We start from the raw sequence: 57,671 nt of genomic DNA on the forward strand, positions 1-57,671 counted from the left end.
GGTGATGGCTTCCACAGCCGCAGCTGCCTTCTTCGTGGTCATGATCATGATCGTGATGCGCCTTCAGTTCGTTCATCAGATCTTCTTCCATGGTATCCGACTTTTCGATTATTTCAAGGAGCTGTTTACCGGATAATTCTTCACAGGGTGTTGTAACAACCACTGCCCTGGGATTCAGTTCCCGGATTATTTCAACTGCAAGATCTACTTTGTCAGCGGGAGCAATATCTGTGCGGCTTAATACTACAGTTCCGGCATTCTCAATCTGATTGTTGAAAAATTCTCCGAAATTCTTCCGGTACATTTTACATTTCTGGGCATCTACAATGGTAACTGCACTGTTTAAAGTAACCTGAATTTCAGCTGCCACATCTTTTACAGCTTTCATAACATCTGATAATTTGCCTACACCGGAAGGCTCAATGATGATACGGTCCGGATGATAGGTTGTAAGCACTTCTTTTAAGGATTGTCCGAAATCACCAACCAGAGAACAGCAGATGCAGCCGGAATTCATTTCCCTGATTTCCACGCCCGCATCCTTTAAAAAGCCGCCATCAATTCCTATCTCACCAAATTCATTCTCAATCAGGACAACCTGTTCACTTGAGACAGCATCCTGCAGCAGCTTCTTAATAAAAGTAGTTTTTCCGGCTCCGAGAAAACCGGATATAATATCAATCTTTGTCATACGAATTAATACCTCTTTCTTTCCAGAGTTTAACAGGAACTACAACTACTTATTGTGTCACAAACAGGGAACAAAGTCAAGCAGAGGTCCCAGGGTTTTTCTCTGCATATTGTTAACGTTTTATCAAATTTGTGCTGAAATACAAAAAAAACTTGAATTTTGGGCATACTATGATAAAATACATGCAACTGCTTTGACTTAAGGTCGAATGTGTGCACCAAACAACAGAAGGAGATTTTTAACCATGGAAAAACGCGGCGTAAAAGAATTCCTGAAAAGGAAGAACGTCACAATTACGGTCCAGACCTATCTCATTGACGCATTGGGTGCTATGGCATTTGGCCTTTTTGCGTCTCTTTTGATCGGAACCATCTTCGGAACTCTGGGCCAGCAGCTTAACCTGGAACTATTCAAGGTAATTGCAGATTATGCAAAAAGTGCCACTGGCGCTGCACTGGGTGTGGCAATTGCCTATGCACTTCATGCACCTGCGCTGGTATTGTTCTCTGCAGCTACCGTCGGTATTGCAGGCAATGCATTAGGCGGGCCGGTAGGTGCACTGGCCGCAACAGTAATTGCCACAGAGCTTGGAAAAATGGTGTCAAAGGAAACCAGGCTGGATATCCTGGTAACACCGGGAGTTACCATCATTTCCGGTGTTTTAATTGCTCAGTTTATAGGACCTGGTGTCGCAGGGTTTATGAACTGGTTTGGAAGCCTTGTAAAGACCGCCACAGAGCTTCAGCCCTTCTACATGGGCATACTGGTCTCTGCTCTCATCGGCATCGCACTGACACTGCCAATCAGCAGTGCGGCCATCTGCATCGCCCTCTCTCTTGACGGACTGGCCGGCGGTGCTGCAACAGCAGGCTGCTGTGCCCAAATGGTGGGGTTTGCCATCCTCTCCTTCCGGGAAAACGGAGTCGGAGGTCTGATGGCACAGGGTCTTGGAACCAGCATGCTGCAGATGGGGAATATCGTGAAAAACCCGAAAATCTGGATTCCTCCAACTCTTGCCTCCATGATTACCGGTCCCATAGCGACCATGGTGTTCCAATTGAAAAATATCCCGGCCGGCTCTGGCATGGGAACCTGCGGGTTAGTGGGTCCCATCGGAGTTTATACAGCCATGGGGGGCGGTAAAACCATGTGGCTTGGTATTTTATTTGTCTGCTTTCTCCTTCCGGCTGTCATTACACTGGTTTCAGGCGAACTGTTAAGAAAAGCAGGCTGGATAAAATTTGGTGATTTAAAACTGGACTTAAAATAAGAACATAAAAACAGGGAACGGGCAGTTACCATTTCATTCTGCCCGTTCCCTGTTTTTATACTTTATGAATCCTTTTTCTTTTTCTGCCTGTTCCTGCCTGTACCACACCCCGCACAGTTTTCACAGCCGCCGCTGCCGCAGCTTCCTTTGTTCTTTACAACACTGCGGACCGCAAAAAATACCAGAACCAGAAGTATACTTAATATTACAATTGTTGCCCAGTTCTGGGCCAGCCAAACTGACATAATCCCTCCGAAACTGTTACTTCATTTCTTTTAATATACTGTCAATATGTTCTCTCCTGCCTATTACCATTAAATGCTCCTGTGACTGGATCATATAATCTGCCGGCGGCATGAGCTGCGCTCTTCCTTCCCGTTTAATTCCAAGAACACTGATATGGTAGCGGTTTCTGATATCCACTTCCCTGATGGTTTTATGCACCCATTCCGGAAGAGGCGGAATCTCATAAATGGAATATTCAGGAGTCAGCTCGATGTAATCAAAGACATGGTCTGTGCTGTACCTGACAGCTGTCTTCTCTGCAATATCACGGTCCGGATAGATTACTTCATCTGCCCCGTTTCTTAAGAGAAACTTGGCATGAATATCCCTGTTTGCCTTGCTGATTACCCGTCTTCCGCCCAGTTCCTTCACCAGACTGGTGATTTCAAGACTGCTCTGAAAATTAGTTCCGATACATACAAAGCAGATGTCAAAATTGGAAATGCCGAGACTTCTTAACACTGTTTCATTGGTACAGTCACCGATCTTTGCACTGGTAACATAGGGAAGCAGGTCCTCCAGGCATTCCTCCTTCTGATCTACGATCATTACGTCATTGCCAAGGTTTGCCATATTAATACAAAGATGATGCCCAAACCGGCCCATGCCGATAATTAAAATTGATTTCATGAATATTCCCCTCTCTTTTATCCTACGTTAATCGCTTCTGCGGGTTGTTCCACATGAGCAATTCTGTGATTTTGTACAAAAGCAAGCGCAAACGACAGGCTTCCGATTCTTCCGCAGTACATCAGTAAAATGATGATCACTCTGGAAAATGTATTTAAATCTCTGGTAATTCCGGTTGTCATACCAACTGTACCGATGGCGGAAAATGTCTCAAATAATATGTCGGAAAAACCGAGAGACTGATTCGCCATAATTACCAGCGCAGCGAAAAGTGCCAGAAACAGATTGATTGTTAAAATAGTTCCAGCCCGCTTAATGGCCTCATCCTGCAGACGTCTTCCAAAAACATTCACTCCATAAGACTGCTTGATATTGGAATGAACGCACATTAAAAGCACAAACAGTGTGGTGGTTTTAATTCCTCCTGCAGTAGAACCAGGGCTTCCTCCGATAAACATGAGAATAATGGTAAGAAGCTTGCTGCCATCCGTCAAAGCATGGGTATCAGTCGTATTAAATCCTGCCGTTCTGGCCGTTACAGAACTGAACAGGGATGTAAGTATCTGACCGCTTGCGTTCATTCCGACCAGGAGATTGCTTCTTTCTAACAGATAAAAAAGAAAACCTCCTCCAAATACAAGAATGAAGGTAGTGACCAGTACAATCTTAGTATGAAGGAGATATTTTTTTACATGCAGCTTATTCTTATAAATATCATCCCATACAATAAAGCCAATACCGCCGATAATAATCAATGACATGATAACCAGATTAACCAGCCAGTCATCGTAATAGGAAACAAAAGAATTATAAGGTTCTATATGTCCCATTAAGTCAAATCCTGCGTTGCAGAACGCAGAAACGGAATGAAAAATGCCATAAAACACGCCTCTTAATAATCCAAACTGGGGAACAAAGCGGATTGATAATAAAATTGCCCCTGCACTCTCAAAAAGGAACGTTCCTTTTAAGATTCGTTTTGCCAGTCTGACCACTCCGCCAATCTGAAGAGTATTCACGCTTTCCTGCAAAAGCCCGCGTTCCCTGAGACCAATCTTACGTCTCAGCACGATGGAAATAAATACTCCCACTGTAACAAAACCAAGTCCGCCGATCTGTATCATTGTCATGATTATAATCTGACCGAACAAAGACCACTGGGTCCAGGTATCCCGGACCACCAGACCCGTTACACAGGTAGCGCTTGTGGCAGTAAAGAGGCAATTGATAAAATTCTCTGACTGCCCGTCCTTGCTGGAAAAAGGAAGCATGAGAAGAAGTGCCCCGGTTAAAATAATCCCTAAGAAACCATAAGCCAGATACTGAGTCTGGCTCACATTCCACTTAAAACGTTTTTTTCGTTTTTTATCCATGATAGTGCTGATGCCTTTCCTTTCTTACGGCTGATTCATCAGCATAGTATAGCACATTTCTTTCTAAAGGAAAAGGTAAGTTTTTAACATCCTGCAGGTAAAATTATCTTTTATTTTTAACATTTACCTGAATCTGCCGGCTGGTCTTTTTTACAGTATCCGAAGGCTCATACAGGTCATCATCGAATAAAAACTGATGAAGGCGTTTTACGTTATCCTCCAGATTAACAGGAATTACACAGTCCCTCCTGTTAATTTTTGCATCTGCAAGCTTTGAGGGAAATCCTTCCGTCTCTGTTAAATGAAATCTCTTTATATTTTTCATGATGGGCAGCATATCCTTCATTCCCACACTGGTGGATATCTGGGGGAGTATGGCATTTGCCAGACGGTTTAAGGTTGATAAATCCGCCTCTCTCGCTTTTTTCAGTGCCAGATTGGCAACCTCCCTCTGCCTTTCCGTACGTTTAAAATCCGTATCCATTTTTCTGAGCCTGGCATAAGCAACCGCCTGGACTCCGTCTAAATGGTTTGGTCCTTCCTTTTTTAAATGATGGGAACCCACACCTGTGGATTCCACTGTTTCTGTGATAAATCCGTTGATTACCCGGAATTCATCGTGGCTGATATCCACATCGATTCCCCCGAGAATATTGATGGCATCTGCGACTGCTTTCCAGGTGAAGGAAGCATAATCATCAATATTAATATCCAGATTATCCGTGAGCGCTTCTACTGCCTGGGCAGGACCACCGTTAAAGTAAGCCTCATTGATCTTATCATAGCGCCCCTTATCATTCACTTTTAAATAAGTATCCCGGTAAACGGAAACCGCCCTTATTTCCCCTGTTCCCAGATTTATATTAAACAGCATCTGCATATCGGATCTGGTTCCCTTTCCCAAGGTTCCGTCTCTGGAATCCACTCCAAATACAGCAACCGTCCAATATCCCTCCATCTTTTCCTGGGTCTCAATACTGATATTGGTATTTTTAATTTCAGGCATTTCCACTTCCGGCAGTTTTTGAGTCATATGGGCGATGTTCCATGCATATCCCATCATTGATCCGATTAAGGAAGCCCAGACCGATGCTATGATAATCAGTCCCCACTTTAAATAATTCGAATTTGCCATGTTTCCTCCATCCTCTTCATAAAAAAAGAAGAGATCCATTTACATATCTCTCCTTAATTTTCCATTATTTCAGATTTTTATTCAAAAACATGTCGAATCTCACTGGGATGAGAAATGATATATTCAGGATGAAATGCTTCCAGCTCCTGTCTGTCCCGAAATCCCCATGTTACCCCAACCGTATCCATGCCTGCATTCCTGCCTGTCTTCATATCCGTGTTTGTATCTCCAAAATACAGACAGGCAGAAGGCGGCAGGGAAAAACGTTCTGCCATTAAAAGAGCTCCCGCCGGGTCCGGCTTCACCTTTATTCCATTTCCTTCCCCGATGATCTGGTCAAAGTAATGTTTTCCGTAAACAGCCTCCACACATTCTACTGCCCGTTCATGACTCTTATTGGTCAGCACGCCAATTTTAATACCTTTTTCCTTTAAATAGTTTAAAAATTCAGGCATACCGTCATAAGCTTTCACCTTATAAAGGCAGTTTTCCCGGAAGGTCTTTTCATAGATAGAAAGCGCCTCCTCATAATGAACCAGATCTTTATCTCCAGAAAACAGAAGTGCCCGTTCCACTAGCCTGCGATATCCATCACCTACGAACTGTTTGGTATGTGCCTCATCAACGGGAGCAAATCCAAAGCTGCCCATAGTCAGGCTGATGCTGTGAGTCATGGACTGGATTGTATCAATGATCGTTCCGTCTAAATCGAATATACAGCTTTTATACATGTTCTGCCTCCTCACTGCAGTGCTTCATTCGTCTCTTTATGTCTTCCTAAGAAAAATTGTACTTCCTGTCCGGTTAATAATCAACACTTTTTGGTATTTTTTCGTATATCCGTACCGTATCCGTCCATACTTTCAATATCCCATACAGATAAAAGAGGAGTATTTTATGAATAGACATTACAGGTACTGGGCTATCGGATTGATTCTGGCATTTGCAATCCTGATGATTGCCGTTTTTACAGCCGTAAACTGGTACAGGATCCGCAAAGCAGCTCCGGAAAGTCTTCCTTCCGTTGAAGTCAATCGAAATTTAGACAACGTTCTGGCAGAAAATCAAACACCCCTGTCATACTGACAGGGGCATTTTTTTACTCTAATCATTCAGACTGCAGGTTTTTCTTTAAAGCCGCAAGCACAAGGCAGCCTGCAAAAGAACCAACAATGATTGCAATTAAATAACCAAACGGATTGCCGATTGTAGGAAGAACAAAGATTCCGCCGTGAGGAGCTCTTAAGGTACAGCCAAGCGCCATGGAAAGACCGCCTGCTACTGCAGAACCAATCATACAGGACGGGATCACACGAAGAGGATCCGCTGCTGCAAATGGGATTGCACCTTCGGAGATAAAGGACAGTCCCATAATATAGTTTACCAGACCGGACTGACGCTCTTTATCTGTAAATTTCTTCTTAAAGAATGTGGTGCAGAGTGCGATTGCAATGGGTGGAACCATACCGCCTGCCATTACTGCAGCCATGATATCAAAGTTTCCTTCTGCCAGCTGTGCCGTACCAAATACATAAGCTGCCTTGTTAACCGGACCGCCCATATCGACTGACATCATGCCTCCAACAACTGCTCCAAGAATAATTTTGCTTGTTCCGCCCATTCCGTTTAACAGACTTGTCAGACCGTCATTAATAGCGCCTACAAAAGGATTGATAAAGGTGGTTACTACGGATACAAGGAGGATACCAATCAGCGGATAAAGAAGAACCGGTTTGATTCCCTCTAAGGACTTTGGAAGCTTTTTAAATGCATTCTTTAATAACAGAACAATATAACCGCCGATAAAACCAGCGAGCAGTGCTCCTAAAAATCCGGAGTTTACACTTCCGCCTGCAGGGTTTGCAAATGTAGCGCCCATTTTAGCGATCAGGCCGCCGACAAAACCGACTGCCAGACCGGGACGGTCAGCAATACTCATGGCAATATAACCTGCCAGAACCGGGAGCATCATGCCAAATGCCTGCTCTCCGATGGTCTTTAAATAAGCCGCGAGAGGTGTATTTTTACCAAAATTAGATGGATCAATGGAATAATCATCAAACAGAAATGCCAGTGCGATTAAAATACCGCCGCCGATTACAAACGGAAGCATATGGGAAACGCCGTTCATTAAATGTTTGTAAATGGAACGTCCAAATCCTTCCTGTCTGGAATCCTCTCCGGAAGAAGCAGGACCATTATAGCGGTATACCGGTGTTTCACTGCTCACCGCACGCTTAATCAGTTCTTCTCCTTTTTGGATTCCTTCCGAAACAGTTGCCACAACAACCCGCTTTCCGTCAAAACGGGACATATCCACGTTCTTATCGGCTGCGATGATGATGCCGTCAGCTGCTGCAATTTCCTCTTTTGTCAGAGCATTGCCAACACCTTCTGCGCCGTTTGTTTCTGCCTTAAGAGGAATTCCAAGTTTCTTCCCCTTCTGTTCTAAGTTCTCAGCTGCCATAAAGGTATGTGCAATTCCTGTGGGGCAGGCTGTTACTGCCAGAACACGGTAACCGCTCTTTGCTTCCTTTGGTTTTGCGGCTTTTCCTGCTTCCTTTTCATCAATAAGGCGTAAGAATTCTTCCTTTGAACCAGCATGGATCAAAGATTCCTTAAAATCAGGATCCATTAACAGAGTGGATAATTTGGACAATGCCTCCAGATGAACATCTGCTTCTCCATCCGGTGCTGCAATCATAAAAATTATCCTGGACAGGGAACCGTCGTAGGCATCGTAGTCCACTCCATCCGGTACCACAATCGCTGCAAGTCCCGGCTCTTTTACCGCAGCTACCTTTGCATGAGGAATGGCAATTCCATCTCCCACTGCCGTACTGCCAAGAGCCTCTCTTGCCAGAATGCCTTCTTTATAGGCAGCTTTGTCTGCCAGTCTGCCGGACGCATTCATTAAATCCACCAACCGGTCGATGGCCGCTTCCTTACTGGAAACATTTACCCCAAGCTCCACACTTTCCTTTTTCAGTAAGTCTGTAATCTTCATCAATACCCCTCCTTCAATAATTCATCATAAAGCTTCATGATATCTTCCTTCCCTGCAAGACCTTCCGAAAATGCAGTTGCACTTCCGGCAGCGCTTCCAAGACGCAGAGCGTGTTCATAACTGCCGTTTTCCAGATAGCCTGCAACAAAGCCTGCAACCATGGAATCTCCGGCTCCAACAGAATTTTTCACGGTTCCGGATGGAACTCCCATCTTAAATACCTCTCCCGTCTGGGTAATCAGGACGGCACCGTCTCCCGCCATGGAAATCAGTACATTTTCTGCACCTTTCTCCTGAAGGAGCTTTCCGTAATGAATAATTTCATCTACACTTTCCAGTGTCACACCGAACATCTCCCCTAGTTCGTGATTGTTCGGCTTTATCAGAAATGGGTGATAAAAAAGAACATTTGAAAGTAAATCACGGGTCGCGTCCACGACAATGCGAATTCCCTTTTTATCTAAATACTCCATGATTCTCTCATAAATATCATCATTGAGTGATGCAGGAATACTTCCTGAAAGGATTAACATGTCTCCGTCTGAAAGACAGTCAAGCTTTTCATAAAGCTGCTCCACATCTTTTTTCGTAATCTCAGGACCGATTCCGTTAATCTCTGTTTCCTCACCGGATTTGAGCTTTACATTAATTCTTGACATTCCATTTTTAACATGGATAAAATCACTTCGAAATCCCAGGTTTTTCACTCTGCGTTCGATCTCGTCTCCGGTAAATCCTGCAACAAATCCCAACGCAGTATTCCCGTATCCAAGCGTGGCCAGAACCGTTGAAACATTCAGTCCCTTGCCTCCGCAGTAAATGTCTTCCTGCTCCGTTCGGTTGACTGATCCCAGTGTGAAGTGATCTACTTTTACGACATAATCGAGAGCTGGATTAAATGTTACCGTGTAAATCATATATCACTGCTCCTTCTATATATAAAATTTTATTTCATCCCCTCGTCTATACTATAATACGATTGTTTTATTTCGTCAATATGTTTGTGAAAGAAATATTATTTCTTGTGTCATTTCGGCGCTTTGCACAATTAGTAATAAATCAATCCATTTTTTTCTTTTGTCTTTTGTGCTATTTACCCATATTCCAGTGTTCCCAAAAGAAACAGCGGCAATTCATCCTTTCCATCAAAAAAAGAGAACCTTTCGGTTCTCCTTTCTGATTTTTTCAAATCGTTTATTATTTTTTATCATCAGAGATTGCAATTTCGTGGCGTCTGATATGATCATGGGAATTCTTCTTACTGACTGACAAAAAGAGATATAAAATTTCCATCACTGTCGTTGCAGAAACCCTGGAAAAACAAAATTCACCCAAAAGAAGCTTTTCCCTGGTAGCAGTCGTGATGTGACGTTCGCAGGCCTGTCCCAGAGGGGATGATGGGTTATTCGTAATTGCAATGGTTGGCACACGGTTTTCCTTCGCCACTGCCACCAGAGTCATAAGGCGTTTGGAAAAGCCGGAGTTTGAAATGATAATGACCGCATCCTCCGGTCCCATATTGCAGGTATATGCCATCTGGGTTTCCCAGATTGTCCCTGAAACAGCAGCTATCCCCAGTTGATTGAACTTAAAGGCGCCGTCGAGAGCCACAGGAATGGTATTGCCCACTGCCACCAGCTGAACCGATCTGGCTTTTTCCACAATGGATAAGATCTTCTCAAGTTCTTCCGGATCCATCATGGAAATCGTCTGAGTCAGTTCCGTGACCTTGTTAGCCAGAATATTCTGAAGAGACTGGCTTATATTCTCACGGCTGATGTCATTGGAAACCTCAATGGAGTTGCCACGTTCCTCAGCCACCTCTTTTGCCAGATTAATCTTTAAATGGTGAAAACCATTAAATCCGCATCTTCTGCAGAATCTGGAGACCGTCGCATCGCTTGTTCCGCTTGCAAGAGCCAGTTCTGCCACCGTCATGTCAATGATATCACCTTTATTTGAGAGAATAAAATCCGCAATCTTTTTCTCTGCCTCAAAAAAAGAATCATAGGATGAGCAGAGAACACCGGACACACTTATACTTTCCTGCATATAACGTTTACCTCTAATTCATGTAATATTATTTCATCATTATAAAGGATATGAAATAAAATGTAAAGCATGAACTATTCTTTCCCGGATGTCAGAAGAAAGACAGTAGAAATAATGCATACAAATCCAAACAGATCCATTAATCCAAAATTAACTCCCATAAAAAGGACAGAGAACACAGTAGCTGACACAGGCTCTACCGATGCCAGCAGACTTCCCTTCTTAGGGCCCACACAGTTTACGCCCTCCAGATAACAGGCAAATGCGATCACCGTGCCAAACAGGATAATAATCCCCATGAAGGCCGCTGTCGCTGCATCAAGCGGTACCGTCTTCTCCCATGGGCGGAAAATCAGGCTCAGCAGAATACCCCCAATCAGCATTCCCCATGCTGCAATTACCATAGATCCGTACTTTCTTAAAAGCCTGCCCGGCTGGGTGGTGTAAACCGCCAGAGCCGCCGCAGAGCAGAGTCCCCAGAAAAGAGCCTGATCTGAGATCGCAAGGCTTCCCGGTTTTCCGTGAGTCGCCAGCAGAAAAGTTCCTGCCGTGGCAAGTGCTGCAGCGAGAAGTTCGTGTTTCTCCGGTATTTTCCCCGCACGCACAGAAACATAAAGCATAATGAGAACAGGGCCTATGTACTGAAGCACAGTCGCTGTCCCTGCATTGGAATAACCAATGGCTGTGAAATAGGTATACTGGCACATGGACATCCCGACCATGCCGAAAATAAATAAATCTCTTGTATCTTTGACGTCTTTATACGGCGCAAAAATCTGCTTCCCCTGTTTCATAAAACAGAAAAACAGCAGCAATATTCCCGCACACAGTAAACGTATGGGAACCAGCCAGTCTGAAGCAAGCCCTTTCACCTGTAAAAGATACTGCCCGCAGGTTCCCGATATTCCCCATAAAACCCCGCCTGATATCGTAAGAACGCTTCCCCTTCCAAGGCTTTTATTCTCTGTCAACTTCATTGCTGTCATCCTCTTTCGTATCTTGTGTTGTGCCTTCCCAGGTATTATGATCCGATGACGTATCTCTTAAAATTTCATCAATCTGGGCAAACAGGCGGCTGTCCGGCAGATTCCTCTGCCACAGCCGGTATGCAGCGGTGGATTTAATCTCTTTTGCATCTATGGGTTTTCCCGCACAGTAATCGCTGTTTAAATCTCCATACAGCTTTGCCATCTGCTCAATCTGCTCGTTGGGAAGATTCTTAATCTGGCTGCTCACCTGTTCATACACCACATCTTTTAAGCTTTTTTCTGCATACCCGTTGAAATGAAGCAGATTTTCATCCATAGTACCGGTTTTCTTTCCCCAGTCCTCCACATCGGTCTGTTCCGTTGTGTAAACCAGCCGGTTATCACCGGTCCAGGTCAGGACACCGTACTGGTTGGGGCTTATGGCAAAGGAATTGGCCACAACTTCACTGATGTGGTAATCCGCCCCTGTTTCACCAGGCTCCTGTTTGTAAGTCTTGGTCTTCTGTAAATGAAGATGACCGCTTATGTAGAGCGGGACACGGAAGCTTTCCAGCAGACTGACCACTTCCCCGCTGTTTTCCAGCGTACAGTCCTCCGGATATAAGATGCTCTCTTTTAAAAGGTTATGGTGGGCAATTACCACCACCGTTACACCCAGTTCTTTTGCTTCTTCCAGCTGGGTCTTCATCCAGTCAAGGGTCTCTTCCTTAATTCTTCCCCCTACTTTGTTGTAAGGCTCATACTGGGCGGAATCCACCATAAGGAGCCAGTTCTTTTCATCCAGTTCATAGACGTAGCTGAGAGAATTCTGATCCAGACTCCTGGCCTGATCATATCCAAATCTGCGGTATATATCATAGAAATCCTTTTCACTGGCTTCCTGGACCGGTTCCTTCTCTTTACCGAAATAGGAGGCTGCCGCGTGATTGTTAATATCGTGGTTTCCAGGTATAACAAGAACCTTAACTCCCTTCTCTTCCAGAGCCGTTAATTTTTCTGCCAGCGCCTCATGTCCCTTTTTTTCTCCGTTTAAAGTTAAATCTCCGCTTAAAATCACTGCTGTTGGTTTCTTTTTCTCCATCTGGTCTGTAAATGCATCCATAATCTGGGGAATATAGCGGACCGCTTTTCCGTCATCCCGTTTTTCCAGTTCACCAAAAGCTTCGCCGTAATCCGTCAGCTCCGGTGAAAAATAATGAACATCCGATGCAATCACAATGACAGGAGGCACGTATGGTTTCACCTTCTCTTCCGGTTCTTCCCCCTTCAAATCGGGCTTAACCGCCGATGCACGGTGCCCTTCCTCTTGTGTATCTTCTTCCTTACCGGTATTCTCTCCGGTTTCTCTCTCTGTTTCCGGTTCTTCTTCTGTATAGGGTACCGCTGTGCTTTCTACAGGTGCCTGGCTCTCCCCGCCCTTTTCTGTATGGGGAGAATTCAGTTTCTGTATCAGCAGGACAATAAAAAAGCACAGCAGAAGCATAATCGCATAAATACAAACCAGAAGTATATTTTTCTTTCGCTTATTCATCTGATTCCATAAAGATCCTCTCTGGTCCTTCCGGTTCTCCACATGGAATCATAGCACGTTTTTGTTCCAGGGGCAACTTCAAATGAGTTTTTCCATGTCTTATAATATTTTATCAAAACAGATCTCCGTCTGCTCCAACAAACATAAAGACAAAATATATCTTTCCTTCAGACAATACTGAACCACCTGCACGCCGGGAACAGAGCATGTAACACCCTCCGGTCCCAGGTAAAAGGAAAAATCCGTGAGGGGAATGGTGATCCCCCACCCTGCTGCTTTTACATAGCTCTCCTTTAATGTCCAGATCTTAAAAAAGAAAGCAGTCCGCTCCTCACCCTTTAGCTTGCCAAACTGCTCCTTTTCCTGTTCTGACATCACTTTCCGTATGATCTTCTCCGAAAATGGGCGGATTAATTCCACATCAATGCCCACAGGCACATCTCCCAGCCCACACGCAGCCAGCCCATCCGTATGACTGATGTTATGGAAGATATGGGGATAATCCTTTAATTGAGGCTTTCCGTGCCCGCCTTTTAAAACAGGAACAGGAATGCCGTCTCCATAATCAATCCCATAGTCTTTCTTTAAGCCCTTTCGTAAAAGAAGCTCTCCCTCCCGATGCTCCCTTTCGCGCTTATTCTCTCCCTCTGTCAGATCAAATTCTTCTACGTAAACTTTTATCATTCTAAAACATCCTCTGTTTAATTTTCCGTCTGAATCCAGGTTCTGTTTTCTGACGGGTTACCGTGGCAGAAATAAATTTTTCTTGCACCAAGAGCGCTGATTTTCTCCGCACTTCTTATCATTGCTTCCCGGTCACTGTAAATCATGGGAAGTCCCGGATAAAATAAGTTCATCAGGGCATCTCCCACAAATACAGCCCGCTTCTCCAGTTCCAGCCCGATGGAGCCTCTTGTATGGCCGGGAAGTTCAAGGATTGTCCCGTCAATACCATATTCATCAAGCCGGTCTCCCTCTTTTATAAAAATATCAGGTGTAAAATCAGAAATCACCGATTCTTCAAAGTTTTTTACTGCAACATCGGCGACTACCATCCCTAAAAGCCCCTGATAAGAAACGGGCTCCTTAAAATTATCCTTAATAATCCCCATATCATCCCTGTGAATTGCCAGAGGGGCTTTTAACTCTTTTGATAAATGAGACGCATTCTGTACCTGTTCTATATGACCATGAGTCAGAATAATGAGTTCTACCCTGTGTTTTTTGCACTGGGTAAGAATCTTATCTTCAAAGCCTTTTCTACCGGTATCGATCAGAATGGCTCTTCCGTTTTTTTCTATCAGATAGCAGTTCTCACTTCCGCACCTGATTCTTTTTATTTCCGCCATCTATCATTCTCCCACTTTCCCATACAATCCCACTTACTCCCATTTTTATAACGGGTATCACTGTTCATTCTATTGAAAAAGTGTCTCTGATATTCCACCGGTTTCATAAGCATATCATTTATTTCCTGATACATCAAATCCTTTTGCCAAAATACGAAAAAAAGACCTGCAGGCTTCTTACACCTGCAGGTTTTACTTACTCTTATTTATGAACGGCGGATATGAAATGCATCCATTCCGGGGTAAACAGCGCTCTCACCAAGTTCCTCCTCAATCCGAAGCAGCTGGTTGTATTTTGCAACACGTTCGCTTCTGCTTGGGGCTCCGGTTTTAATCTGACAGGTATTTAACGCCACAGCCAGATCTGAAATGGTAGTATCCTCTGTCTCACCGGAACGATGGGAAGCAATGGCAGTATAACCTGCACGGTGGGCCATCTTAATGGCTTCCAGAGTCTCTGATACAGACCCGATCTGATTGAGCTTAATGAGGATGGAGTTGCCGCATCCTTCTGTGATACCCTTTTTCAGACGCTCTGTATTGGTAACAAATAAATCATCTCCTACCAGCTGGATCCTGTTTCCAAGCTCTTTTGTCAGGAGTTTCCAGCCATCCCAATCCTCTTCATCCAGTGCATCCTCAATGGAATAAATGGGATACTTATCGCAAAGCTGTTTCCAGTGTTCAATCAGTTCCTCAGAAGTGTAATGCTTGCCGGATTTGGGAAGAACATACTGTCCTTTGCCTTCCCCTTTCCACTCGCTGGAAGCAGCATCCATGGCAAGTACAAAATCACGTCCCGGCTCATAACCTGCTTTTCTCACTGCTTCCAGAATAAGTTCAATAGCTGCATCATCACTCTCCAGGTCAGGAGCGAAGCCTCCCTCGTCACCCACTGAGGTGGCAAGACCTTTTGCCTTTAAAATTGATGCCAGACAATGGAACACCTCTGTACACCAGCGAAGACCTTCCTTAAAGCTTGGAGCACCTGCAGGCATAATCATAAACTCCTGAACATCTACGGTATTGGCTGCATGAGCTCCTCCGTTTAAAATGTTCATCATGGGAACAGGAAGGCGGTTGCCTGTGATCCCTCCCAGGAACCGGTAAAGGGGAATTCCCATGCTGACTGCTGCCGCCCTTGCACAGGCAATGGATACTGCAAGAATGGCATTGGCTCCCAGTCTTGATTTGTCCGGTGTCCCATCAGCTGTGATCATGGCCTTGTCTATTCCATAGATATCGGATGCGTCCATGCCGACCAGTGCATAATGAATGACTGTGTTGATATTGTGAACTGCATTTAAAACACCTTTACCGCCGTAACGGGTCTTATCCCCGTCTCTTAACTCCAAAGCTTCAAACTCGCCGGTAGAGGCTCCGCTTGGCGCTGCTCCTGTGGCAATGGTTCCATCTGCCAGATGAACCTCCGCTTCAACGGTAGGGTTTCCTCTTGAGTCAATAATTTCTCTTCCAATGACCTTTTCAATTTCCAGATAATTCATCATGATTTCTCCTTTTCTTTTATATGCTTTCCAGAACGGTCAGAAGTTCCTCTACGGACTTCTTCCCAAATTCTACAATCTCATCATTGATAATCATACAGGGAACACTCATAATCTGATATCGTTTCTTTAATTCCGGATAATAGGCCAGATCATAAGTCCAGGCCTTCACTTTCCTGCTGTCAGCCGCAATTCTTCCCGCAGACATAACCGTAGTCGGGCACATGGTACAGGATAATGACACTGCAATTTTAATATCAAGCTGTTTTTCCAGCCTTTGTATCCTGTCAGTTTCTTCTGAAGAAAGGGACTGTCCTGGTCCCGCTGCATTATATAATCCAATAACAAAGGAATTAAACTCGTGTCCTCCCGGAATTCCATAAAAGCGGATTCCTGTTTCAGTGCCGTCTTCTCTTAAAACGCACAGGGCCGGAAGAGCCTCATCAGGTTCTGACTTATCCGATACCTGTTCTGTGATTGTCTCCACTTTATCCGAGATTCCTGAAAGTTCCTTTAGGAAGGATTCCATTTCGGCCGAAAGCCGGCTTTGATCTAAAAGTGCCTTTACCGTTACTTTCGTCTGAAACTTCTGAAACAGAGCTTCTAACTGCTGTCTCATCTCAGAATTGATAAAATTCTCTTCCCCTGATTCCTCCGGCTGCTTTCTGTCTTCACTTGTGTTCTTTCCTTCTGGTGACGGCTCCCTTGGGGATAAGTTTAACTTTTCATATACTTCAGCAACATACTTTTCTAAAGATGTTGCAGCAACTGCTCCATCAGAGACAGCCGTAACAACCTGCCTTAAATTTTTGATACACACATCGCCGGCTCCATACACTCCCGGAATACCGGTCATCTGATTGTGGTCTGTAATAAGATATCCCTGGCTGTCAAGCTCCAGCTTTCCTTTTACCAGATCAGTATCCGGTACATAGCCTGCAAATACGAAAATACCAAAGGATTCACCCTCCGGCGCTTCATAGCTCCATTCTCTTCCGGTCTTACTGTCTCTAAACCGGGCCGTTCTTAACAGTCTGTCTCCGGCAGCCTCCACTATCTCTGTCTGATAATGCACTTCAATTTTTTCATGATTCTTAGCCTTATCGGCTACGGAGGCGGCACAGGTAAAATCCTCTTCTCTTACAATAATGGTGACCTTTTTTGCATACTTGGTCAGAAATACAGCTTCCTCTGCCGCTGCAAATCCGCCTCCAATTACAAATACATCCATTCCGGTAAAAAATTCACCGTCACAGGTTGCACAGTAAGCCACTCCTCTGCCTTTGTACTCTTTCTCTCCTGCAAACCCCAGAGTTCTGGGGTTTGCTCCAAGAGCAAGAACAATTCCAAGCGTCTGATAATCACCTTTATCCGTTTTAACAATGCGGATATCCCCGGAGAAATCAAAGTCTGTTACTTTTGCCATTTGAAATTCCGCGCCAAAGCTTTGAGCCTGGATGCGCATCTTTTCTGTCAGCTTCGCACCGTCTGTTTTCTCTATTCCGGGATAATTCACGATTTCCGATGTAATGGTTATCTGTCCGCCGATTTTTTCTTTTTCAAGAACCAGAACCTTAAATCTGGCCCTGGCAGCGTAAATGGCTGCGGAGAGACCTGCAGGACCTGCGCCTGCAATAATTACGTCATAAAGTTCAGCCATAAGATCCCGCCTTTACAAAAGCCCTACTAAATCCAGGCTGGGTTTTAATGTCTTTTCTCCTGGTTTCCATTTTGCAGGGCAGACCTCATCTCCGTGTTTGGCAACGAACTGGGAAGCTTCCACTCTTCGGAACAGTTCCTCTGCATTTCGTCCCACATTGCCGGCGATGACCTCATAAGCCACGATCACGCCTTCCGGATTCACAACAAAGGTTGCCCGTTCTGCCATGCCCGATTCCTCAATCAGAACATCAAAGCTTCTTGCCAGCGCTCCCGTAGGATCCGCAAGCATGGGGTACTTAATCTTTTTAATTGTCTTTGAAGCATCATGCCATGCTTTGTGAACAAAATGGGTATCACAGGATACACTGTAAATTTCACAGCCCGCCTTTTTAAAATCCTCATATTTATCTGCAAGATCTTCCAGTTCCGTGGGGCATACAAACGTAAAATCCGCCGGATAGAAAAAGAATACGGACCACTTTCCCAGAACATCCTTTTTAACCACTTCCTTAAATTCTCCATTTATAAAACTTTGTACTTTAAAATCACTGATCTCTTTTCCAATGAATGACATACAATCTATCTCCTTTCCTGACGCTATACTCAATTAATATGGCTTGTTTCATTTAAATTTATGAGTTAGTTATTCCTAATTCACAATATTATCATAGCATAGTTTTCCAGAAAATTCAATAAACAATATCGATAATAATTATTATTTTATTATAAAGACAAAAAAGCCGGAGAAGTGCAAAGAAATTTCTCCTTTGCAGCTGCTCCGGCATTCCAGTTTCCGGAGTTAAATCATCCAGAAGTCCGTTTTATCCGCATTATACTCCAACCGAAAACGCAGTTTTTCAAAATACGCTTCCAGTGTCTCATAAAGCGCCTGATACTGCTTAGTCCCATTGCTGTCACTTAGTGATTCCACAAAGCAGGACTGTTTGCCGCAGGCATCTCTTAAATGAATCTTAAATTCCAGCCCGCTGTCTTTTAAAAGCTGATTGCATTCCAGTATCTCACCAAACGATACGATCTTCATGGCTTCCTCTATTCCTGGCCTTTAAACCGCTTTGCCTGTTCTCCGATCAGTTCCATATCGTCAAAATAGTTGATCTTCATGGCTTCCTTTACCTCTTTTAAGGTATCTGCAGCCACTGCTTCTGCTTTCCGGCTTCCCTCTTTTAAGATCTGATATACGTAAGGAATATCTGCTTCGTATTCTTTTCTTCTTTTTCTGATGGGTTCTAACTCCGCCTGCAGCACGCTGTTTAAAAATCTTTTTACCTTAACGTCTCCAAGTCCGCCTCTCTGATAGTGTTCCTTCAGCTCATCAAGATTCTTGTAATCCGGTAAATATTCTTTAAAATCTTCTTCCCTGCAGAATGCATCCAGATAGGTAAATACCGTATTGCCCTCCACTTTTCCGGGATCGGAAACCATAAGGTGGTCGGGATCTGTGTACATGCTCATCACCTTTTTCTTAACCTCTTCTTCCGAATCGGATAAGTAGATACAGTTTCCAAGGGATTTGCTCATCTTGGCCTTTCCATCTGTTCCAGGAAGACGCAGGCACGCCTGATTATCCGGAAGAAGAATGTCGGGCTCAACCAGAGCTTCTCCGTAAACGGAATTGAATTTCCGCACAATCTCCCTTGTCTGCTCAATCATAGGCTCCTGATCTTCTCCTACAGGAACTGTGGTTGCCTTAAATGCTGTAATATCGGCTGCCTGGCTGATGGGATACGTAAAGAAGCCCACAGGAATGCTGGTTTCAAAATTTCTCATGGCAATCTCAGATTTTACGGTAGGATTGCGCTGAAGTCTTGAAACGGTTACCAGGTTCATATAATAGAAGCTAAGCTCTGTAAGCTGGGGTATCTGAGACTGGATGAACAACGTACTCTTACTGGGATCCAGTCCGCATGCAAGATAATCCAGCGCTACCTCAATGATGTTCTGACGAACCTTTTCCGGATTATCCGCATTATCCGTCAATGCCTGGGCATCCGCAATCATAATAAAAATTTCGTCAAATTCGCCGGAATTCTGCAATTCCACCCTGCGCCTCAGCGAACCCACGTAATGTCCGATATGAAGCTTTCCGGTGGGTCTGTCCCCCGTTAAAATAATCTTTCCCATTTTGTACCTCCAGATATATTGTCAAGTTTTATTGTACCATTCATTCGATATTTGTCAATGAGGCACCTTACTTTACTTCAAATATATCCTCTGCATAATTCACGGATGCCATGGCATCCCTGCAATACTGGTCTGCACCGATTGTCATGGCATACTCTTTTGTAAGAACAGCTCCCCCAACCATAACCTTCACAAAAGGTGCCTCTTTTCTTAACTGCCTGATCGTCTCTTCCATGCTTGGAACCGTGGTGGTCATGAGGGCACTTAAGCCCACCAGCTTTACATTCCGTTCCATGGCTGTCTTTACAATGGTTTCAGGGGGAACATCCTTACCAAGATCCAGCACCTCATAGCTGTAATTTTCCAGAAGCACCTTTACAATGTTTTTCCCGATATCGTGGATATCGCCCTTCACGGTAGCAAGAATCACCGTTCCCTTTTTCTTTTCCTCTGCACCGCTTTGGGCCAGTCTCTCCTTAATGACCTCAAAAGCCGCTTTTGCAGCCTCCGCACTCATAAGAAGCTGGGGAAGAAATACCGTTCCCTTTTCAAAGCCTTTCCCAACCTCATTCAGGGCAGGAATCATCTCTTCATTAATGATTGCAAGAGGCTCGCTGTTTAGAAGCAGTTCAGATACTGCCGAATAAGCCCTGTCTTTCAATCCTTTTTTTATACTCTCCCGCAGGGACAGATCTTTTCCGCCATCTGCTGCAGCCTTCTGATCCCCGGCCTGTCTTTTCACCTCACCAAGAACAGCCACATTTCCGCTGTAGATGCTGATATAATTGCTGCACTGGGGATCTAAGTCTGCAAGAACACGGTAGCTGTAATAGGAACGCATCATCGCCTCTGAATTGGGATTTATAATAGCGGCATTTAACCCGTTTTGCAAAGCCATGGTAAAAAATGCGGCATTTACAATCTCTCTTTGAGGCAGACCGAAGGAAATATTGGATACCCCAAGTATGGTTTTCCCCCCTAACTCATCCCGCACCCGCCTTACAGTCTCAAGAGTTGTAATGGCACCTTTGCTGTCAGAGCTGACTGTCATGCATAATGCGTCAATGATAATGTCCTCTTTTCCGATTCCATATCCGGCTGCCGTGTCATAAATTTTTTTCGAAACGGTGATTCTTCCCTCAGGAGTCTCCGGAATCCCATCCTCATCAAGAGCCAGAGCCACCACAACTCCGCCGTACCGCTTCACAAGCGGGAAAATGGCTTCCATTACCTCTTTCTTTCCATTGACGGAATTGATGAGGGGCTTTCCGTTATAGATTCTCATGGCACGTTCCATGGCGGTCATATTGGAGGTATCAATCTGTAAAGGCAGATCAATGATACTTTGCAGTTCTTTCACCACTTCCGTCATCATTGATGGCTCATCAATCTCAGGAAGTCCCACATTTACATCCAGAACATGAGCCCCATTATCCTGCTGAAGAACACCCTCTTTCAAAATATACTCCAGGTTATGATCCTTCAATGCCTGCTTAAACTTTGACTTACCCGTAGGATTAATCCGTTCTCCAATGATAACCGGATCCTTATCTATGACAACAGCCTGCGCATAGGAAGAAATGACCGTCCGGTTCTTTTTCTCCGGAAGCCTGACCGGATTATCCCTGCACAAAGCAACCATCTTTTGAATATGCTCCGGCGTCGTTCCGCAGCAGCCTCCGATGATGCAGGCTCCTGCGTCCGCAATTTCCTTCATCACTCTGGCAAATTCATCTGCATCGATATCATAAACCGTCTTTCCGCCTTCACTCCTTGGAAGACCGGCATTGGGGTTTACGATGACCGGAAGGGAAACCACCTTCATGATGTCCTGTAAAATCCCCTTCATCTGAACAGGACCAAGACCGCAGTTAATTCCCAGGGCATCCACTCCCAGACCCTCTAAAAGAGCCACTGTGGACTCCACGTTTCCGCCGGTTAGAAGCTTTCCTTTCTCATCAAAGATCATCGTCACAAACACAGGAAGGCTGCTGTTTTCTTTTGCAGCCAGAACCGCTGCCTTTGCTTCATAGCTATCGCTCATGGTTTCAATGAGGATGAGATCTGCGCCTTCCCTCTCCCCGATTCTTACCACCTGGGAAAACAGTTCATAGGCATCTTCAAAATCAAGATCTCCCAAAGGCTTTAGAAGCTTTCCGGTAGGGCCGATATCAAGAGCAACAGCTCCCTTTTTTCTTCCCTCCGGATAAGAAGCAGTATTCACCGCCTCCTTTGCATTCTTCATGGCAGCAGTTACAATCTGCTCTAAATCAAATTCCTTATCCTGATTATATTTTAAACCATTTGCACCAAACGTATTGGTTTTAATCATATCCGCACCGGCTTCCAGATAATCTCTGTGAAGCTTCACGATTAAATCGGAATGCGTTACATTCCATGTTTCCGGCAGTTCACCAGGTTTTAAGCCGTTGGCCTGTAAAAGGCTGCCCATTCCGCCGTCAAAAAATAGGATTCTATTTTTAAGTTCTTCTAAAATCGCCGTCATAATTCCTCCATCTGCACTCAGTTTCTTTACTGTCTCCGGTATGCACAGTCCAATTTCTCGCAGGATTCGCACCCCTTTATCTCACACCGGTAAGGCTTTTTGCTGACTCCCATAACTGCCGTCACGGATTTGGAGGGAGTCATAAGCAGGCTTTCCGTAAGCATAATGCCGATCCGCTTGGGTGTTTCCAAAACGGTTGTAATTTCCTTTTGACATTCCAATGAAAAATCACCGTAGCCCGGACTGAATCTGGGTCTTAAATAGAGTCCTTTTGCCTCGTATTCCTGTTTCAGCTTACGGTTCTCCCCGTCGCAGTATTCTTCAATCACCGCAGCGGCAGCAGCCTGCATGATGACTGCCTTGCTCATCTGAAGTCTGGTGTATTTGTGAAGCAGCACATCCACACCCGTTCCCAGTGTAGCCGCAAATAATATGACTTCTTCACAATCAGCCAGATTTTTGCTTAAATTCCGGCTTCTTGTGCGGAAAACCGTAAAATCAATCTCATTTTCAGGCAGCAGTGTTAAGGGATATGACCTGTAAATGCTTTTCGGTGTTGCAGCAGCCAGAAGTTCTTCCAGGGCTTCTTCGATCAATGCACTTACCTGTTCATCGCCTTCCTTATTGCCATATCCTAAATATCTGAGAATCTCCTTCCGGCTGATCTCCATTCTTATCCCTCCGATTTCTCCTGTTAAAACAGGTCCGCTCTTTTCAGAAACGGACCTGCTGCTCCACGGATTACAGTATCTCCGAAAGATTTTCCTTGATCTTTAAGGCTACATCCGGCTTATTCATGGAATAAACATGGATGGCATTGACACCGTTAGCAATTAAATCAATGATCTGCTCCGTTGCATAAGCGATTCCCGCCTGCTTCATAGCTGCCGGATTCTCTCCGAACCGGTCAACGATGGCCTTAAAACGGGTGGGCAGATAGGTTCCGGAAAGCTGGCAGCTTCGTATGATCTGCTTTACATTGGTTACAGGCATTATTCCTGCAACGACCGGGACTGTAATTCCCTTTTCCCGTATACGGTATAAGTAATTATATAAGATATTATTATCGAAAAACATCTGCGTGGTAACAAAATCACAGCCTGCTTCCACCTTCTGCTTTAAATAATCCATATCAATGGTTTTGTTTGCCGACTCCACATGGCCTTCCGGATAACAGGCAGCTCCAATACAGAAATCTCCGGTTTCCTTGATTTCCCGGATCAGCTCTGATGCATAGTTGTATTCCCGTTTATCAGGTGCATCAGGGGGGATATCTCCTCTTAATGCCAGCACGTTTTCTATCCCTGCATCCTTTAGCTCACCCAGCACCTGACGTACCTTTTCTTTGGTTGAAGATACACAGGTTAAATGGGCCAGAGCAGTCACATGATACTCATGGTGGAGCGCGGAAGCGATATCCACGGTATACTTACTGGTTCCTCCGCCTGCGCCGTATGTGACGCTCATAAAGGCAGGCTTAAGTTTTGCTATCTCAGCAGCAGCCTTTTCAACAGAATCATACTTATCCTCTGTCTTGGGCGGGAACACTTCAAAAGATAAGGTCGGCTTCCCCTGGCTCAAAATATCTGTAATCTTCATTCTGTCAATCTCCTATCCTCTGCTTCTTTTATTTTAACACTTTACCATAAAAAACTTTTTCCCGCAACAAATAGTATTCCTAATTTTATTGTCCCGTAAATATCCTGGCCAGAGGAGAGCCTCCCGGAAGAATTAATGTATTCCCATTTCCCGCAAGAGACGTCTTCGCAGCCTCTAAAGACCGTACAAAGGAATAAAAATCAGATCTTTGAGGATCATGATAAGCCTCTGCCATAATTCTCATATATTCCCCTTCTCCCTCAGATGTGATTGAGGCTGCCTTTGCCTGGGCATCAGAAATGCTGATGGCAATTTCACGGTCTGTTGTATTTTGTATCTTTTTTGCCTCTGCCTGGCCTTCCGCCGTAAATGTAGCTGCGATTTTATCACGCTCCGAGATCATTCTTTCATATACAGCTGTTTTGTTGTCTGCCGGAAGGTCCAGACGCTTTGTTTCCACTGCCAGAAGACGAATTCCATACTGTCCCATATTATCGCCCACATTTTCCATGATAGCCTGTGAAAGTTCGCCGTCACGGCTGCTGATCACTTCATTCTGCGCCATACTGCTGATCACATTTTTTACCGAGTTATAGACCACCGTATCAATTCTGCTCTCTGCGCCTGCAACGGAAGAATTCAGAGACTGGGCAAATTTCAGCGGATCTTCAATACGCCAGAGCACGTAGCTGTCACTGAGCATTGTCTTTTTATCCATTGTAATCACATCGGACGCCGCCAGATCATAAATGAGTATCTGCTTTGGAAGAGTATCTGCTGTCTGGATAAATGGTAACTTATAGGAAATCCCCGGTGCATCAATGACCCGTTCCACCCTTCCAAACTGCCGGATCAGCTTGTATTCGTTTTCATTGGTGACTACCACCGAACCGGAAAGCACCGTTACGGCAGCTGCTGCAAGCAGTATTCCTATGGCTGTTTTTATCTTTTTCATTCCTTATTCTCCTTTTTCTCACTGGTTTCTCCTCCCGTAAAGCTGTCAAGAGGGAGAATGGTACTGGTCTGGTCCGTACCGTCAATAATCACCTTCATATTTGGAAGAACATCTTCCATCGTTTCATAAAACATCCGTTTTTTGGTCACTTCCGGATTTTTTATATATTCCTGATACATGGCATTGAATTTCGCCACTTCTGCACTGGCTTCGTTAATTCTTTTCGCCTTGGAAGATTCTGCATCCTGGAGAATTTTATCGGTCTGGGCAGTTGCCTCGGGAAGTTTTTCATTTCGGTACTTATTTGCATTGTTGATCGCCGTTTCTTTTCCCTGCTTGGCTGTTTCCACCGCCTTAAATGCTTCCATTACCTCTTTTGTCGGCGGTTCTGAATCCTGTATGGTGACATTAATCACAGTAAGCCCCACATTGTGTTCCGCCAGTTTAGCAGTGATCATCTCCTTTACTTTGGACTGAATCTCGTTTTTTCCATTGGTCAGCACCGAATCCACGTCATAACTGCCGATGACAGTCCGGATACTGCTTCTTGATACATTCTGAAGGATTGTCAGCGGATCCTTAGAAGCATATATGGCCTTCACCGGATCAGCAACTTTGTATTCCACAAAAAAATCCACGTTTACAAAATTATAATCCTTCGTGATCATCAGGGAATCTTCTTCCTTGCTTTCATTGTTACTTGGATCGTATCCCACAGCAAAGCCCTGTATTGTGGTATTTACCTTATGCACATTTTGCACGAACGGGATCTTAAAATGAAGCCCCGGCTCCGCAACCGTTCTGGGAATACCTAAGGTTGTCACTACTGCCTGCTCCTGCTCCTGTACATTATAGACAGAGCCAAATGCTATAACAGGAACTGCCACTGCGAGTAAAACCGCCATTCCGGATTTCCGGATCAGCCTTCGAAATTTTTTCAACTGCTCCGTTCCTTTCGGGTTAACTGTTTCCATAATTCAATTCCTCTCTTTCTTTTCTGTATGTTTTCGCAAAAAGAGTATAAAAAAAGACCTTTGCGGATACCATACGGTATCTGTAAAAGTCTTGTCATTTCATAAGTATGCGGATAAATCTCTTTATCGTTCTGACGCACGCTTATCCACCTTACGGTGGAAGCTACTCCCTTTTGCGATTGAAATAATTATATCAGATCAGTTATTTTCTGTCAATAGCGGGTTTCTGCTGTTACGTTTCCTGATTTTTTACAGCTTCCGGATTGTTATAGGATACATAAATCTGGATCCGGTCCTCATAAATATATAGATTAACATCAAAGATTCCTTCCAGGATGTATGCCCCTTCCTGCTGGTTCAGCCTTGACTTTGCCTGTTCCATAATCGTGGGAATGCTGCTTTGCTCTGTCTGAATTTTGCAGGCCGCCTCTGTAAGCATCAGAAACTGTTCTAAATACGCCAGAGAAGCTTCCGGGTTCCCCAGATAGGACACATACCGGTGCAGTTCTCCGGTTGCGGTATCATAGTTAATATCCACATACTCATACTCTTCCTCACCGGAACTTTCCCCAGCTGCTGTATTCGGTATTAAATAAACGCTTTCCACTGTCTCATAAAAAGTGACCGGGCCACTGTCCTCAGTCATCTCATAGTTATCAGAATAGGTTTCCTTAGAACTGATCTGATAGCCATAATCGCCTTTTTCCAGAAACAGGGCCATGGAATCTGCAATTTTTCTTCCATCGGCTTCAAAATGATCGAACCCGCTGCATCGTTCGCCTGCTGCAATTACCTCTGCTTCATCTAAATCCCGATACCCATAATCATCATATCCTGCTGCGGTCTCATAATCATTCTCAGAAAAAACAGTACCAACAGCAAAGCTGATAATGCCCACCACCATAATAACAATAACAAATACCATCATCAAAACAATCATCATTATATTTGATTGTTTTTTACCAGTTACGGAAGGATTGGCCGCCGGCTGATTTACCGTCAGTCTGCCAGCCTGAGGCAGCCCTGCCGGCATAGCCTGCTGGTTTCTCTTTTCATTTAATAAATAATTCACTTCCCAGCTTATAGGCTTTTTCACCACCCGCCTGCACCTGGGACAATAATTCACCTCGTTAACCGGAAGATCACAGACCGGACAAATCTTTTTCACCATCTTTTGTTTTCCCCTTCTTTAACCCAGTACCAGATGAGCCACTGCGATCTCATCATCCTCCCTGAAGCCCTGTGCACAAACCTGGATATCATAAACATATTTTTCATTCAGACCTGTGGTTTCAGCTATTTTTTCAATGCTCATTCCATCTTTTGCCAGTGACAGTACTATATGAACATCATTTATGGTCTTACTTAATAATTCGTCAGACTGAGGGGGATTCATAAGCGTATTTTCCCCTAAATCCTGTTCCGTGATAAAATCTTCCAGAGAAAGCTTCTTTTCATTCTCCTGTTCCGTATAATAATCGTCAGAAAGCTCCCAGTCTTTTTCATCCTTTAACATGATATTTCTCCTTTCAAAAACAGGCAGGTTCACGGGAACCTGCCTGATATGTATGTATTTATCTTTTATTTCTTAAAAAGTCAGGAATGTTAATCTGTACTTCTTTGTTAACAGTCGGACGATAAGGCTGGCCATTCCCCTGAGGTGCACTCTGCTGTGTATTCTGGGGTGTTCCCTGTCCGTAGTTTGGCTGCTTGTTATAATTGGGATTGTTGTAATTCGGACTGCCGTAATTACCGCCGTTATTCTGGTTATTGGGATAAGCCTGTCCGGAATAATTATTGGTATTGCCATAATTCTGGTTAAAGTTCTGGTTGTATCCGGGAGTTGCTGCTGCGGTCGCCGCTGCTTCCTGGCTGCCGGCCTGCTGTGCTGCTTTCGGCTGTTTATAGTTTGGGTTGGAGAAATTAGTCATAACCTTGGATACAGGTGTCTCATTCTGCATATCAAGTCCGGTTGCAATGACAGTAATGCTTGCTTCATCCTGGGCATTCTCATCATACATGGCACCGAAAATAATATTCGCGTCGTCTCCTGCCATCTCCTGAACATAGCTGGCTGCTTCATTGGCCTCGATCAGGCTGATATCTCCGGAGATATTAATGATCACATGAGTTGCACCTTCTATGGTTGTCTCAAGAAGCGGGCTGGATACTGCCTGTTTCACTGCCTCTAAAGCCTTTTCATCGCCCTTAGCACGTCCGATACCAATGTGAGCAATGCCTTTATCGGTCATAACGGTCTGAACATCAGCAAAATCCAGGTTAATCAGTCCTGGTACATTAATTAAATCTGTAATACCCTGAACTGCCTGCTGAAGTACTTCATCAGCCTTTTTTAAAGCATCAGGCATGGTGGTGCGCCTGTCCACGATTTCAAGAAGACGGTCGTTAGGGATTACAATCAGCGTATCTACACTTTCCTTTAAACGCTCAATACCGTTAACTGCATTGGACATACGTGTTTTGGCTTCAAAACGGAAAGGCTTTGTTACAACACCAACCGTTAAGATTCCCATATCCTTTGCAATCTTAGCCACAACGGGAGCCGCACCGGTTCCTGTTCCGCCTCCCATACCGCATGTAACGAATACCATATCGGCACCCTTCATGACCTGAGCCAGCTCGTCCGCATTCTCTTCCGCTGCCTTTTCGCCAATTTCAGGTTTTGCACCTGCACCAAGTCCCTTGGTCAGCTTCTCACCGATCTGCATGGCTGTGGGAGCCTTGCAAAACTGCAACGCCTGCTTGTCCGTATTGATTCCAAGAAATTCCACACCAGCTATATTCTCATCAATCATGCGGTTAACCGCATTGTTTCCGGCACCGCCTACACCGATTACCAGAATTCTTGCAGCGTTATCCGCCTCATTTATTTTAATCTCTAACAAGATTATATCCTCCTTTAACCATATACAGCTTACTGTATAAACCTATTTAATATAATATTTTATTTTGTAAAAAATATCAACCATTTTTTTTACAAAATTCCAAGCAAATTATGTAAATTCACTTATCCTTCACAAACCGATAAGAAGTGACTGTTTCCGCCTCGTCATATGTATCCAGATACAATATGCCAGACAAACCGGTAAGAACCGGCAGCTGATCGTTCAGCTCTGAAATCTTTCCATTCATCTGGTCATTGCTTCCAAGGTATACCCTGATGCTTCCCATCACAAGAGTTGCATTCCCGTTAGAATCATAGCGGATCTCATCTGCCGGGATTTTATGGGTTGATAAAAGCTGGGTGAGGGTTAAAATCTGGCCGAATACTTTGGGATCCTCCACGGGGAGGGGCTGGTGCAGAGCGATATGCCCATACTTAAGCCCCGTAATCCATGGAATTCCTGTCAGCTTTCCGCTGGAACTTTCCACAATGATCCCGTCTTTATCAAAATACATATAACTGCCCATATAGGAAACATAGCCAACCACGGATTTTTCATATACGATCACTTCTATGCTGACAGGGCTCTGGAATACGATCTTGTAATCTTCCACGAAAGGAATCTGTTCGTGTTCCCGAAAACGGTCCTTGTAGATGCAGTAAATCGCATTCCGGTCCCAGCCATCCTTAAATAATAAGTCTATGATCTGATCTGAAGTATATTTTTTGTTGCCGGTTACAGTAATCGTCCTGATCTGCAGTGACATAAAAACTGCCGTGCCGGCCAGAAGGAATACTGCTATCATTGCAACTATCATTTTTCTTCTGCTTTTTTTGAAGTTTTTCATTCCTTACCTCTGATTGCAGCTCCAAGACTGCTTAAATCCCTGCAGATATCCTCATACCCCCGCTCAATATGGTGGCACTCAGAAATCTCCGTCACGCCTTCGCCTGCAAGCCCTGCCACCACAAGGGCAGCACCGCCTCTTAGATCAGGAGCCGCTACGTAATTGCCTTTTAAAGGATAGAGCCCGTGTACTATCGCCCGTTTTCCCTCTATAACGATATCAGCTCCCAGTTTCTTAAGCTCATTTGCTGCCCCGAACCTTCCTTCAAAAATCGTCTCCTCCACTCTTCCCCAGCCGGATCCCGATGCCATCACCGCCATCACCTGGGATTGAAGATCTGTTGGAAACCCCGGGTAAGGTTCCGTTACAACGCTCACACAGTCAGGGCGTCCTCTCATGGAAACTTCCAGCTGGTTTTTATACAGTTTTAACTCGGCTCCCATTCTTTCCGCCAGGGAAAGAGCTGCAGTCAGATGATCCGGCCTGACCCCTTTCAGCAGCACATTCCCTTCTGCTGCCATCACTGCAGTTAAATAAGTACCTGCCACAATCCGGTCCCCTGCCACGAAAAATTCAGAATCATGTAAGCCTGTAACTCCGGTTACAGCAAGTCTGGAGGTTCCTGCTCCGTGTATGACCGCCCCCATGTTGTTTAAGAATTCACAGAGAGAAGTGATCTCCGGTTCTTTTGCCGCTCCATGTATCACGGTGATTCCTTTCGCGTAAACAGCTGCCATCAGGGCATTTTCCGTAGCTCCCACACTGGGAAACGGAAAGTAAATATCGGCACCCGCCAGCGCCTTTGCAGATGCACACAGTTTCTCATCCTTTTCCTCTATCACTGCGCCAAGTGTGCGGAATGCAGCCAAATGCATATCAATCGGCCGCTGTCCTATGGAGCAGCCTCCCGGAAAACTGGTAACAGCAAACCCCAGTCTCCCTAAAAGCGGACCTGACAATATAATAGAGGAACGCATGCTTTTTATATACTCTTCCGGAATCTCCGCACATTTGATGTCAGAAGCATCAATGGTCAGCGTATGTCCGTCAAGACTGTAAATACACCCGATACGCTCAAGTATCCCCAGCATACAGAACACATCCTGTATCCTGGGGACATTTTGAATCACTGTAGTACCTTTATGGAGAACCGCCGCTGCCATAATCGGCAGAACAGCATTTTTGGAACCCTGAATTTTTATCTCACCTTTTAAGGATCGTAACCCCTGGACCTGTATGACTGACAAACCGGTACCTCCCATGGTTTCTTATATACTATCCTATGTTATAAGTGAGAGAATGGTTTCATATCCAGCTATTTTTCCAGTTTAATCTGGTTGGAAACACTTAGAACCATGCCCATTTCAGCCATAAGAAACAGGACCGAGGTTCCCCCGTAACTGATAAAGGGAAGGGTAATTCCGGTATTTGGTATGGTATTGGTTACAACGGCAATGTTTAAGATAACCTGTATGGCAATGTGTCCCATAACCCCTACCACCAAAAGTGCGCCGAACAGATCCGGTGCATTGTCTGCGATCAGCATAAAGCGGTATATCATGAACAGAAAAATAAGAATCACGGATACCGCGCCAAAAAGTCCCAGTTCCTCACAGATAATGGAGAAAATCATATCATTCTGCGCCTCAGGCACAAATCCCATCTTCTGTATGCTCTCACCCAGACCTCTTCCTACCAGACCGCCGGAACCTATGGCATAAAGTCCCTGCAGCACCTGATAACCTCCCGTAGAAGGGTATGCCTCCGGGTTCATCCAGACAAGTATTCTTCCCAGCTGGTAATCGTGAAGAATATTTAACTTTTCAAGAACCGTGGCTATGGGACCGGCAAATGCCAAAAGCCCGACTCCTGCAAATCCGCAGGCAAAAAACGGCCATTTCTTTTTACACGCCACAAACAGCATGACAAACGCAATTCCTACAATGATGATACCGGAGCTTAAATTGTTTGCAGCAACAATTCCCGCAATGGGCAGAGTTGTCACAATAATAAGCCCCACACCGTTTTTTGTATTGATGTTTTTTCCCATCTGTACAATCATAACAGCCAGCATTACAATGAGAGCAATTTTTACAAACTCCGTAGGCTGAAACGTCAGGCTTCCTACTCCCAGCCATCGGCGTTTTCCATTAAATCTTTTACCAAAAAGGGAAACGGCGATCATCAAAACGTAGGAAAGCACATAGGCAAACACTGCAAATTTCCCATACCAGTGGTAATCCATTTTCGAAATCACTAACATTATGATAAATCCGCCCAGAGCGACCTTCGCCTGCTTCATCATAAAAAATGATGCATTGCCAAACTTTAACTGGGCGGCATAAGAGCTGGAACTGTATATCATAACCAGACCGAAAACAGAAAGAAATATAACAGTGAACAGCAGACTGTAGTCATAAAAACGGCGCGGCCTGTTTTTCTTCACTACTGGCCTTTTTTCCGCCATACCATTCCTCCTCGCCATTCAAATTACAGTACCCGGTCATAGTTAAAGACTGCGGACACATTCTTTAAAAATCTCTCCCCGTTCTTCATAGCATTTGAACATTCCCCAGCTTGCGCATGCCGGAGAGAGCAGCACATAATCTCCCGTGTTTGCATAGGAGGCGCAGACTCTTACTGCTTCCTGCATATCTTCCGCATACATCACATTGGTAAACCCGTGCTTTGCTGCGCATTCCGCTATTTTCTCCCTGGTCTGGCCAAGAAGCACCATGTATTTCACTTTTCCGTCAAATGATTCAATCCATTCGTCGTATTCGGAATTCTTATCGTATCCTCCTGCGATCAGGATCGTCGGCCCCGGCATCGCTTTTACTGCCTGGATCGCAGCATCCGGATTCGTTCCCTTTGAATCGTTGTAATACTTAACTCCTGCTTTTTCAGCAACAAACTCAATTCTGTGCTCCACCGCCTGAAACCCACAGACAGCCTTTTTAATCACTTCCATGGGTACATTCAGTTCCGATGCAATGGCAACGGCAGCCATCACATTCTCATGGTTATGGCGCCCCAGAAGATTTATTTCGTGAATGTTTACAATCTCTTCCCGCCTGCCGCCGTGATTGCGGATAATAAAGTCTCCATCCATACAGTAACCCTCGTTCAGAGGCTTCCTGCTGCTGAAATAGATGGCGCGGGGTTTCATGTGCTCTCCGAATTCCCGAAGCACGGGATCGTCATAATTTAATATACAGCAGTCTTTTTCTGTCTGGTTTGCTGTGATGCTTTCTTTCACTTCTATGTAACATTCCATGGTTTTATGACGGTTTAAATGATCCGGGGTAATATTTAAAATTGCACTGACATCAGGCCGGAAATCTGTGATGGTCTCCAGCTGAAAGCTGCTGACCTCCGCTACAGTCACGGAATCCTCCGTCGTTTTTAACGCCTCATCCGTGTAAGGAATTCCAATATTCCCCACTACGTAAACATCATCGTAAAATGCTTTCATGATTTCGCCGGTAAGGGCTGTGGTGGTGGTCTTTCCGTTGGTTCCCGTAATGGCAGCCAGCTTTCCCTTTGCATGATGATATGCCAGCTGTATTTCACTCCAGATGGATATATTCTCTTCCTTTAAGACAGATACAAAAGGTGCATCAAGTCCGATGCCCGGACTGATTACACAAAGTGTGATATCCTTTAAATCCTCTTTTTTGAGTTCTCCGAGAATTACGGAGATTTTATCCGCTTTTCCAAACCCGCTTAACAGCTCATCCTCTTTTAAAGCGTCATTGCTGTCATATAAAACAACTTCATCGCCAGTCTTTAAAATCATCCTGGAGGCGGCGATCCCACTTTTTCCACTTCCTGCAACTAAAATTTTCTGACTCATATGGTTTCTCTCCTATAATCCAAGATATGCGAGCAGGCAAAGAACTGCTGTAACAATTGCAAATATAGCCACCACCCTTGTTTCAGACCATCCGCAAAGTTCAAAATGATGGTGAATGGGAGCCATTTTAAAAAAACGCTTCCCGCCTGTTCTTTTAAAGTATGTCACCTGAATAATTACGGATAACACCTCAAGCAGATAGATAAACCCGATGATTGCAATAAAAATCGGCATCTGCATCATAAAAGCACTGGAGGCAACAAAGCCTCCCAGCCCCAGCGAACCGGTATCCCCCATAAACACCCGGGCAGGGTATACATTAAAGAGGAGAAATCCTAACAGGCTGCCCACTACCGCACCGGTAATGGGGCTGATGCCGGTTCTTTCTCCTATGGCTACTACCGTTAAGAATGTGGCAACCAGTATGGTAACGCTGGTACACAAACCGTCAAGACCGTCTGTAAAATTCACTCCGTTGTCTGTTCCAATTACAATGAAAAACACCGCCGGTACAAATAAGATACCAAGGTTTAAATAGATACCGTTTTTAAATCCTCCTGTAAACGGAACCAGCATCGCAGTCCCCACATCTTTGGAATGAAGCAGATAAAAAGCAAAAATGCCTGTTATGACCAGCTGGCCTGCCATCTTCTGTACAGGAGTAAGTCCTTCCGACCTTTTCATCACGATTTTAATATAATCATCAAGGAATCCAACGATACCAAATCCCACTGTCACAAACAGAACCGGTATAATCTTCGGATAATCTCTTACGTAAAACAGAGACGTAATAATAATACTGGTTAATATAATCAGTCCGCCCATGGTAGGGGTTCCCTGTTTTTTCAAATGGCTCTCCGGACCTTCCTTACGGACTTCCTGGCCAAATTTTAATTTGTGCAGAAACGGTATTACTATGGGACACAGCATTGCGCTGATGGCAAAAGCTATGATGATTGCCAAAATCGTTTCGTTAATCATGTCACACCTCAATCATTTATGTATTTGTATATCAAAAGTACACAGTTAGTAGTATACGTCTTTTTACCTGAATAATCAACCACTGATTCGAAACGAAGAAACAGTTTTTTCCTCTGCTGGTTCTATTCCCAGATAAGGAAAAATGTTCTTGAAAATATCAGCAATCACAGGTGCAGCAATGGTTCCGCCATAGTAAATGCCCTCTGGTTCGTCAATCGTTATAAGAGCAATTACTTTAGGATTATCGGCTGGCGCAAAACCTATAAATGAGGAAATATACTTTTTTAAGCTTCTTGGAAGCTTCTCAGAGGTTGCTGTTTTTCCCCCGATCCGGTATCCCTCGATCTTCGCTCTTTTTCCGCTTCCCTCAGAAACAACCTGCTCCAGGATATAACGCATGGTTTCACTGGTTTCCTTTGATACAATCCCCTCCTTTACCGGATAGGTAAATGTGTGTACGGATTTCCCGTCAGAGCTTACTGAACTCACACCAAAATGAGGAGTGATGCGGTTTCCGCCGTTAACAAGAGAAGAAGCCGTAGTGATCAGCTGCATGGGGGTAATCTGAAATGACTGGCCGAATGATACGGTTGCCAGCTCTACCAGCCCCATATCCTCTTTTTTGTGCATGATTGTGGATGCTTCGCCGGGCAGATCGATTCCAGTCTTTCCTTTTAAACCGAACTGTTCAAAATATTTATAGTAATTATCCACTCCAAGGCGCTGTCCCACATCAATGAGGACCGGATTGCAGGAATTCATCATGCCCTGAAGGAAGGTTTCCGATCCGTGGCCGCCCACTTTGTGGCATCTGATTTTTCTGTCTTCCACCACACGAAAGCCCGGACAGGAAAACTGATCGGTCAGTTTCACCACTCCTGCCTCCAGCCCGGCTGCAGCAGTTACAATTTTAAATGTGGAACCAGGTTCGTAAGTATCGTTGATGCATGGATTTCTCCACATCTTATTTAACAGATCCTGCTTCTCTTTTTCATTTGCCGGAACCTCAGTTGTGGTATTTAGTGTGAACGGATCATTTAAATTAAATTCAGGCGCGTTTACCATTGCCATTATTTCCCCGTTTTGCGGATTCATGATGATAATTGATACCCGCTTTGCACCCTTTTTCTCCATTACCTGATAGGCTGCCTGCTCACAGTAACGCTGGATATTCACATCAAGACTGATATGCAGATCCTGTCCTGCAATTGGTTCTATCCGGTCTTCTGCCGCATTTTCAATTTCAATACCGGCTGCATCTGACATGGTCAGTATCTTACCGTTGAGCCCTTTTAAGTACTGTTCGTATTTCACCTCCAGTCCTATGATTCCCTGGTTGTCACCTCCTGTAAATCCAAGCACGGTGGAAGCAAGGGTATCGTAGGGATAATACCGTTTGTAATCTTCATCTACTTTGACTCCTGCCAGATGATAGGAACGGATCTGGTCTCCCATAGCCTTGTCTACATTTGTCTTAATAATCTCCCTGGAGCTGTACTTTTCCACTTTCTTGCGGACCTCTGCTTCCGTAAGGCCCAATTCCTTAGAAAGAACCGCTATTACTTCATCTGCCTGTTTCACCTGATTGTGGATGACCGATATGGTACAGACGGTGCGGTTTGTTGCAATGACAGTTCCTTTCGCATCAATAATATTCCCTCTTGCAGCTTTAATGGTTCTCTCTCTCTCATGAAGATCAGAAGCCATTGCACTGTAATGCTCCGAGCGAAAGACCATTAGAAAAATAAGCCGTCCCATAAGTCCTGTCATGGCCAGAAACAACAGGAAAAACAGGAGGGCTATTTTCTCTCTGTGATGTGTTTTGTTCGAATTCATAAGCTGCTCCATCGTCATCATTGTTACAGTATATGAAATCCGGCTTTTTTTATGAGTCCCTTTGGGTTGAAATTCATTCTGAAGGCTGGGTATCCTGGGCCGCCTGGGTATCTGCAGAACCATCTCCTGCATCGCCTGGAAGAGCTGCCGGTAAATCCGTATCCCCGCCGCCTTCCCGGTTTACGTATTCTTCATCCGGATTTAAATATTCTTCCGGTACTGTCTCCCCGTTTTCCATGGTAGGCACTTCTTTTGAAGGCTGCCCCGCAGTTGTCTCCGCCTCAGCCTCTCCGCTTTCAGAAGATGCCTGTGTTTCATTTGTAATGCCTTCCTGCTGTGGAAGTGTGGCAGCATCTTCAGACGAAAGTGTTCCTCCCTCTTCTGTATCCGGGAATATATTTAAATAAGGAAGAATCTCAGTCATAATCTTCTGGAAAATCTGGCTGGCATAGGTACTGTGAGGCTGATCCTCTACATGAGGTTCATCAACAACCACATAAACCAGCACCTGGGGATTATCCGAAGGAGCGTATCCGCAGAAAGATACGACGTAGTTTGTTTTATCACGGGGAATTTTCTCTGCAGTTCCTGTTTTACCGGCAACCTTATATCCGGCAATTCTGGCAGCACCGCCTGTTCCCCCTTCTGCATTGACTGTCTTAAACAAAGCTTCATTGATGAACTTGGTTGTGGACTCAGAAACAGTCTCCCGCACCAGTACAGGATCTACTTTTTTCATGACTGAGCCCTGTTCATTTAAAATCTGCTTTACTACATGGGGCTCATAGTAAGAGCCGCCGTTTATGACTGAGCAGTAAGCTGCAGCCATCTGAATCATGGTACAGTTAAAGTTCTGTCCGAAGGAATTGGTTGCAAGGTCTGTGGGACCGGCTGTATCGGCAGTATACATAACTGTTTTATTATCCGCTTCTCCCGGCAGATCAATCCCCGTCTTGGATCCAAATCCAAATATCTGCTGGTATTTATAGAATTTTTCTTTTCCCATCTGCTGGGCAATCCGCATCATAACCACGTTGCAGGACTTCATCAGACCTTCTTCCACAGTAATGAGTCCGTGTCCGTATCTGCTGACACAGTTGATTTTATGTCCGCCTACTTCAAGAAACTTATTGCATTCATACGTTTCTTTTCCGGTTATGGCGCCTTCTTCTAACGCTGCGGAAACTGTGAATATCTTTTCCGTGGACCCCGGCTCATAGCCATCACTGATGCAGAAATTCCGCCAGGTCTGGTTCCATGCCACCTGTGTGCCCAGGGATACGATTTCTTCGTCAGAATAATGCTGGGATACCGTCTCCGGAGTGAGCGGCTGTGCATCCTTATTCTTCCTTTTATAATCATCCATCGCTTCCTTTACGCCCAGCTGCCTGAGAACATCTGCCGTAAACTCAGGACGTAAGTCACGGGGATTATTTAAGTCAAAACTCTTGTCGTCAGACATGGCAAGAACTTCTCCGTTATTGGGATCCATCACAACCACGCCCACCCGTTTGCTTCCTGTCTGCTGTTCCCATTCTGCAATGTACTTCTCCACAATCTTCTGTACATTGACATCAACAGTGGATACAACGGTATTGCCGTTAGAGGCCGGTTTTATTACCCGTTCCAAATTGGAATCATCATTTAAATAACCGTATTCCCTGCCGTTGACGCCCATCAGGGTCGTATTATAATACTGTTCAATGCCTCCGGTTCCATCCATGCCGTCTCCATTGGCAAATCCAACAACCTTGCTTGCCAGAGAATTGTATGGGTATACTCTCTTGTATTCATCTTCAAACCAGATCCCTTTTATGGCTTTCTGGGCTTTCTTTAATTCTTCCGCTTTTTCTGTTTTATATTTTTCGTATTTATCCTTGTCATCATAAGTCAGCTGTTTTGCATAGCGGACATACTGCTTGTCTTTTTTCTCCTGAATGAGATTCATAATTTCAGTCCGGTCATATCCAAAGCACTCCGTTAATGCATTGACTGTGGGTTCTAAGTATGAATCCGGATCCGTCATGATCTGTCTGGGATCAAGGATTAAATTATACACCTTTTCACTGGTTGCCAGATAGGTGCCGTTTCGATCCAGCACATCCCCTCTCTTAAAGGGGATTACTCTGCTGTCATACTCCTGCTGGGACAGCACAATCTGGTTATAATCTTCTTTTTTCTTCGTCATCAGGTTATAAAGGACCATAACCAATGCAAACAAAGCCAGCGTAATTACCAAAACCGTAATCGCCAGCTTTTCCTGCATATAACGAGGAAATACTTTACTTCTTTTGCTCCTGTTTTTATTATTGTTTCGGAATGTCCTCATTCTGCCTTACATACTCACTTTCCGTTTTATCATAGTGAAGGATCTGATCTTTATTCGCATAGACCATACCCAGTTCCTCAGTGGCAACTTTATACACATGATCAAGATCAACGGAAGTGTTAATGTTCATTTCCAATGCATCGTTTTCTGTTTTCAGTTTTTCCAGCTGTGCTTCCCGGGTTTCGATTTCATGAATGCTGGCAGTAATTGAGGACTGCAAATGCAAATAGTTCACACACAAACAAAGGGTAATGACTGCAGCAATCGTCAGCATAATTACATAAGGCAAATCCATCTGTAATGCTTTCTCGCGGTTCCGTCTGACGTGGTGAGGCACAGGACGGCGAATTTCATCCGGCGTAGAAACCGGTCTGTTTACCGGCATGGTTTTACGGACAGTATTCCCCTGCACATAGGCAGAGTTCCCATAGGAATGCACATTTTTTCTTGCAGCCACTCTTTTTTCCTCCCTTTTTAGATTCGTTCAAACACGCGAAGCTTTGAACTCTTTGAGCGTTTGTTTTCTGATATTTCTTCTTCTGACGGTAAAATCGGCTTTCTTGTTATAACCTTTCCCATGCTTTTTCTCCCGCAGACACAGACTGGAAAGTTAGGCGGGCAGATACAGGGATCTTCATTGTCCTTAAACCTTGTCTTTACTATGCGGTCTTCCAGAGAGTGGAAGGTGATGATGGAAAGCCTTCCCCCAGGATTTAAAAGTCCGATCATAGTATCAAGAGAGTTCTTTAATACGTCCAGTTCGTGATTCAGTTCGATTCTGATTGCCTGAAAGGTCCGCTTTGACGGGTGGCCCCCAACAGCCCTTATCTTTGCAGGAATTGCCCCTTTGATGATTTCCGACAGCTCTCCCGCAGTTTCGATGGGCTTTGTCTCCCTGGCCCTTACAATGTGTTTTGCAATATTCTTTGCAAACTTGTCCTCTCCGTAATCCCGTATAATCCGGTATAAATCAAATTCGCTGTATTGATTGATAATATCGGCGGCAGTCTGCGGGTTTCTCTGGTCCATTCTCATATCTAAAGGAGCATCCTCTTCCCGATAGGTAAACCCTCTCTCCGGCACATCCAGCTGATAGGAGGAAACTCCCAGATCCAGATAAATTCCATCCACCTTTTCGATTCCCAGTTCCGCTAAAACTCCATGTATATTTTCGTAATTGCTCCTGACAACGGTCACCTTGTCTTTATATTCTTTCAGCCGCTCTGTTGCTGCAGCAATGGCATCCGAGTCCTGGTCAATTCCGATTAATCTTCCGTGTTCCCCCAGGCGTCTGCATACTTCCAAAGCATGTCCGCCGCCTCCTAAGGTTCCATCAACATAAATCCCATCCGGTTTCATATTCAGGCTGTCAATGGTTTCATAAAGCAGCACCGATTTGTGTTCAAACATCATATACCTAGTCCTTCCATAGCTTCTGCGATTTCTTCCATATCATCATAGGTATTGGCTGCTGTCCATGCATCCTTGCTCCAGATCTCAATCCTGCTTCCAACTCCTACTAATACTGCGTCCTTATCGATTCCGGCGTGTTCTCTTAATACCGCCGGAAGCAGAATTCTTCCCTGCTTGTCCACTTCACAGGAACTTGCTCCTGCCAGAAAAAATCTGGAAAACTTTCTGGCGTTGGTGTTGGTTAACGGGAGGCTTTTTAACTTTTCTTCCAGGGCGCTCCACTCATGATTATCATACACAAATAAACAGCCGTCCAAGCCCTTCGTCACGACGAATTCTTCTCCTAGCTGCTCTCTGAATTTGGATGGGACAATGAGACGTCCCTTCGCATCGACTGTATGATTGTATTCGCCCATGAACATACTAATCACCTGCTTGTACTTCGGTTTGGGAAAATCAAACCACTTTTCCCCCATTTCCTACCACTTCGTACCACTTTCCACCACTTGTACTCTAATTCTAGTACATTTGATTCAAAAACGCAAGGATAATTTCGAATAATTTTCAATTTAATTTGGCTTATTTACTGGGGTTGACGGTATTTTTCCAATATTTTCCATTAACAGACAAAAATGGTAATTACCAGAACCACTGCTTTCATACAGGGTTGTGGTAATTACCATTTTTAATTACAAATCGTTTTTATGCTGATTTTTACTACATTTTTCCGTAACTTTTTTTATATCTGACGGTGGAGATTTCTCCCCACAATCATAATGCAAGACTAAACAGGATCGTTTTAGGCCCAATCAATGTTGAACCACTGTTTACAAAATAGAAGTTAGAAGCTGTATCTAAATTAAGCGGCCCCGTCCATGTGATCGTACTGAACTGACTGCTGAAAATACCAGTTGGAGGAACGTCAGAAGCTGCCAAGGTAACAGTTACATTTCCGTTGATAGCCGAATTTGTAATTTCTGAATATACGGCAGCTGTAATCGTACCATCCGTTCTGCAATCGACCATACGCTGAATTCTCAAACCATTATGATTAATGATATTGATACGGCTGTTATAAAAATATGAGTTTAGCTGGCCCTGATGTGGATCTGTCAGCGATTGTATAATGCTTCCTGCAACATTAGTATTTAAAAGCTGAAATTCTATAGTAGTAAATGGATCTATTGGATTAGTATTTTCAAAAATAATACTTCCGCTTATAATCGCGCCATCTGTATAATTAGTGTGTGTACTAACAGATGTTCCGTTGTCATAGGTACCGATTACTGTTACTGGACGTGCAACAAAAGCAGGACCTTGAGACGTATACATATCTTCTACCGCCGAATTGGTCTGCACGGTGATATTCCTTGGAACAGACGATGCAAAATTTGCTAATGACGCGTCACCCAGCACCCATGGTCCCAGTCCAAGAAGCTGTACATGTCTTGCGGGTGGTATTACAAGATCTTCATCAAACGCAGAGTTTGCTGCAATTAGAACGATACAACGGGCTCTCATTCCGTAGGTGTTAGCAAAGGCACTTGTCGTTGCAGCAGTAATGGCACTTTGCAGTGAAGGAAATGGATCGGAAGGTGTTCCGGTTCCAGGCCCCGGAGCACTTGAATCCGCCCAGATAACAGTCGGTTCAGCTCCCCATAAAAAGACTCCTGGTCCGGTTGGACCGGTATCTCCGGTCGGGCCGGTATCTCCAATTGGACCAATATCCCCAGTTGGACCGGTGTCTCCGGTTGGGCCGGTGTCTCCGGTCGGGCCGGTGTCTCCAGTTGGGCCGGTGTCTCCAGTTGGGCCGGTGTCTCCGGTCGGGCCCGTGTCTCCGGTTGGGCCCGTGTCTCCGGTTGGGCCGGTTGGATCTATGATATCATCTTCAACAATAACTAATATTCCTTTCAGTGGTGCTATCTGAGGTATATAAATGGGTGTCAAACTGACATTTACAAGTGATAAAGTAACTGGAGCTTCAATTACATTAATGATTCCTACTCCTATTACCTTACTTGTATTAAACTGTGGATTACCCTCAATAAAATCTCCCTGAGAGGAAACCAGTGCTAATGCTGTCCCACCTACGGATTGTTGAAACTGTGTCGACAACCACCAATCAACTACAAATCTTCCTGCTTCCAAAAAAGTTATGATACCTGTAGTTGGATTATAGGTTACACTTCCAGAAGAATAGGCAATGTTATCAAAAAGTACATTCGAACCGGCATTTACTTGTGTAGAAGAAAATAATTCTATCTGAAGCGCACTATTACTCATAGTAAATACTCCAATCCTGAAATAGTAGACGTTAATTAAAATCACAAACGTCTATATTTATTTTATGACAGGACAATAAGTTTGAATACTTTCTCTTCTTCTCTGAAAAATCAGTAACTTCAATAAACGGACCAACCGGAAGCCAAAAAAGAACAGGATATGTATCTCTACACATTCTGTTCTCCAAAAACACTCGATTTAAACCATTTACTTTCATTTAACCTGTTAATAACCTGCTTCAATATATTGTTCAATTAATTTATCCAACTCCACGCTTCTAAGATAAATCACTTCTCCATCTTCGTGATCAATGCTTGTATTTAATCTTTCCCTTGCAACTTCGATATTCTGTATTAACTCTTCTTTTGACATTATCATATCATGATTCTCCTTTGCTCTTTATTCGTATCTGTCTGTGTTTGCAGAAGAGCACAAGAGTAGATATCACTACCAAAATCAATGACAGCGCCTGAGACACCGGTATGCCAGTACTAAAAAAGATCAGCTGATCCGTACGGAGTCCTTCTATCCATACTCGTCCCAATCCATAGCCCAGCAGGTAGATCAGAAGCATCTCCCCATCGAATTTTTTACGTTTCCGATACCATAACATAAAAATCAGAACACATAAATTCCAGACTGATTCATAAAGGAATGTGGGGTGAACCTGAATAAACTCCACACCATCTTTTATAATCAAATGGTTTAACAGCTCCTTAGATATCATATTCTCATTAACAAGCGCCCTTCTGATTCTCATAGCAAACAGGCCGTCTGTATATCCGCCGAATGCCTCGCAATTAAAGAAGTTTCCCCATCTTCCTATAATTTGCCCGGTAATCAGTCCTAAGCAACCAGTGTCCGCCAAAGAAAAGAAGGAAAGTTTCTTCACTCTGGTGTAAACCGCGAGGGTGATGACAGCTCCTATGACGCCACCGTAGATTGCCAGCCCTCCTGCCCTGAGATTAAATATCTGAATCAGATCGTCTTTATAATTAGCCCAGTCAAAAATCACATAATAAATCCGGGCCCCCATAATAGATATAATGATTGCATACAGTGCAAAATCCAGATATATATCCGGGTCCTGCCCTCTGCGCTTTGCATCGCGTGCCGCAACCCAAAGACCTGTCAAGATTCCAATCCCAATGATAATACCGTAAAATGCAATGCGGAATCCAAATATCGAGATACTGTTTTGCAGATGGTCAATGGTAATTCCCAAATGCACAAAACTAATATCTGCCGTATTTGCCATTCGTCTTCTCCTTTCGATGTTTTCTTTATTTTACCCCGCTAAAACACAAAAATCAAACATATTCGCCCGACATATTCAACTATATTTCGACAAGAGCTTTGATCTTTTTGTTTTTCTCTTTTATTTTTATGGATAATATGATATTCTATATTAGTTGCAGATAAAAATCAACCATGAATATAAACAATATTAGGAAGGTATTTGATATGAAATTAGGTATTGTCGGCTTGCCGAACGTAGGGAAAAGTACTCTGTTTAATTCACTCACAAAGGCTGGAGCAGAGTCTGCCAACTATCCTTTCTGTACCATTGATCCAAACGTAGGAGTTGTTCCTGTTCCGGATGTACGGTTAGGACAGCTGGCCGCATTGTATGATTCCGCTAAAATCACACCTGCAGTCATTGAATTCGTTGACATCGCAGGTCTTGTAAAAGGTGCTTCCAAAGGAGAAGGTCTGGGTAACCAGTTTCTTTCCAACATCCGTGAAGTTGATGCCATTGTCCATGTGGTCCGCTGCTTTGAGGACCCCAATGTCATTCACGTGGATGGAAGCGTAGATCCGCTCCGGGATATCGAAACCATTGATTTAGAGCTTATTTTTTCCGATCTTGATATCCTGGACCGCAGAATTGCCAAAACAGCCAAAGGCGCCATGAATGATAAATCTCTTGCAAAAGAATTAGCCGTCTTAAAGAAAATCAAAGCACACCTGGAAGACGGTAATCTTGCCAGAAGCATGGAAACGGATGACGAGGATGAGGCCGAGTTTATATCCACCCTTAATCTTCTTACTTATAAGCCTGTTATTTTTGCTGCTAACGTCTGTGAGGACGACCTTGCCGATGATGGAGCTTCCAACGCTTATGTAGAAAAGGTCCGCTCTTTTGCAAAGGATAACAACAGTGAGGTTTTTGTTATCTGCGCTCAGATTGAACAGGAAATTGCAGAATTGGAAGAAGACGAAAAAAAGATGTTCCTGGAAGATTTAGGACTTACGGAATCCGGTCTGGAAAAGCTGATTGCTGCCAGCTACCACTTGCTGGGTCTTATCAGTTACTTAACCGCCGGTCCGACTGAAACCAGAGCATGGACCATAAAAGAAGGTACAAAGGCACCTGGAGCTGCAGGGAAAATCCACTCTGATTTCGAACGCGGCTTTATCCGTGCAGAAGTTGTCAATTATCAGGATCTGCTGGACTGCAAAACTTACAATGCTGCCAAGGAAAAAGGTCTGGTACGGTTAGAAGGAAAAGAATATGTGGTAAAAGACGGAGATGTAATTTTATTCCGTTTTAATGTATAATAATGCTGCATCCGCCGGTAATTGCCGGCGGTATTTTTATGCAGATTCTGATAAATTTTGTCAAAAAGTTAATTGTTCTTGTAAACTCCTTTTGTTATGTTATAATATGACATGGCTCTGAAAAGACAGATGTACAGTAAAAACATAACAGAATAAAAAGGGAGTTGCCACACAGATGAAAACATTTATAAAAGCAGTCATTGCAGGGATCGCGATCAGCATGGGAGGCGTTATCTATTTAACCCTGGAGAATCACATAGCAGGTTCTTTCTTATTTACTATCGGGTTATTTACCATATATACGTTTGGTTTCCACCTGTTTACCGGGAAGGTATGCTATATTTTAGAGGAAAATCCGTCTTATCTTCTGACTGTTTTCCTGGTGTACATAGGTAATTTTGCAGGAACCATAGGGACCGGGACAATATTCAGGCACACAAAACTCGCCAAATTAACGGCCCACGCCTCTGAAATTGTCAGTCTGAAGCTTTCGGACACACTGTTCAGCACCTTTGTCATGGCCATGATGTGCGGCGTTATGATGTGTATTGCAGTGACAGGCTTTCAGACCATTCGGGATGGAATCGGTAAATACTTTGCCCTGGTTCTTCCTGTCATGGTATTCATTCTTTCCGGATATGAGCACAGCATCGCGGATATGTTTTATTTCACCATGGCAGGTGCCTGGAGTGCAAAGGCATTCTTATATATCCTGGTGATTTCTGCCGGGAACTTAACAGGAGGCTGTCTCATTCCCATGGCAAAGAAGTATTTAAAAGAAGAGGCATTGCCTGTCCATTCCTGACAGCGGCACCTTCCTTTTCGCATAAATCAGGGCAGAAATCCTTTGGTGTGGATTCCTGCCCTGATTTTTACAGTCTCACATTATATAAAGCTGTCAATGAGGCTTCTAAGCACTCTATCCTCTGTTTTTTGTTCTATCAGCGGCCGCCCATCTTTTAAAATCCTGTTTTTTCGGTGAAACTCTGTTTTATCTTCCCGATACAGGATGCCGGTAGGGATTTTTTCTTCCACTTCCATCGACATTTTAATGGCTTCCATTCGGTCCGCCGGATCATAATCTTCTCCAAGAGGCATCACCATATTTTTATAATAGGCAAAGGTATTGATTTTGTTGAAGGTGATGCAGGGTTGTAGAATATCCACAAACGCATATCCCGGATATCGGATCGCCTCCTTCATGATGTTTACCAGCTGTTTTGAATCACCGCTGAAGCCTCTGGCAACAAATCCCGCTCCCGAAGCAATCGCAAGAAGCACCGGATTTAAGGGCGTATTTAAGTTGCCGTCGGTCTGAACTCCTGTAACAAAACCTTCCCCGCTGGTGGGTGATGCCTGCCCTTTGGTCAGACCGTATATCTGATTATCATGAACAAAATGTGCGATATTGACATTTCTTCGTATGTTATGAATAAAGTGATTTCCGCCCTCACCGTAAGAATCCCCGTCTCCGGAATTGACGATAACAGTCAGCTTTTCATTTGCTGTTTTAGCGGCAACTGCAGCCGGAAGTGCCCTTCCATGAAGTCCGCAGAAGCTGTTGACATTTAAATACTGAGGCGTTTTTGCCGCCTGACCGATTCCTCCTACCATCAGTACTTCATTTGGCTCTATGCCAAGCTCCTCCAACGCTGTTTTTAAGCTGTTTAATATGGAAAAATTTCCGCATCCCGGACACCATGCTGTTTCATAAGTTGTGAATTTATCCATCTATCTGGCACCTCCTTCCAACACCTTTTTTGCAATTTCTTCACCGGATATCTGTCTGCCGTCGTATTTCAAAATACTTCTCTGGCATTCTATGCCTGTCTGCTCCCTTATAAGAGAGGCCAGCTGGCCTGTGGCATTTTGTTCCACGTTGATGACAGTCCTGCCCTTTGCATAGAGTTTCAGCTTTTCCTGGGGGAGGGGATAAATGTCTCCGAACACCAGCGCTCCATAGCTTCCATCCCCATTTTTATTCAGCAGGGATACCGCTTCCCTGATGGGCCCCCAGACAGAGCCCCAGCCAAGGAGTAGGGTGTCGCACTGTTCTTCTCCCATAAACTCCGGCTCCGACAGTTCTTTAATAAGGCCCTTTAATTTTCTCATCCTCTTCTCTACCATTTGATTCCTGACTTCAGCGGATTCCGTGATCCACCCTCTTTCATCATGCTCATCACTGTCAGCTGCCACCAGATGGCTGGTCAGTCCAGGGATAAGTCTGGGAGAGATGCCGTCTTCCGTTATCTTGTAACGAAGATACTTCCCTTTTGCTTCTTCTGCATGGCTGGTCAGTTTAAGTCCTGATATATCAAAGGGTTTTACACAGGCCGTTCCATCCCCAAGATACTGATCACTGAGCAGAATGACCGGAATCTGGTATTTTTCCGCCAGGTTTAGCGCCCGGAACGTCTGATAAAAAGCATCCTCCTGATTTCTTAAGGCTATGATTCTGTCCATATTATAAATTTATGTTACAATATGGACAGAATATTATTTGTAAGACATAATTATGCCAAATTTATATCTGATTTTATAGGAGGACTTTAAATGGTAGAATCAAAAGGATGGGAATGGGAAAAAGCTGACCAGTCACCATGGACAAAACCAACTGATCATGTTTATTATCTCGCTCATAAATGGTCAGAGTCAGGGTTTAAAAAAATTTTGGATCTGGGTTCTGGTTTAGGGAGGCATTCTATATTTTTTGCACAACAAGGATTTGATGTATCAGCTATAGACATATCAGAATATGGAATAAATTATTTAAAGGAATGGTCAAAAAAAGAAAATTTAGATATTGAAGCTAAAGTTGGAGATATGGTTGCATTACCATATAAGGACAATTATTTTGATTGTGTATTTGCTTATCACTCTATTTCTCATGCAGACACAGAAGGGATCTATAAAATTATAAGTGAAACAGAACGCATTCTAAAGAAAGGCGGAGAAATTTACACATCAATGTGTTCCAAAGAATCATGGGATTTTAGTAAGTCTGGATTTCCTAAAATAGATAAAAATACAGTGTTAAATAAGGAAGAGGGTCCAGAAAATAACGTTCCACATTTTTATGCTGATCTTGAAGATATTTTAAGTATATTCCATAATTTTGACATAGAAAAAATACACCATATCGATTATTGCTACATAAATCATGAAAAAAAAGATTGTAAATATTATTATATAAACGGGCATAAAAAATAGCCGGAGACTATATTAAAGGAAGAGAGACAAACGCCGTCTCTCTTCCTTCTCATTATACCAGATTTGTATAGCCCATAAGGCTGATATCTACTTCCTTCGCTACTTCACGGCCCTCTCTGATTGCCCATACCACAAGGGACTGGCCTCTGTGCATATCTCCTGCCACAAAAACCTTATCCACGTTGGTTTTATATCTGCCCTCTTCTGTCTCAACGTTGTTTCTACCATTTAACTTCACGCCAAATGCATCCGCTACGTAATTCTGGGCTCCTAAGAAACCAGCAGCAATGAGAACCAGATCAGCAGGAACTTCCTTCTCGCTGCCTGCCACCGGCTCCATGCTTACCCGTCCGGTTTTCTCATCCTTTTTCGGCTCAAGGCTCATTAAAACAGCTTTCACCAGCTTGCCGGATTTATCTTTTATAAATTCCTTCACAGTCGTCTGATAAACTCTTGGGTCTTTGCCAAATACAGAGATTGCCTCTTCCTGACCGTAATCAGTTTTCAGCACTTTTGGCCATTCCGGCCAGGAGTTATCCTCGGTCCTTGTTTCAGGAAGCTTGGGCATCATCTCAAGCTGGGTAACAGAGGCACAGCCATGGCGCAGTGATGTTCCAACACAGTCATTGCCCGTATCTCCGCCGCCGATTACAATCACATGTTTTCCCTTTGCCGATATATACTGATTATCCTGCAGATCGGAATTTAACAGGCTTTTTGTTGTGGATTTTAAGAAATCAACAGCGAAGTATATTCCCTGTGCATCTCTTCCCGGAACATTTAAATCTCTGGGATTGGATGCTCCGCATGCAAGGATAATGCGGTCATATTCTTTTAAGAGGTCTTTCGCTTTGTGATTCTTACCTACATCGGCGCCGGTAATAAATTCAATTCCCTCTGCCTTCATAATCTCAACCTTCCGGTCAATCACATGCTTTTCCAGTTTCATGTTGGGGATTCCATACATCAGAAGTCCGCCTGCACGGTCTTCTCTTTCCAGGACAGTTACGCTGTGTCCCCTTTTATTTAACTGGTCTGCAGCTGCCAGACCGGCAGGACCGGATCCGATTACCGCAACCTTTTTTCCTGTACGGATTTTGGGAGGCCTTGGACCGGCAATTCCGGAAGCATAAGCACGTTCAATAATGGCATGTTCATTTTCCTTAATGGCTACCGGATCACCGTTTAACCCGCAGGTACACGCTGCCTCACAAGGAGCCGGGCATACCCGTGCGGTAAATTCCGGAAAGCTGTTGGTCTTTTTTAAACGGTTATATGCCTGCTGCCATGTACCGGAATAGACAAGATCATTCCATTCCGGTATTAAATTGTTTAAGGGACAGCCGGAAACCATTCCATTTAACATAACTCCTGACTGGCAAAACGGTACACCGCAGTCCATACACCGCGCACCCTGGCATTTTTGTTCTTTTTCAGAAAGGGGCAGATGGAACTCGTTATAATTTTTCAAACGGGTCCTGGGATCTACCGTTCTTCCTGTTTCTCTGTTATATTCTAAAAATCCTGTTGGCTTACCCATGTTCGCTCCTCCTTACTTCTTTGTATTGGCATAAAATGCTTCAATCTGTGCCTGTTCGCTGCTTAAACCCTTTTCTTCCATCTGAACAATGGTATTCATCATGCGCCTGTAGTCATGAGGCATGATTTTCTTGAATTTAGGCAGATATTCTCCAAAGTTGTCGAGGATTTCCTTGCCCTTTGCGGAGTTGGTATAAGCCACATGTTCCTTAATCATATCCTTTAATTCCAGAACATCGTATTTATTGGTAATCTCTTCAAAAGAAACCATTTCCTTATTCAGGCGTTTGTACAAGTCTCTCTTCTCATCTAATACATAAGCAATTCCGCCGCTCATACCAGCCGCAAAATTCTTACCGGTAGATCCTAATACCACCACGCGTCCGCCTGTCATATATTCACAGCCGTGATCGCCTACACCTTCCACCACTGCGGTTGCGCCGGAGTTTCGAACGCAGAAACGTTCTCCTGCAACACCGCAGATAAAGGCTTTTCCGCTGGTGGCACCGTACAGAGCCACATTACCGATTACAATGTTCTCTTCCGCCTTAAATTTAACACCCTGAGGAGGATAAACCACCAGCTTGCCGCCGGAAAGTCCCTTTCCAAAGTAATCGTTGCTGTCTCCTACAAGCTCCAGTGTCAGGCCCTTTGGAATAAATGCGCCGAAGCTCTGACCGCCGCTTCCTGTACAGTTAATGGTAAAGGTATCCTCAGAAAGTCCTTCCGGATACAGTCTTGTTATTTCCGATCCGAATATGGTTCCCAGAGCACGGTCTGTATTGGAAACATCGATCTGAAGTCCCTTCTTCTGACCTGCCGTAAGAGCCTGCCGCAATTTCTTTAAGATAATTTTCTCGTCAATGGTTTTATCCAGTTCAAAATCATAAACCAGTTTTTTATCGTAGCCTGCTAATTTATCACCTTCATATGGGTTTCCTAAAATTGCAGAGAAATCCACTTTCTTTGCTCGTTCATTGGAGATCTGATCCTTTTTCTTTAAAAGATCCGTTCTTCCAACCAGCTCATCAACCGTACGGATTCCCAGCTTTGCCATGTATTCCCGAAGCTCTTTTGCGATAAAATACATGAAGTTGACAACATACTCCGGTTTTCCCTTGAAGCGCTTGCGAAGTTCAGGGTTCTGGGTGGCAACGCCGACCGGGCAGGTATCCAAGTTGCAGACTCTCATCATAACACAGCCTAATGTTACAAGTGGTGCCGTTGCAAAGCCGAATTCCTCGGCACCCAGCATACAGGCAATGGCCACATCCCGTCCGGTCATCAGCTTTCCGTCTGTTTCCAGTATTACCTTATCACGAAGTCCGTTCATAATCAGAGTCTGATGCGCTTCCGCCACACCAAGCTCCCAGGGAAGTCCTGCATTATAGATGGAGTTTCTGGGCGCAGCTCCGGTTCCTCCGTCAAAGGAGGAAATTAAGATAACCTGGGCACCTGCCTTGGCAACACCTGCAGCTACAGTACCGACTCCTGCTTCTGATACCAGCTTCACGGAAATTCTGGCACTGGTATTGGAATTCTTCAAATCATAAATTAACTGGGCCAGATCCTCAATGGAATAGATATCATGATGAGGCGGCGGTGAAATTAATCCTACACCAGTTGTTGAGTGTCTGGTTTTGGCTACCCAAGGATAAACCTTCTGTCCCGGAAGCTGTCCGCCTTCTCCTGGCTTTGCACCCTGGGCCATTTTAATCTGAATCTCTTTTGCACTGACTAAGTATCTGGAAGTCACACCAAAACGTCCGGAAGCTACCTGTTTGATGGCAGAGCAGCGGTTTACACCGTCCGGTCCTACTGTCAGACGTTCCAGGCTTTCGCCGCCCTCTCCGCTGTTAGATTTTCCGTGGATCCGGTTCATTGCAATGGCCAGAGCTTCGTGCGCTTCCTGAGAAATGGAACCATATGACATGGCACCTGTCTTAAAACGTTTCACAATGGATTCCACGCTTTCCACTTCTTCTAAAGGAACTTCCTTGGTCTTTCCATAATCAAAGTCTAAAAGACTTCTTAAATTGACCATCTGGCCTTCCTCAGTCAAAGCGTGGGTGTACTCCTTAAATGTTTCATAGCTGCCTGTTCTGGTTGCCTGCTGCAGCAGATGAATGGTGCGGGGATTATAAAGATGCTCTTCCTGTCCCGCTCTTTCCTTATGACTGCCGACGCTGTCTAAGGTTAAGTCCACATCAAGACCAAGGGGATCAAATGCTGCTGAATGGAGTGTGTCCACATCATTGGCAATATCCTCTAAGTTGATGCCCTCTACCCGGCTTACGGTATCGGTGAAATACGTATCAACCACTTTCTTTGAAATACCGATGGCTTCAAAAATCTGGGCTCCCTGATAAGACTGAACGGTTGAAATACCCATTTTAGAGGCAATCTTTACAATACCATGTAATACTGCAGAATTATAATCCTCCACTGCTGCATAATAATCTTTATCAAGCATTCCGTTATCAATTAAATTATGAATGGATTCCTGTGCCAGATATGGATTGATCGCACAGGCACCATATCCTAAAAGTGTGGCAAAATGATGTACTTCCCTTGGCTCGCCGCTTTCTAAAATCAGGGCAACCGAGGTTCTTTTCTTTGTTTTTACCAGATGCTGCTGGAGCGCGGAAACTGCCAGCAGGGACGGAATCGGCACATGATTTTCATCAATATCACGGTCTGATAAAATAATAATGTTAGCCCCATCCCGGTGAGCTCTGTCCGCTTCTAAAAACAGCCTGTCAATGGCTTTTTCCAGTGATGTATTCTTATAATAGGTAATGGGAATTACTTCTACCTTAAAGCCCGGTCTCTTCATATGTTTGATCTTCAGTAAATCCGTACAGGTCAGAATGGGATTATTTACCTTTAAGATCTTGCAGTTTTCCGCCTCTTCTTTTAAAATATTGCCTTCTTCTCCCACATAAACCGTAGTGGAAGTTACAATCTCCTCACGAATGGAGTCAATCGGCGGGTTGGTTACCTGGGCAAAGAGCTGCTTAAAGTAGTTAAAGAGAGGCTGGTGCTTTTTGCTTAATACAGCCAGCGGACTGTCCGCTCCCATGGCTGAAACTGCTTCTGCTCCATTTAATGCCATAGGAAGAATCATGGTTTTGTATTCTTCATAAGTATAACCATAGGTTTTCTGCATTCTTGCACGGTCTGCCCTGGTCATGGTCGGTACGCCTTTATTGGGAATAGGCAGGTCCTTTAATTCGATTAAGTTGGAATCCAGCCATTCGCCGTAAGGCTTTCTCTGGGCATAAGACTCTTTTAATTCCTCATCGGTAATCAGACATCCCTTTACCGTATCGATTAAAAGCATCTTACCTGGACGGAGACGTTCTTTCTTTACCACATGACTCTGTTCGATGTCAATTGCTCCTACCTCAGATGCCAGAATCATATGGTCATCATCGGTGATATAGTATCTGGAAGGTCTGAGTCCGTTACGGTCTAAAACTGCTCCTACCAGATCTCCGTCACTGAATACGATGGAGGCCGGACCGTCCCATGGTTCCATCATGGTAGCGTAATAACGGTAGAAATCCCTGATTTCCTGAGGCATGGATTTATCATGCTCCCATGGTGCAGGAATGGTTACCATGACTGCCAGAGGTAAATCCATACCGCTCATCATCATAAATTCCAACGCATTGTCAAGCATGGCAGAGTCAGAGCCTTCCTGATTTATAATAGGAAGAACTTTATGCATATCACTGCTGAAATACTCAGACTCCATGTTCTCTTCCCTTGCCATCATTTTATCCACATTTCCGCGAATGGTGTTGATCTCGCCGTTATGTACGATCAGACGGTTGGGATGGGCTCTCATCCAGCTTGGATTGGTGTTGGTGCTGAAACGGGAATGAACCACTGCAATGGCTGATTCATAATCCTTATCCTGAAGGTCTGTAAAAAACTGTCTTAATTCCTTTACAAGGAACATACCTTTATAAACAATTGTCCTGCTGCTTAATGATACTACATAGGTATTATCATTGCTCTGCTCAAAAATACGTCTGGACACATAAAGTTTCCGGTCAAAATCCAGCCCTTTGTTAATATCAGCAGGCTTCTTAATAAAAGCCTGAACGATATAAGGCATACGCTCTACTGCTTTTGCTCCAATCAGTTCCGGATGAATGGGTACATCTCTCCAGCCCAGAAATTCAAGACCTTCCTTCTGTACAATGATTTCAAACATCTTCTTTGCCTGGTTTCTGGCAAGTTCATCCTGGGGTAAGAAAAACATGCCCACACCGTATTCTCTTTCTTCTCCAATACCGATGTTTAACGGTCTGGTTACTTTCTTAAAGAATTTGTGAGAGATCTGAAGCATAATACCAACACCGTCACCGGTCTTGCCGTCAGCATCTTTTCCTGCCCTGTGCTCTAAATTTTCCACGATATGGAGAGCCTGCTCCACTGTCTTATGGGTCTTTATCCCTTTCATATTTGCTACTGCACCGATACCGCAGTTATCATGCTCGAAGCGGGGATCATAAAGTCCCGGAGTACCTGTTTTATTAGGGGATTGTAAACTCTTATCCATAATCTCTTCCTTTCCTGACTGCTCCTCTGCTTTGAGGTGCTAAAGTGTAACAGTGATTTTAGTTGATAATACTACATTTTTCGCACTTTGTAAATGTGTTTTATTTTGCAATTGTCAGATAATTAGATTATTAAATGTATTCAATTTTTATGTCTGAATTTTTACATTTAATATTGATATATTTTATTGTTTAAACACAATTTAAGTCAGATTTTCCTCCGGTGGTATAAATTTCTAATTTTTTTAAGTTATGGCTTATTATTATTAAGTGCTTATTTTTTTCATTAAGTCGATTTATGGATACTGCTGCCATTCTATCTGTTTTTCAAACATTTCCATACAACAAAGAAATAAATTAAAAATCAGCGGATATTAAAAAAAGACCCGGAACCATCGTTCCAGGGCCTTTCAATTCCAATTATATACGATAAAAAGATACGGATTACATCTCCCCAAGACCACTCTCAATCGCTTCAGTCATGGTCTTCATTGCCGCTTCTTCGTCCTCGCCGTCGCAGATCACATTGATCTGAGCGCCACATTTGATTCCTGCTGCCATTACGTTTAATACGCTCTTGGCAACAATCCTCTTCTCTCCGTATTCAATAATTATATCAGATTTAAATTTCATAGCTGTCTGAGACAGAACGCCTGCCGGTCTTAAATGAAGTCCGGATGGATTTACAACAGTCAGTGATTTTGATAACATAATGTTCACTCCTTTATCCTCAAATTTTTATACTCCACGCTGTTAATTCTATTACAATATCGAATTTGTGTCAAGACAAACCCGGTATGTCTTTCATATAATTTCCAAAGTAAGGGCACTGTCAGCAGGAAGATTCTTTTGACTGCCTTTCCCTTTGAGAAAATACGCAGCCGCAGTAATCCTGTCTGTAAAGATCATGTTCCTTTGACAGCTCCACGGAACGCTTATACCCGTTTTTCTTTTTAAAATCAGAAGGAAGGTAAGAAACCCGGTATTCTTTACCAAGCTTTTCACCAATTTCATTCAGCTTATCTGCATTCTTAAGGGGGCTTATGGATAAGGTGGTTGTAAAGTAATCAAATCTGCCTGCCTGAGCTATCTTGGCAGCCTCCTGGAGGCGGAGCTCATAGCAGCGGAAACACCTTGATCCACCTTCCGGTTCCTTCTCATAACCCTCTACAATCCGGTAAAACTCTCCCGGTTCATAGGCGCCGGTCTGTAAGGTAACCGGATGAACGAATTTCATTTCATCAATGAGACGTCCCTGTTCCTCCACACGTCTTATATATTCCATTGGAGGATATATATTGGGATTGTAAAAATAAACAGTAATTTCAAAATATTGGGACAAATATTCCAATACATAGCTGCTGCATGGAGCACAGCAGCTGTGTATCAGCAGTTTCGGAACTTTTTTCTGCTCCTTTAATCCTTCTATGATCTGGTCCAATTCCTTCTGATAATTCCTTGGGTTCATGGTGTCTTCCTCCCTGCCGTCTTCAGAAATGACAAAAAGGCGCAGATCAGTATCAGCCGCGCCTTTTCTATGTCTTATAAGAAATCTCTGATTCGCTTGCTGCGGACTGGATTTCTCAGCTTTCTAAGTGCCTTAGCCTCAATCTGCCTGATACGTTCGCGGGTAACATTAAACTCTTTTCCCACTTCTTCCAATGTGCGCGGATGTCCGTCTTCCAAACCGAACCTCAGAACAATTACCTGACGCTCTCTTTCCTTTAAATCACCTAAAAGCGCGTCAATATGTTCTCTTAGCATGACAGACTCAACGTTGCCTTCCGGTGTTACCACATTATTATCAGCCACAAAATCGCCTAAGTTAGAATCATCTTCCTCACCAATGGGAGTCTCTAAGGATGCAGGCTCTCTGGCAATCTGCATGATCTCCATAACCTTGTCCTCGGACATGTCAAGTGCTTCTGCAAGCTCTGCCACAGAAGGCTCATATCCCAGTTCAAGAGTCAGTTTTCTCTGCATCTTGGACATCTTATTAATTGTCTCTACCATATGCACCGGAACCCGGATCGTTCTTGCCTGATCTGCCAAAGCACGGGTTACAGACTGACGAATCCACCAAGTAGCATATGTACTTAATTTATAGCCTTTGGTATAATCAAATTTTTCAACACCCTTAATCAGACCTAAATTTCCTTCCTGTACCAGATCCAGGAAACTCATGCCGCGGCCTGTATAACGTTTCGCAATGCTGACAACAAGACGCAGATTGGCCTCAATCAGACGTTCCTTGGCATCACCGTCACCATCCGCTTTTCTCTTGGCAAGACGCAGTTCTTCCTCTGCATTTAAGAGCGGTACTGTGCCGATTTCTTTTAAATACATGCGGACAGGGTCTTCTGTGCCGATGCCTTCCAATAAATCAATGGCGTCTAAATCAATATCTTCTTCATCTACATCTTTAATGAAACCGTCGTCAAGATCATCATCAAGGAGCAAGTCATCTGCCATAAGCACATCATCAGTTAAAGTGGAATCATCCATGACCGGGATCACGTCAACGCCGCGATTCTCCAGGTACGTATAAATCTGATCCATCTGCTCTGCAGTCAGCTCTTCTCCCATAAAGAAGTTATTAATCTCTGTAACGTCCAAAGCATTATGCTTTGTCTTTGCAAGTTCGACAAGTTTACCCAGCTTATCTAAAAAATTATCTTTTTCCACTTAATAACGTCCTTTCGCTAAGAAGTATACATAAAGCCCACACAACTTTTCATTATATACTACCAGAACCCATATTTCAACATATTTCTTCCTAAACAGGCAGTTTTGTTGCTATTTCGGATTTTTTCTCATAATACGGATTTTTTTCTCCAAGTTTGTGATAGAAACTTCTCTTCTGGCACCCCCGAATTCTCCGTCAAGCACCCAGTCAATTGGTTCATCGGAGATGAGTTTCAAGGACCGTGTCCGAAATTTATGGACGTATTCGTTGGGTTCTTCTTTTAAAAACATATAATTAATGATATTGGTAAAATCAAGAGCAGTTTTTGGTGACCGTATTAAAAGGACTTCAAATTCACCGTCGTCAAGAGCCACATCCTGGGTGACAAGGCCTTTAAAGCCTCCCACGCTGATGGTATTGGTAATCATTCCAAAGATGAATTCTCCTTCCAGCATAATCTCTTCACATTCAACCCGCATGGAGTAGGATTTAATGGAGGCAAGACTCTTCATTCCCTCAAGCATATAAGCCTGATGTCCCAGAACATTCTTCTTATCCTGGGGTGTCAGATAGGAGACCTCCGTAAACGCTCCGAAAGCTGCAATATAAATAAAATATTTGTCGTCGCAGAAACCGCCGATATCGATAGGATAAGCCTGTCCAGAAACAGCTGCCTGTGCCGCTTTTATCATATCTTTGGAGATCTTTAAGCTTGAGGCAAAATCATTGGTGGAACCTGCTGGAATATAACCGAGATCCGGATACTCATTAAGCTTCATCAAACCGCTGATGGTCTCATTTAAAGTTCCGTCACCGCCGCTGCAGACTACCAGATCCTTATTCTTCCCATAGCGGAAAGCTGCCTCCATGGCATCTCCCTGTCTCTGGGTTACATGTACCGTCAGTTCATAACCGGCTTTCGTAAATATATCCAGAATGTCCACCAGCTTGTTTCTGATCTGGGCTTTTCCGGACCGCGGATTAAATATAAAAAGCA

51 protein-coding genes and 1 pseudogene (1 of these 52 running past the window's edge) are annotated in these 57,671 nt (G+C 44.0%); 5 read left to right on the plus strand and 47 right to left on the minus strand.

The window, feature by feature from the left end:
- On the minus strand, positions 1 to 691 hold a 691-nt coding region (locus tag V7D18_RS18980), incomplete at its 3' end, for a CobW family GTP-binding protein (protein WP_426156499.1).
- A 244-nt stretch (positions 692 to 935) separates the two neighbouring features.
- On the opposite strand from V7D18_RS18980, the gene V7D18_RS18985 reads away from it, so the two are divergent.
- On the plus strand, positions 936 to 1,961 hold the full coding sequence (locus tag V7D18_RS18985) for a PTS transporter subunit IIC (RefSeq protein ID WP_426156501.1): 1,026 nt from the start codon (positions 936 to 938) through the stop codon (positions 1,959 to 1,961).
- Between the two features lie 62 nt (positions 1,962 to 2,023).
- On the opposite strand, the gene V7D18_RS18990 is transcribed toward V7D18_RS18985, so the two are convergent.
- From V7D18_RS18990 to V7D18_RS19010, 5 genes are all read right to left on the minus strand, one after another.
- Complete coding sequence (locus V7D18_RS18990; RefSeq protein ID WP_426156503.1) at positions 2,024 to 2,206, minus strand: FeoB-associated Cys-rich membrane protein; 183 nt, start codon at positions 2,204 to 2,206, stop codon at positions 2,024 to 2,026.
- Positions 2,207 to 2,222: 16 nt separating this feature from the next.
- Entirely contained in the window at positions 2,223 to 2,876 is a 654-nt protein-coding gene (locus V7D18_RS18995; RefSeq protein ID WP_426156505.1) for a potassium channel family protein, read from the minus strand.
- Between the two features lie 17 nt (positions 2,877 to 2,893).
- Positions 2,894 to 4,249 (minus strand): TrkH family potassium uptake protein, encoded by a 1,356-nt coding sequence (locus V7D18_RS19000; protein ID WP_426156507.1) that lies wholly within the window; start codon positions 4,247 to 4,249, stop codon positions 2,894 to 2,896.
- A gap of 103 nt (positions 4,250 to 4,352) precedes the next feature.
- A complete protein-coding gene (locus tag V7D18_RS19005; RefSeq protein ID WP_426156508.1) occupies positions 4,353 to 5,384 on the minus strand; it encodes an LCP family protein in 1,032 nt (343 codons plus the stop codon).
- Positions 5,385 to 5,461: 77 nt separating this feature from the next.
- The gene (locus V7D18_RS19010; protein WP_426156510.1) at positions 5,462 to 6,115 is read right to left on the minus strand and encodes an HAD family hydrolase; all 654 of its coding nucleotides are present in this window, start codon (positions 6,113 to 6,115) and stop codon (positions 5,462 to 5,464) included.
- Between the two features lie 166 nt (positions 6,116 to 6,281).
- On the opposite strand from V7D18_RS19010, the gene V7D18_RS19015 reads away from it, so the two are divergent.
- Positions 6,282 to 6,470 carry a hypothetical protein gene (locus V7D18_RS19015; protein WP_426156512.1) on the plus strand — a complete coding sequence of 63 codons (189 nt, stop codon included), beginning with the start codon at positions 6,282 to 6,284 and terminating at the stop codon, positions 6,468 to 6,470.
- 22 nt (positions 6,471 to 6,492) lie between these two features.
- Here V7D18_RS19015 and V7D18_RS19020 read toward each other — a convergent pair whose 3' ends face one another.
- The 33 genes from V7D18_RS19020 to lgt all read right to left on the minus strand — a co-directional run bounded on the left by V7D18_RS19020 (position 6,493) and on the right by lgt (position 43,364).
- Positions 6,493 to 8,391: a PTS fructose transporter subunit IIABC gene (locus tag V7D18_RS19020; protein WP_426156514.1), complete on the minus strand. Its 1,899-nt coding sequence runs from the start codon at positions 8,389 to 8,391 to the stop codon at positions 6,493 to 6,495.
- The gene (gene pfkB / locus V7D18_RS19025) at positions 8,391 to 9,308 is read right to left on the minus strand and encodes a 1-phosphofructokinase (protein WP_426156515.1); all 918 of its coding nucleotides are present in this window, start codon (positions 9,306 to 9,308) and stop codon (positions 8,391 to 8,393) included. The genes V7D18_RS19020 and pfkB overlap by 1 nt, the downstream gene beginning before the upstream one ends.
- Positions 9,309 to 9,588: 280 nt before the next feature.
- On the minus strand, positions 9,589 to 10,443 hold the full coding sequence (locus tag V7D18_RS19030) for a MurR/RpiR family transcriptional regulator (protein ID WP_426156517.1): 855 nt from the start codon (positions 10,441 to 10,443) through the stop codon (positions 9,589 to 9,591).
- Between the two features lie 74 nt (positions 10,444 to 10,517).
- Complete coding sequence (locus tag V7D18_RS19035) at positions 10,518 to 11,420, minus strand: DMT family transporter (RefSeq protein WP_426156519.1); 903 nt, start codon at positions 11,418 to 11,420, stop codon at positions 10,518 to 10,520.
- Positions 11,401 to 12,963 carry a metallophosphoesterase gene (locus V7D18_RS19040; RefSeq protein WP_426156520.1) on the minus strand — a complete coding sequence of 521 codons (1,563 nt, stop codon included), beginning with the start codon at positions 12,961 to 12,963 and terminating at the stop codon, positions 11,401 to 11,403. The genes V7D18_RS19035 and V7D18_RS19040 overlap by 20 nt, the downstream gene beginning before the upstream one ends.
- A 99-nt stretch (positions 12,964 to 13,062) precedes the next feature.
- Positions 13,063 to 13,647 (minus strand): 4'-phosphopantetheinyl transferase family protein, encoded by a 585-nt coding sequence (locus V7D18_RS19045; RefSeq protein ID WP_426156521.1) that lies wholly within the window; start codon positions 13,645 to 13,647, stop codon positions 13,063 to 13,065.
- A gap of 17 nt (positions 13,648 to 13,664) precedes the next feature.
- A complete protein-coding gene (locus tag V7D18_RS19050; protein WP_426156523.1) occupies positions 13,665 to 14,312 on the minus strand; it encodes an MBL fold metallo-hydrolase in 648 nt (215 codons plus the stop codon).
- Positions 14,313 to 14,518: 206 nt separating this feature from the next.
- Positions 14,519 to 15,817 carry a phosphopyruvate hydratase gene (gene eno / locus V7D18_RS19055; protein WP_426156637.1) on the minus strand — a complete coding sequence of 433 codons (1,299 nt, stop codon included), beginning with the start codon at positions 15,815 to 15,817 and terminating at the stop codon, positions 14,519 to 14,521.
- Between the two features lie 19 nt (positions 15,818 to 15,836).
- Positions 15,837 to 17,477, minus strand: coding sequence for an FAD-dependent oxidoreductase (locus V7D18_RS19060; RefSeq protein WP_426156524.1), 1,641 nt, complete (start codon positions 17,475 to 17,477; stop codon positions 15,837 to 15,839).
- A gap of 12 nt (positions 17,478 to 17,489) precedes the next feature.
- Positions 17,490 to 18,053 carry an alkyl hydroperoxide reductase subunit C gene (gene ahpC / locus V7D18_RS19065; protein ID WP_117417923.1) on the minus strand — a complete coding sequence of 188 codons (564 nt, stop codon included), beginning with the start codon at positions 18,051 to 18,053 and terminating at the stop codon, positions 17,490 to 17,492.
- A gap of 225 nt (positions 18,054 to 18,278) precedes the next feature.
- Positions 18,279 to 18,521 carry an RDAC family protein gene (locus V7D18_RS19070; RefSeq protein WP_426156527.1) on the minus strand — a complete coding sequence of 81 codons (243 nt, stop codon included), beginning with the start codon at positions 18,519 to 18,521 and terminating at the stop codon, positions 18,279 to 18,281.
- Between the two features lie 8 nt (positions 18,522 to 18,529).
- Complete coding sequence (gene trpS, locus V7D18_RS19075; protein WP_426156529.1) at positions 18,530 to 19,621, minus strand: tryptophan--tRNA ligase; 1,092 nt, start codon at positions 19,619 to 19,621, stop codon at positions 18,530 to 18,532.
- Positions 19,622 to 19,688: 67 nt separating this feature from the next.
- Positions 19,689 to 22,127 (minus strand): homocysteine S-methyltransferase family protein, encoded by a 2,439-nt coding sequence (locus V7D18_RS19080; RefSeq protein WP_426156530.1) that lies wholly within the window; start codon positions 22,125 to 22,127, stop codon positions 19,689 to 19,691.
- 26 nt (positions 22,128 to 22,153) lie between these two features.
- Positions 22,154 to 22,798 (minus strand): vitamin B12 dependent-methionine synthase activation domain-containing protein, encoded by a 645-nt coding sequence (locus tag V7D18_RS19085; RefSeq protein WP_426156531.1) that lies wholly within the window; start codon positions 22,796 to 22,798, stop codon positions 22,154 to 22,156.
- A 70-nt stretch (positions 22,799 to 22,868) separates the two neighbouring features.
- Positions 22,869 to 23,726 (minus strand): methylenetetrahydrofolate reductase [NAD(P)H], encoded by an 858-nt coding sequence (gene metF / locus V7D18_RS19090; RefSeq protein WP_426156533.1) that lies wholly within the window; start codon positions 23,724 to 23,726, stop codon positions 22,869 to 22,871.
- 85 nt (positions 23,727 to 23,811) lie between these two features.
- Entirely contained in the window at positions 23,812 to 24,681 is an 870-nt protein-coding gene (gene hflC, locus V7D18_RS19095; RefSeq protein WP_426156535.1) for a protease modulator HflC, read from the minus strand.
- On the minus strand, positions 24,678 to 25,655 hold the full coding sequence (hflK, locus tag V7D18_RS19100) for an FtsH protease activity modulator HflK (protein ID WP_426156537.1): 978 nt from the start codon (positions 25,653 to 25,655) through the stop codon (positions 24,678 to 24,680). The genes hflC and hflK overlap by 4 nt, the downstream gene beginning before the upstream one ends.
- Positions 25,656 to 25,887: 232 nt before the next feature.
- A complete protein-coding gene (locus V7D18_RS19105; protein ID WP_426156539.1) occupies positions 25,888 to 26,826 on the minus strand; it encodes a hypothetical protein in 939 nt (312 codons plus the stop codon).
- A gap of 18 nt (positions 26,827 to 26,844) precedes the next feature.
- Positions 26,845 to 27,171 (minus strand): hypothetical protein, encoded by a 327-nt coding sequence (locus V7D18_RS19110; RefSeq protein WP_426156541.1) that lies wholly within the window; start codon positions 27,169 to 27,171, stop codon positions 26,845 to 26,847.
- A 58-nt stretch (positions 27,172 to 27,229) separates the two neighbouring features.
- Positions 27,230 to 28,561: a cell division protein FtsZ gene (gene ftsZ / locus V7D18_RS19115; protein WP_426156543.1), complete on the minus strand. Its 1,332-nt coding sequence runs from the start codon at positions 28,559 to 28,561 to the stop codon at positions 27,230 to 27,232.
- Between the two features lie 118 nt (positions 28,562 to 28,679).
- Complete coding sequence (locus V7D18_RS19120) at positions 28,680 to 29,408, minus strand: cell division protein FtsQ/DivIB (protein WP_426156544.1); 729 nt, start codon at positions 29,406 to 29,408, stop codon at positions 28,680 to 28,682.
- Positions 29,405 to 30,655, minus strand: a complete 1,251-nt coding sequence (gene murA, locus V7D18_RS19125) for a UDP-N-acetylglucosamine 1-carboxyvinyltransferase (RefSeq protein WP_426156545.1) — start codon at positions 30,653 to 30,655, stop codon at positions 29,405 to 29,407. The genes V7D18_RS19120 and murA overlap by 4 nt, the downstream gene beginning before the upstream one ends.
- A gap of 68 nt (positions 30,656 to 30,723) precedes the next feature.
- Positions 30,724 to 31,875, minus strand: a complete 1,152-nt coding sequence (locus V7D18_RS19130; protein WP_426156547.1) for an FtsW/RodA/SpoVE family cell cycle protein — start codon at positions 31,873 to 31,875, stop codon at positions 30,724 to 30,726.
- Positions 31,876 to 31,917: 42 nt separating this feature from the next.
- A complete protein-coding gene (murD, locus tag V7D18_RS19135; protein WP_426156549.1) occupies positions 31,918 to 33,264 on the minus strand; it encodes a UDP-N-acetylmuramoyl-L-alanine--D-glutamate ligase in 1,347 nt (448 codons plus the stop codon).
- Positions 33,265 to 33,276: 12 nt separating this feature from the next.
- The gene (gene mraY, locus V7D18_RS19140) at positions 33,277 to 34,245 is read right to left on the minus strand and encodes a phospho-N-acetylmuramoyl-pentapeptide-transferase (protein WP_426156551.1); all 969 of its coding nucleotides are present in this window, start codon (positions 34,243 to 34,245) and stop codon (positions 33,277 to 33,279) included.
- Positions 34,246 to 34,320: 75 nt separating this feature from the next.
- Positions 34,321 to 36,081, minus strand: coding sequence for a peptidoglycan D,D-transpeptidase FtsI family protein (locus tag V7D18_RS19145; RefSeq protein WP_426156553.1), 1,761 nt, complete (start codon positions 36,079 to 36,081; stop codon positions 34,321 to 34,323).
- A 73-nt stretch (positions 36,082 to 36,154) separates the two neighbouring features.
- On the minus strand, positions 36,155 to 38,410 hold the full coding sequence (locus tag V7D18_RS19150; protein WP_426156555.1) for a peptidoglycan D,D-transpeptidase FtsI family protein: 2,256 nt from the start codon (positions 38,408 to 38,410) through the stop codon (positions 36,155 to 36,157).
- Positions 38,388 to 38,867 (minus strand): cell division protein FtsL, encoded by a 480-nt coding sequence (locus V7D18_RS19155; RefSeq protein ID WP_426156557.1) that lies wholly within the window; start codon positions 38,865 to 38,867, stop codon positions 38,388 to 38,390. Before V7D18_RS19155 ends, V7D18_RS19150 begins: the two co-directional genes overlap by 23 nt.
- A 17-nt stretch (positions 38,868 to 38,884) precedes the next feature.
- The gene (gene rsmH / locus V7D18_RS19160; protein WP_426156559.1) at positions 38,885 to 39,823 is read right to left on the minus strand and encodes a 16S rRNA (cytosine(1402)-N(4))-methyltransferase RsmH; all 939 of its coding nucleotides are present in this window, start codon (positions 39,821 to 39,823) and stop codon (positions 38,885 to 38,887) included.
- Positions 39,820 to 40,245: a division/cell wall cluster transcriptional repressor MraZ gene (gene mraZ / locus V7D18_RS19165; protein ID WP_117417903.1), complete on the minus strand. Its 426-nt coding sequence runs from the start codon at positions 40,243 to 40,245 to the stop codon at positions 39,820 to 39,822. Before mraZ ends, rsmH begins: the two co-directional genes overlap by 4 nt.
- Before the next feature lie 349 nt (positions 40,246 to 40,594).
- Positions 40,595 to 42,106, minus strand: a complete 1,512-nt coding sequence (locus V7D18_RS19170) for a hypothetical protein (RefSeq protein ID WP_426156560.1) — start codon at positions 42,104 to 42,106, stop codon at positions 40,595 to 40,597.
- A 225-nt stretch (positions 42,107 to 42,331) separates the two neighbouring features.
- A complete protein-coding gene (locus V7D18_RS19175; protein WP_170313481.1) occupies positions 42,332 to 42,484 on the minus strand; it encodes a Spo0E family sporulation regulatory protein-aspartic acid phosphatase in 153 nt (50 codons plus the stop codon).
- A 1-nt stretch (position 42,485) separates the two neighbouring features.
- Positions 42,486 to 43,364, minus strand: a complete 879-nt coding sequence (lgt, locus tag V7D18_RS19180) for a prolipoprotein diacylglyceryl transferase (protein WP_426156563.1) — start codon at positions 43,362 to 43,364, stop codon at positions 42,486 to 42,488.
- A 206-nt stretch (positions 43,365 to 43,570) separates the two neighbouring features.
- Between lgt and ychF the strand changes: the two genes are divergently transcribed.
- Positions 43,571 to 44,668: a redox-regulated ATPase YchF gene (ychF, locus tag V7D18_RS19185; protein ID WP_117417900.1), complete on the plus strand. Its 1,098-nt coding sequence runs from the start codon at positions 43,571 to 43,573 to the stop codon at positions 44,666 to 44,668.
- A 169-nt stretch (positions 44,669 to 44,837) separates the two neighbouring features.
- Positions 44,838 to 45,473 (plus strand): annotated as a pseudogene (locus V7D18_RS19190) (formate/nitrite transporter family protein); the annotation flags it as partial.
- An 80-nt stretch (positions 45,474 to 45,553) separates the two neighbouring features.
- Here V7D18_RS19190 and V7D18_RS19195 read toward each other — a convergent pair.
- Both V7D18_RS19195 and V7D18_RS19200 read right to left on the minus strand, forming a co-directional pair.
- Entirely contained in the window at positions 45,554 to 46,399 is an 846-nt protein-coding gene (locus V7D18_RS19195) for a 2-oxoacid:ferredoxin oxidoreductase subunit beta (RefSeq protein WP_426156565.1), read from the minus strand.
- The gene (locus V7D18_RS19200; RefSeq protein ID WP_426156567.1) at positions 46,400 to 47,131 is read right to left on the minus strand and encodes a hypothetical protein; all 732 of its coding nucleotides are present in this window, start codon (positions 47,129 to 47,131) and stop codon (positions 46,400 to 46,402) included.
- Between the two features lie 90 nt (positions 47,132 to 47,221).
- Between V7D18_RS19200 and V7D18_RS19205 the strand changes: the two genes are divergently transcribed.
- Positions 47,222 to 47,878 (plus strand): class I SAM-dependent methyltransferase, encoded by a 657-nt coding sequence (locus tag V7D18_RS19205; protein ID WP_426156569.1) that lies wholly within the window; start codon positions 47,222 to 47,224, stop codon positions 47,876 to 47,878.
- A 52-nt stretch (positions 47,879 to 47,930) separates the two neighbouring features.
- On the opposite strand, the gene V7D18_RS19210 is transcribed toward V7D18_RS19205, so the two are convergent.
- From V7D18_RS19210 to V7D18_RS19235, 6 genes are all read right to left on the minus strand, one after another.
- Complete coding sequence (locus tag V7D18_RS19210; RefSeq protein WP_426156571.1) at positions 47,931 to 49,418, minus strand: glutamate synthase subunit beta; 1,488 nt, start codon at positions 49,416 to 49,418, stop codon at positions 47,931 to 47,933.
- A 12-nt stretch (positions 49,419 to 49,430) separates the two neighbouring features.
- Positions 49,431 to 53,990 carry a glutamate synthase large subunit gene (gene gltB, locus V7D18_RS19215; protein WP_426156572.1) on the minus strand — a complete coding sequence of 1,520 codons (4,560 nt, stop codon included), beginning with the start codon at positions 53,988 to 53,990 and terminating at the stop codon, positions 49,431 to 49,433.
- A gap of 442 nt (positions 53,991 to 54,432) precedes the next feature.
- Entirely contained in the window at positions 54,433 to 54,699 is a 267-nt protein-coding gene (locus V7D18_RS19220) for an HPr family phosphocarrier protein (protein WP_314460313.1), read from the minus strand.
- A gap of 121 nt (positions 54,700 to 54,820) precedes the next feature.
- Positions 54,821 to 55,456 (minus strand): epoxyqueuosine reductase QueH, encoded by a 636-nt coding sequence (locus V7D18_RS19225; RefSeq protein ID WP_426156574.1) that lies wholly within the window; start codon positions 55,454 to 55,456, stop codon positions 54,821 to 54,823.
- A 74-nt stretch (positions 55,457 to 55,530) separates the two neighbouring features.
- The gene (gene rpoD, locus V7D18_RS19230) at positions 55,531 to 56,673 is read right to left on the minus strand and encodes an RNA polymerase sigma factor RpoD (protein WP_426156576.1); all 1,143 of its coding nucleotides are present in this window, start codon (positions 56,671 to 56,673) and stop codon (positions 55,531 to 55,533) included.
- Positions 56,674 to 56,784: 111 nt separating this feature from the next.
- Positions 56,785 to 57,671, minus strand: partial view of a diacylglycerol/lipid kinase family protein gene (locus V7D18_RS19235; RefSeq protein ID WP_426156578.1) — the 3' portion only. 10 nt of this gene lie beyond the right edge of the window; the window shows 887 of its 897 coding nt (coding positions 11-897); its start codon lies off the right edge, out of view — the gene reads right to left on this strand; it ends in the stop codon at positions 56,785 to 56,787.

Source organism: Lacrimispora sp. 38-1 (assembly GCF_049890855.1).
Classification (GTDB): domain Bacteria; phylum Bacillota; class Clostridia; order Lachnospirales; family Lachnospiraceae; genus Lacrimispora.

What these genes read in the sequence shown, in the direction of transcription:
- V7D18_RS18985 (WP_426156501.1), top strand. Translation starts at nt 936, where the DNA reads ATGGAAAAACGCGGCGTAAAAGAATTCCTGAAAAGGAAGAACGTCACA.
- V7D18_RS18990 (WP_426156503.1), bottom strand. Translation starts at nt 2,206, where the DNA reads ATGTCAGTTTGGCTGGCCCAGAACTGGGCAACAATTGTAATATTAAGT.
- V7D18_RS18995 (WP_426156505.1), bottom strand. Translation starts at nt 2,876, where the DNA reads ATGAAATCAATTTTAATTATCGGCATGGGCCGGTTTGGGCATCATCTT.
- V7D18_RS19000 (WP_426156507.1), bottom strand. Translation starts at nt 4,249, where the DNA reads ATGGATAAAAAACGAAAAAAACGTTTTAAGTGGAATGTGAGCCAGACT.
- V7D18_RS19005 (WP_426156508.1), bottom strand. Translation starts at nt 5,384, where the DNA reads ATGGCAAATTCGAATTATTTAAAGTGGGGACTGATTATCATAGCATCG.
- V7D18_RS19010 (WP_426156510.1), bottom strand. Translation starts at nt 6,115, where the DNA reads ATGTATAAAAGCTGTATATTCGATTTAGACGGAACGATCATTGATACA.
- V7D18_RS19015 (WP_426156512.1), top strand. Translation starts at nt 6,282, where the DNA reads ATGAATAGACATTACAGGTACTGGGCTATCGGATTGATTCTGGCATTT.
- V7D18_RS19020 (WP_426156514.1), bottom strand. Translation starts at nt 8,391, where the DNA reads ATGAAGATTACAGACTTACTGAAAAAGGAAAGTGTGGAGCTTGGGGTA.
- pfkB (WP_426156515.1), bottom strand. Translation starts at nt 9,308, where the DNA reads ATGATTTACACGGTAACATTTAATCCAGCTCTCGATTATGTCGTAAAA.
- V7D18_RS19030 (WP_426156517.1), bottom strand. Translation starts at nt 10,443, where the DNA reads ATGCAGGAAAGTATAAGTGTGTCCGGTGTTCTCTGCTCATCCTATGAT.
- V7D18_RS19035 (WP_426156519.1), bottom strand. Translation starts at nt 11,420, where the DNA reads ATGAAGTTGACAGAGAATAAAAGCCTTGGAAGGGGAAGCGTTCTTACG.
- V7D18_RS19040 (WP_426156520.1), bottom strand. Translation starts at nt 12,963, where the DNA reads ATGAATAAGCGAAAGAAAAATATACTTCTGGTTTGTATTTATGCGATT.
- V7D18_RS19045 (WP_426156521.1), bottom strand. Translation starts at nt 13,647, where the DNA reads ATGATAAAAGTTTACGTAGAAGAATTTGATCTGACAGAGGGAGAGAAT.
- V7D18_RS19050 (WP_426156523.1), bottom strand. Translation starts at nt 14,312, where the DNA reads ATGGCGGAAATAAAAAGAATCAGGTGCGGAAGTGAGAACTGCTATCTG.
- eno (WP_426156637.1), bottom strand. Translation starts at nt 15,817, where the DNA reads ATGAATTATCTGGAAATTGAAAAGGTCATTGGAAGAGAAATTATTGAC.
- V7D18_RS19060 (WP_426156524.1), bottom strand. Translation starts at nt 17,477, where the DNA reads ATGGCTGAACTTTATGACGTAATTATTGCAGGCGCAGGTCCTGCAGGT.
- ahpC (WP_117417923.1), bottom strand. Translation starts at nt 18,053, where the DNA reads ATGTCATTCATTGGAAAAGAGATCAGTGATTTTAAAGTACAAAGTTTT.
- V7D18_RS19070 (WP_426156527.1), bottom strand. Translation starts at nt 18,521, where the DNA reads ATGAAGATCGTATCGTTTGGTGAGATACTGGAATGCAATCAGCTTTTA.
- trpS (WP_426156529.1), bottom strand. Translation starts at nt 19,621, where the DNA reads ATGGGAAAGATTATTTTAACGGGGGACAGACCCACCGGAAAGCTTCAT.
- V7D18_RS19080 (WP_426156530.1), bottom strand. Translation starts at nt 22,127, where the DNA reads ATGACGGCGATTTTAGAAGAACTTAAAAATAGAATCCTATTTTTTGAC.
- V7D18_RS19085 (WP_426156531.1), bottom strand. Translation starts at nt 22,798, where the DNA reads ATGGAGATCAGCCGGAAGGAGATTCTCAGATATTTAGGATATGGCAAT.
- metF (WP_426156533.1), bottom strand. Translation starts at nt 23,726, where the DNA reads ATGAAGATTACAGATATTTTGAGCCAGGGGAAGCCGACCTTATCTTTT.
- hflC (WP_426156535.1), bottom strand. Translation starts at nt 24,681, where the DNA reads ATGAAAAAGATAAAAACAGCCATAGGAATACTGCTTGCAGCAGCTGCC.
- hflK (WP_426156537.1), bottom strand. Translation starts at nt 25,655, where the DNA reads ATGGAAACAGTTAACCCGAAAGGAACGGAGCAGTTGAAAAAATTTCGA.
- V7D18_RS19105 (WP_426156539.1), bottom strand. Translation starts at nt 26,826, where the DNA reads ATGGTGAAAAAGATTTGTCCGGTCTGTGATCTTCCGGTTAACGAGGTG.
- V7D18_RS19110 (WP_426156541.1), bottom strand. Translation starts at nt 27,171, where the DNA reads ATGTTAAAGGATGAAAAAGACTGGGAGCTTTCTGACGATTATTATACG.
- V7D18_RS19120 (WP_426156544.1), bottom strand. Translation starts at nt 29,408, where the DNA reads ATGAAAAACTTCAAAAAAAGCAGAAGAAAAATGATAGTTGCAATGATA.
- V7D18_RS19130 (WP_426156547.1), bottom strand. Translation starts at nt 31,875, where the DNA reads ATGGCGGAAAAAAGGCCAGTAGTGAAGAAAAACAGGCCGCGCCGTTTT.
- murD (WP_426156549.1), bottom strand. Translation starts at nt 33,264, where the DNA reads ATGAGTCAGAAAATTTTAGTTGCAGGAAGTGGAAAAAGTGGGATCGCC.
- mraY (WP_426156551.1), bottom strand. Translation starts at nt 34,245, where the DNA reads ATGATTAACGAAACGATTTTGGCAATCATCATAGCTTTTGCCATCAGC.
- V7D18_RS19145 (WP_426156553.1), bottom strand. Translation starts at nt 36,081, where the DNA reads ATGAATTCGAACAAAACACATCACAGAGAGAAAATAGCCCTCCTGTTT.
- V7D18_RS19150 (WP_426156555.1), bottom strand. Translation starts at nt 38,410, where the DNA reads ATGAGGACATTCCGAAACAATAATAAAAACAGGAGCAAAAGAAGTAAA.
- rsmH (WP_426156559.1), bottom strand. Translation starts at nt 39,823, where the DNA reads ATGATGTTTGAACACAAATCGGTGCTGCTTTATGAAACCATTGACAGC.
- mraZ (WP_117417903.1), bottom strand. Translation starts at nt 40,245, where the DNA reads ATGTTCATGGGCGAATACAATCATACAGTCGATGCGAAGGGACGTCTC.
- V7D18_RS19170 (WP_426156560.1), bottom strand. Translation starts at nt 42,106, where the DNA reads ATGAGTAATAGTGCGCTTCAGATAGAATTATTTTCTTCTACACAAGTA.
- V7D18_RS19175 (WP_170313481.1), bottom strand. Translation starts at nt 42,484, where the DNA reads ATGATAATGTCAAAAGAAGAGTTAATACAGAATATCGAAGTTGCAAGG.
- lgt (WP_426156563.1), bottom strand. Translation starts at nt 43,364, where the DNA reads ATGGCAAATACGGCAGATATTAGTTTTGTGCATTTGGGAATTACCATT.
- ychF (WP_117417900.1), top strand. Translation starts at nt 43,571, where the DNA reads ATGAAATTAGGTATTGTCGGCTTGCCGAACGTAGGGAAAAGTACTCTG.
- V7D18_RS19195 (WP_426156565.1), bottom strand. Translation starts at nt 46,399, where the DNA reads ATGGATAAATTCACAACTTATGAAACAGCATGGTGTCCGGGATGCGGA.
- V7D18_RS19200 (WP_426156567.1), bottom strand. Translation starts at nt 47,131, where the DNA reads ATGGACAGAATCATAGCCTTAAGAAATCAGGAGGATGCTTTTTATCAG.
- V7D18_RS19205 (WP_426156569.1), top strand. Translation starts at nt 47,222, where the DNA reads ATGGTAGAATCAAAAGGATGGGAATGGGAAAAAGCTGACCAGTCACCA.
- V7D18_RS19210 (WP_426156571.1), bottom strand. Translation starts at nt 49,418, where the DNA reads ATGGGTAAGCCAACAGGATTTTTAGAATATAACAGAGAAACAGGAAGA.
- gltB (WP_426156572.1), bottom strand. Translation starts at nt 53,990, where the DNA reads ATGGATAAGAGTTTACAATCCCCTAATAAAACAGGTACTCCGGGACTT.
- V7D18_RS19220 (WP_314460313.1), bottom strand. Translation starts at nt 54,699, where the DNA reads ATGTTATCAAAATCACTGACTGTTGTAAATCCATCCGGACTTCATTTA.
- V7D18_RS19225 (WP_426156574.1), bottom strand. Translation starts at nt 55,456, where the DNA reads ATGAACCCAAGGAATTATCAGAAGGAATTGGACCAGATCATAGAAGGA.